This is a genomic window from Natrinema sp. DC36, assembly GCF_020405225.1.
GTDB lineage: Archaea > Halobacteriota > Halobacteria > Halobacteriales > Natrialbaceae > Natrinema.
On record NZ_CP084477.1, the window covers coordinates 1 to 52,163 of the forward strand.

The window sequence follows — 52,163 nt, forward strand, 5'->3', positions numbered from 1 at the left end:
TTTCTTGGCCATCTTGTCTGACGTAGTTTCTTATCTTAGTAACGCATCGGAGACACTCATGCTCACGTACACGGTCTATTCCGAAGCCGGCGGCGTCGGGAAATCGTCGCTGACGGCGTCGCTCGCAGCGGCGCACGCTCGAGGGGAGCTCAACGTGCTGGCCGTCCCGCTGGATCCACAGGACGGAGACCTCAGCCGACTGCTCGGCGTCGACGTCGATCGAGCCGAGAAAGACGCGGACAACCTCGTCCGGCACATGGTCAACGCGCCAAAAGGCCCGTTCGAGGACCTCATTCGAACTGCGGAAGGTGTCGATATCGTCCCAGAGCACAACATGCTCTCGGACCTCGCGAGCCATCTCGATCGCGAGCAGCAGAAAGCCGAGGACTTCGGCGATGCGTACAACGTCCACGCCCAGCTGCAGCGCGTCCTCCAGGAGGCCGGCGTCGGCGATCACTACGACGTCGTGATCTGCGACCCGCCGGCGATGGAGAGTCCCCACCTCTACAACGCGATCTACGCGACGCGCAACCTCGTCATCCCAGTCGAGCCCTCTGCAAAGGGTGACGCATCAGTCACCGGCCTCGAGGAGCTCGCATCGAACTTCGCCGACAAGATGAATATTGAGGTCGGTGTCCTCGCTGCGGTGCCGAACGGATTCAAGGGAACGAACGATCAGAAGGAGTTGATCGACGAGATCTCGTTCCCGACGCCCGAGATCATCGGTGACCGAACGTCACTCATGGAGGGCTGTTGGAAACAGCAGTGCTCGGCGTTCACCTACGAGCGCGAGCATCGGGACTACCCGCGGGATCACGAGCTCGAGACACTCGCCCAGTTCGATCGTCTCGCCCGGTACCTCGAGGAGCAGCGAGGGATCGAAGCGCCGAACCCACCTGAGCCTGGTACGCTCGATCACGAGGTGGACGCATGACGGGATTCAAGAGCGGGGCGAGCGGGGACGATCCGTTCAGTAGTGACGGTGACGATGACGAGGGGGACGCTGAGCCCGTCGAGAGCGAGTCGTCGACGTCGACCGATGCGGCATCACGGCCTGATCCGAGCGACGATCGCGACCGGCGTCGCGACGATCGTGACGAGACGTCGTCGACGGCCCCGTCGAGCAGCGGACTCCCCTGGATCTACGAGCGCAATAGCATCACCGATGGCCGGGCCCAGACGGTCCAACTCCACCTTCAGCAGTCGACGCTCGACCAGCAACGCGAGGGGAAGACGGACGTCGAGGCCGTCCTCGGCGAGTCGATCAAGAAGGCCGATCTTCGAGAGGCCGCGCTGCTGGTCGGCCTCGAGCACGTCGACGAGGTCGCCGACCAGCTCCGTGAGTGGGGCTACGACTTCGAATGATGACAGGCTCTATCCAGAGGCGGTCCCTGATCGCATGCGGCGTGAGTGCGCTGTTCGCAGGTTGTCTCTCTGGTAGATCGAACAACAGGGAATCGGACCAGAAGTTCGAGACCACAGAGGAGATCGTCGACGAGGAACAACTGCTCGAAATTTCAATCATCGGTCAGTGGGAATCGTTCGATGACTTGCGATATCTGACCGAGGATGACGAGCTACGGACGCTCGAGCCATCGCGGGAAAGATGGATCCAGCCGTACGTCCTCATCGATCACATTGGAGAACTAACTCTCGAACAGTTGGAGAAACCAGCAACTGACGACGCCGAACTGGTCTCTATCGAGTCCGGTGACCGGTTCGAGCCGACCGAGTGGCCCCATAATGGCGTTGAGTTCGCCGCGCTTCGAGAAGATCACCTTCAGCGACTACGCGGTCGGGGTGACTGGTACACCGGTGGTAAGACATCCATCGGACCGGTCTTCGATGCTCCTGAAGGTGATGTCGCGCTTGATGTCAGCGAGATCGTCGAGCAGGACGATGTTCCGCTCCTCAAGTAGACGGGGGCCCAAGTTGATAGAGCGACATACGATATATACACGGTGTAGAACACCCTTCTCGCGGGTGTAACACCGCATTCTCGAGCCGAAACCCTGGGTTCGAGGCGTCGAAACCGGGCTCCTCGAGGCACCCAGACACAGCGCAGCGCCTATTCGGCGGATCTGGGCCTACAGTTCGGGATCTGAATGATTGAGTTACTCTTCTTTGATCGCCGACGCGGCACTGTTATACCCCGCAGCTTCGAGAGCTATCGCCAGTTTCTCATCATCAGCTGCTTCGATACGGAATCTTAGGGGCATTTCGTTCCAATGTTCATTTATATGGTCTCGCGGGGACTTAACTTCCAAATTCGAGAGTCTATTATCCCATGGAATGCCGTTCTTGTGATGGACGTGCGCCCCATCTAAAGCGTCATAGCCGTATTTGACAACGGCAAGTAATCGGTGCACACAGACAGTATAGTCCCTGACGCCCCAATTCTCGTATCCATCTTTTCGGGTGTAGAACCAGGCCGGCCTACTATCCGAATCATGGTGATCTCTAACAGCTTGCTTTTGCGTCTTTCGAATGTCGTAGTGGGCGAGATGACGTTGAACTTTTGAACGGTATGTGTCCAGTTTGTCACAGACCTCTTTGATTGTCAAACCATCCTCGAGGTATAGGCTTCGAAGCTCTGTTTCAGACCATTCTACTTGGCCAGGGCGCAGAATCCCCCACTTCCTCAGATCTGATTTGACCTTAGCCTCGTCGGTTTCAAACCGGTCTGCAATCTTATACCTGCTTAGACCACGATCAACGTACAGTTTCTTGAGCTGTTCTTTCGACAAACCGGATTTATAGTCCTGTAGCGTGTGATTCTCCATGCTGGTAACTCAGCACGAGTGCGTCGGGGCCCTACACCCCGGCGCGCTTTGGTTCTGACGCGCATACTCGTGCTGTGGATAGTAACGGTTGAGACGAACTTCAAGCTACCGAGGCGGTACTGCCATCTGAGAATACCATAGTTATATCAAATCGTGTGACCATGTTCTGCGGCCACTTGTGATTACACTTTAGATAGAATGATCGCTGAATCATTTCAAGTTATTAGCATAGCTATTCAAATACTCCGATGGCGCGAGGAGCGCAAGCGTCGAAAAGAAGCAGAGAAACGGCATCCGCGGACCTGATCTTTATCACGGAAGTCGCGGCCAACGGCAGTGATGCCTCTGGACGATCGTCGCGAAGACCTCCTGATCGCCGTCGCACTGAACTCGGTCAGTGCCCACTACGTAGTTGCTGATCTTGAGGGCAAGTAGTTCTCTGGAAACGGTGGAGGGTCGCGGGTGTTAATCCACGCCCTTGGCAACCAACGTCTCTGCGTCCCGATTGGACGCAATCGTTAGTGGCTCGCTCCAACATATAAACCTCCGGACCCACTGCCATTCGCACCCCGTCCTAACTCGCTTGCCGGCCGAGGCCGTCGGCGCACTCGAGATCGGGGAATAGGACAAATCCTTCGACGTTAGACCCGGTCGCTCGTCGCGGCCAGCTGAGACTGGATCCGCCGGACGGTCTCGCTGACCTGCTGGCGGTTTCCGAGCCGTAGCTGCTGACCCTCCGGCGTAACGTCGTTCTCGTAGACCGCGAGCGCGTCGCCGGGAACAGCCTCGAGGTCGAGCGCCTCGAGCAACCCGTCGATAGCGTCGCCCGGCGGGATCGAGACGTCGGCCTCCCAGCGCGGCACCGAGAGCTCGTCGACGAGCACCTTTGCCGCTCGCGTGCAGGCCCGCGGCGTCGTCGCGTTCGGGATCGTCTCCTCGAGATGGGTTCGGGTGTCGCCGTCGTAGTCGGAGTGCTCCCACTCGCCGATCACGTTGTGCTCGTAGTCGACCAACAGCGCCTCGCCATCGGCGATCGCGCCGGCCTCACGGATGTCCAACTCGCCAGCGCCCGGCCGGAGCTCGTAGTCGAGTCCCGTTCGATATCGCTCGCCAGTCTCGGCGCTGCGGACGCGCTCGGAGCCAGCGATCACGCGCCCCTCCTCGAGGGCGACCGGCGAGCCGTAGCTGGCCGTGACCGCCTCGTCGCTGACGGTCGACCGGCCGCCCTCGACGGTCGCCTTGAGGTAGCGTCGGTTGTGCTTCGTCACGGAGTAGTCGACGACATCGGCGTCCCGATCGCTCGAGCGGGTGCCCGCTTGGGCCCACTCGAACGTCGTCTGGTCGCCGTCCTGGCGGGCCTCCCAGAGCGCGTCGACATTGTCGGCGATCTGCGTCGTCAGCACCTCCGAGAGGTCGCCCTTGAGGTTACGGCCGATCACCAGCGGCGTGTCGTTGAGCCACGCCGTCAGCGTGAGACTGTTGATCTGCGTCGGTTCGGTGCCGTATCGGGGGACTGCCCCCTCACCGTCGTCTCCATGCCGGGAGAAGCCGAGTCTGACCATAATCGAACCGCCGAGATCGGCGAACTCACCGGAGACGGTCGAACTGTTATCGGCGCGGAGCCAGTCGATGCCGTCGTTCGAGATCTCGATGAACTGCTCGCCGCCCGTGTCGTTGGCGTCAATCGCGAGCTCGCCACCGTAAACCGAGAGGACGGCCTGGTACTGATCGAGTCGCGTCTCGACGAGGTGTGGGTACGGCGCGGGGCCATCGATCCCGCCGCTGGCGTCAACGCTGTCGCCGAAGTCGTACTGGTAGCGGTCGTCGTGTACCGAGAGCAGGTCGACCCGCAGTTCGCCCTGGTCGCCGTATGTCGTCCCGGCCTCGAGGCGGAGTTCGTAGTTGCCGGCGGGGAGATCGCCGGCGTCCCACTCACTTGCCGAACTGGAGGCGAAGATCGTCGCCCCGTCCTCGAAACTCTCGTGGGAGTACCACTGTAGGGAGAGGCTCGAGGAGTTGCTCCAGAGACTGACGCTGCCCACCGTCTGATCGGCATCGGTGTCCGTGATCGTTGCCGTCAGTGGCGGGACGTCGGAGTCCGATTCGGCCCGCAATGCAAATCGGAGGTTCTCCTCGGCGATCGTCGACTCGAGCGAGAACGTCCACCGGACGTAGTCGCCTTGGTCCTGGAGGCCGATCCCTGTCCCACTGGCGAACGCCGAGTCATCGAAGACCGACGTTCCCGTGCCGCCGATCCCAGCCCACTGCTGGCCGCCAGTCCGCAGGAGGATGTTCGATCGCTGTGTGACAGGCGCGTCGGCGCTGTTGTCGATCCCCACGGGGATCTCAGAGAGGTCCGAGTGCTCGGTCACGTCTGTCCACTCCGACGCTGTCGCAGGGTCCTGGGCGACGGCCTCGCTCTCTTCGACGGGCGGCGCGTCGACGTTGACGACGTAGCCGGTCTCGTCCCCGACCAGATCCGCCGCGACCTCGTGGGCCGGCTCAGCGACGACGTCGCGGTCGACGGTCTGCTCGAGTTCCGTGCCGCCGGTGCCGACCAGTACCGTCCGGTCGGCCTGGATGTCGACGTCCTCGATCTCGTCGATCGGCTGGCGCTCGCCGTCCTTCCAGACTCGCATCGGGGCGTCCTCGAGGGCCTCGGAAAGCCATGTCTCGCTGCGCGGGACCGGGATCTGGGCCCGTGGAAGTGCCTTGAGCCGGGGCTCGAGTTGGGCATCGTCCAAGACCTGCGGCGTGAATGTCGTCCCTGACGGGTGATCGACCTCGACGTACCACCCTCGAGCGGGGACGGGGCTCCGCCCGATCTCGAGCGCCTCGGTGACGACCGGGTCGGAGACACTACTATCTGCATATTGCCACTGGGTGAGAGTCCTGACGCGATACTCGTACTCGCGGTCTGGGCCAACCGTGTCGTCGACGAAGTCGCTGTCGTCGGACGCAACAGTGCCGATCAGTTCGGCATCATCTGAAAAGTTCGTGCTGACACCGTAGTCCGTCCGCCGTCGGTAAACCTGATGGGAGCCGCGGAAGTCATTGTTGATTGTCCAGCCGGCAGTGAGCGAGACCTGGCCGACGTCCGTGAACTCGATGGCATCCGACGCGAGGAGTTTCGTCAGCTCCTCAGCGGCCATCCACTCTCCTGTCACGAATTGGGTCTGTGCCCGAACCCGAACCGAATACTGCTCACCCCCGAGGATGTTCTGGGTGACATGCTCGAGTGTACCATCAAACGGTACCGTCGTCTCGAGTTCGTATGGTGGATGATCGCCACTCGGATCGTCGTCGCGGAGTTCGAGGCGGTACTCTCCGTTGTTCAGATCAGCGTTCCACGCTGCCGTAATCTCCTCTGCAACGCTTGCGTCCAGCGAAAGCGAGTCGATGTCCGGAACGTCGGTTGTGAACGTGGTTGGCATTAGTTATCCAACACCCCCGTATTCGCCGTATAGCCAGCCACTACGGAGTGATATCGTTCTCCGTTGAGGAGACTGGAGACGGTCGCTGTTGTGCTATTCGCTGCGACTGTCGAGGGCGATGTGGTGTACTGGGTCACGGCGTCGAGGTAGTGCTCAGCGCTGTTCGAGTGTCGCATTACCCGGCTATCGCCGGCGGTGAAGGATGCCCGGTCAATGAACGCTTCTCCGCTGATCGGTTGATGGAGACCAGCCGAATCGACGATCATGATGCTGAACCACTGGTTCGCGATGTCGATGTAAGCACCAACGCGGATCCACTCACCGAGCGGGAACGAATACCCCGTTGAGTTCCACGAGCCATCGTAGTACATTAGCTCACCGTTCCGCTGTGAGACGTGTGGGCCACCCCAGCCGTTCCCCGGATCGTAGTATGAAACGATGTGCTGGTTAACGCTGGTATCCATACTCCCGGACAGGTAGACGTACTCGTTGACGGCCATCTGACCGGATGGGATTGTAATGGAGGGTGAGTTGAGCGGTGTCCCGCCTGAACCGTCAGCGTAAGCTGCCTCGGCTCCCTCGAATGCTTGGGTTGTCGAGCGCACCCACGCTCCACTTGTCCAGTTGCCGAAACCCCCCTCAAACGACTGTTGCGATCGCGAGAGGAAAGCGCGGTAGCCGTCCTCGTTGTTGGCGTTGTCGGTCCACGAGAGGTCGACTGAATCGGTGGTGACAGCGTCGACAGTGATACCTGTCGGGGCTGGGAGTGGCAACCGGCCCGAACTGACACTCGCTGAAGGGTCAGACGATCCGATCGAATTGTTTGCGATCACTCGGTAATCGTACCGCTCATCATCGAGTTTCGACTGTTCGTCGTCGGTGAACGTCGAAGTCGGGTAGCTGACCGTCCCTACCTCACTCCAGTTGCCGTCTCCGGATGGGGAGCGTTCGACGATCGCGGAGTCGGCGTTGCTCGTAAACTCCCACTCAACGGTGATCGTCCGAATGCCGTCAACGGTCACCGAGACGTTTGTCGGAGCAGTTGGTTGCGATGCCCCCCACGTTGCAGACTGTGAGCCTCCCCATGTTGCGGGCTGTGAACCGCCCCAGGTGAAACTGCTCATTGTCCGTCTGTTCCGATCAGAATGATTCTTCCATCGATCCCTGCTTGGCCTGCCTGCCCGTCTTTGCCGGGTTCAGTATCTGATTCCCCGCTCCCGGCTGTCCCCGCCCCACCGGTCCCGGGTTGTCCACCGGAAACAGACACTGAACCATTTATTACAAATTCGCGGGCCAGTATGATGATACAGCCGCCAGCCCCGCCACCACCGCCACCGCCGCCACCGTGTCCCGAATAACCGGATCCGTCTGGCGGAACACCATTCCCCCCATCTTGTCCGTCGGTTCCTTCGGCTAAGACGGAGCCGTCAATTTCAACGTAAGGGGCTTTGAGAAAGACAACTCCACCACCATCGCCTGCGTCTCCGCCATGCCCACTACGACCTTGGGAACCACTGGTACTTCCACTTGTTCCGCCGGGCGAACCGCTCGCTCCTCCCCCTCCTCCTGCACCGGCGATGAGAGCAAGATTCATCAGCGAGTCGAAGATGCTGCCTCGATTAAGTCCAAAATCCTCCCACTCTGGACTGTTGTCCGCATATTCTTGTCCTCCGAGATCAGCACCCGGAACTGACGCACCCCCGTCGTTTGTTATATAGTCACCTCCGGCACCACCGTCGCCCCCGGACTTAAACTGTGAATCGCCGACAAGATCGCCAAGGGATCCGTCCGTCCCAGGTTCGCCGTCGTCCCCATCCGAACTAGAAGATCTCGAGTGACCATCACCACCCGTCCCTCCGGATGCCCCATCACCTGAGACATCTATGGACCCGTCTATAACGATCTCGTCAGTTGCGTGGACCGCGATGACCCCTTCAGACGATTGTACCGTTGCACCTTGCTCAACGACGTATCTCTCGGCGAAAAAGCGCGTACTCTCGGTCGTATTCGAGCTTCTGATGATCTCCCCGTCGACTCCGAGGCCATAAATCGGAGGATCGAACGCTCCTATTCCTTGTCCTCGGATGTAATCAGCATTAATTCCGGACCCCTCTCCCTGTGAGAAGGGGATTCGCCGACTCGAGATGTCGCTGCTCGAGATATCGCTCACCCCCGCCCCGATCCAGACCTCTGCGAGCGGGATGAACGCCCCGCTAGGGATAGGGACCGTCGGGACTCCCGTCCGCGTCCCCTGCTCGTTCGACGGATCGGCCGCTGCTGGCTCACCGCCGAGCGTCTGAATCGTGCCAGCGTCGTCCAGATAGACCAGCGCCTTCCGCGGGTTGTCTGGGTCGGAACTGGGAAGGGAGACCCCCGAGGCATTGCTCACGGCCTCCGCTGGCCCACCGAGACGAGCCTGTGTTGAGAACGTCACGTCGACCGTGAGGTTACTACTGCCGGGATCGACACTCGCGCCATCGGGATCGAGCAGATGGTAGCCGTTGAGTGCCATCTGGTACTGAACGATGTCGAGCAACTGTGCGCCGTCTGCGATGCTGGGATTGAATGTCATTGGAGTATCGTACCGAAAACTGAGGTGTCGGTTCTACAGTGGTTCACCGGCGGACGTTGTTGCGAGCAACGAGCCCCTTCGACGCATTCGGATCGATCAGTGACTCCGACGCGATCGGGGAGAGCCAGTCCGCCAATTCCGTCGGGATCGGCCCTGCCTCGTCCTCGGGCTTCGAGAACTGCACCGCGTCGTAGCCGCGATTGAGGATCGCGTTCAACGCGAACAGCGAGCCGTCGACGTCGAACGTGAGCTGGGCGCGATCGCGGACCATCGCGACGTCCATGAGGTCGACGTCGAACAGGTCGATCGTGGCGGGTTGATCGGCCTCGAGGCCGACCGTCGTCCAGCCGTCGGTCGCGGAGTCCCACTCCTCGGCCTCGAGCGTACCGTTGGCCTCGTCGAGACGGAGCCGCAGGAGGGCGTTTGAAAGGACTACTTGGTTGGCGATATCGTGCTCCGTCGAGTGGATAGTCTGCCACTGGCGGATACCCTCATCTGTGAACTTCGCATCGTAGCCACGGGTGTCGTAGACCCGAACGCCGCACGGGACTTCGTTCGCGTAGTCGACCGCGTAGATCAGCGTCGGAGCATCACCCTCTACTGACGCGTTGTCGAGATCATAGATGTCGACGTCCGCCGCCGCGGTCGATCGTGTCTCGACCGGGGTTGCTGACGCTCGAGCGCCGGCATCGCCGAGCCACTGAACCTTTTCAGCAGTACTGGGGACGCCGACCAGCCGCTCGAGGGTGTTCCCAAACTGGTGTTCAAGTTCCCGCGGGTTTGACTCGAGGGCTCGGTAGTAGCTCCCCTTCTTACCGACGAACGTCAGCGAGAGTGTGTACGCCCAGACGCTCCGATCGTTCGCATGAAGCGGCTCGACGTCTGCGCTCGCGATCTCGTAGTAGCCAGCGTTCGAGTAGCTACCACTGCGCCGATACAGCGGCAGCGTCGGCAGGCTCGAGTCCGACAGTTCATCGAGCTCGTTCGCGAGCATCGTCGAGATCTCCTCGCCCCAGCGGTACTGTCCACTGAGCGAGAGGTCCGCCGCCTCCGAGGAGAGTGACTCGACGATCGCGCCGTCCTCCTGGAGGATGCCTGCCTCGGCGAGTTTCTGGCCGAGACTGTCACTCTCGGCCGTCTGAGCGGCCTCCGGGATCGGGCTGTTGTAGATGTATTTCATTTAAAAGTCCTGTACGAAGTCGGCGATGTCGTTTAGCCCACTGTCGAACGACCCCTGCAGATCGACGTTGGGGAACATCGATGTCCAGGTCAGCGTAATTGATCCCTCGATCGCTGCCGGCTTGTCCGGGTCGTACGTGATGCTGCTCTCGTTGATCGCAACGGGCATCGGCTGTCCGAACGCGCCGGCCTCGCCGGTCCCCGAGTACGTTCCGTCATTCCACTCGCCGATGTGGAGTCGGGTACCGCCGGAGCTGTCGCTCTTACTCTGGGTGACGAACCACTCGAAGACCTGTTTCATCGCGATCAGGTCCGATCCGGTTGCGTCGGTCTTGTTGATGTCGTCAGGGTCATCGGGATTGGTCGACCCATCGCCCCATTCGTCGCCCGGACTGGCAGCGAACGAGAGCGTCTCCTGGTAGTGGCCGGAGCCACCGTCGACGTGGTACCCTTTGCGATTCTCGAGGTCCGCATCGGCGACGTCGTCCGGGAGGAGATCCGTGCCGATGTCGAAGGCCTCCCTGAACCGCTGTCCGCGGTTGCTGAGGAGGTAGTTCTTCGTCACGTCACCGGTATCTGAGAGATCCTCTCGAAGCTCGAAGACGCCGGTAGTGTCGCCACCGTTGATGTCGATCTCGAGATACGCTGTGCTTCTCAGTGTCATGGTGTTATAGGGGAATCATTTTTGACTATTCGACGGAATATCAGGATATGAAACAGGCCGCCGAGACGCCGCAGCAGGTCGGCCCCAACGCTGGTGAAAAGCCGATGGGCGGTCTCTCGGTCGCGATGAATCCAGCGCTTCAGACGCTAATGCTAATGTCTATCGTCTCGCTGGCAACTTGGACAGGTGTACAAGCAAACGACGTCGACCCCTTCATGCTGCAAGCACCGCTTACAGAGGAGTGGTGGCAACTCCCGTTGAGCGTTTATGCCCACAGTTCTCCAGACCACCTCACAGGGAACGCAACCGTCATCCTCATCGCAGGCGGAATTATCTCGCTTTCTACGAGTTGGTTCCGCTTTCACCTCTTTTTCCTGTCTTCCGGGATACTCGCCGGAGTGAGCCACGTCGCCGTGACAGATGCGATGGGGACTGCAGCCCCAGTTCTCGGGGCAAGTGGGGCAGCGTTCGCTCTCGTCGGGTATCTCCTAACGAGCAACACCGTTTCGTCCGCCGTTCTTGAGGGCGCGTCGATCCGAGTTGTGCTATCAGTCGCGGCTGGCGTCGCGCTTTTTCTGACGATCCAGTCGGCGGGAATGGAGATCGCGAACCTCGCGCATTTCACCGGCGCGGCGATCGGCCTGCTCTCTGGCCATTTCAATCTGCTCCGACCGCAGCAGTGGGGGCTGCTCGACCGTGTTTCACGTAGTTGACAGAGTCGCCTTTACCACCGTCTTCACCGCCCCCCTGATACCTGACTCTCGAGATCATCGATCTGGGCTTCGATATCATCTCGGACCTCCTCGATGCGTTCCTCGACCGCGTCGACAACCCGGTCGGCCATCTTGTCAAGGTCGCGGACGTTGACGTCGACCGGACCCACACTGGCGTCGATATCCGCCGGCCGGGGGTCAACCGATGTTTCGACCGTCGTTGTTGTGGTTGTAGTTTGGCTGGTGCTCCCTCCGTTATTGCCAGAGCTACCCGAAGAACCGCCAGATGACGAGGTGTCAGACTGCGAATCCCCACCAAAAAAGCGGTCCTGAAGGCCTTCGAGTTGCTCTTCTGTCCATCGATCCGCATCTGCAAATGGCTTCCCGATTACCGGAATGTCCTCTGTCCGTTCCCGAGTCTGTTCCCGGTATTTACGGGTAGCTTCAAACACCGAATCAGGTTCTGATTCTTCATCACCTGTCTTGATATACGGCTCCTCACCTACCTGCGGCTGCTTCACTTCTTCAGTTGCCGTGGTCACATCGACCGAGATCTCGATCGGGGGCACCTCTTCGACCTCGAGGGGATCGACTTCTTCGACCTCGAGCGGCGATGGGTCGTCAACCGCGAACGGGTCAGGGTTCTCGACCCCCAGCGGGCTCGGGTCTTCAACACCGAGCGGTGATGGATCCTCCACTGCATAGGGCTCCTCTGGGTGGTCGACATCGTACGGATCCTCCGGATGGTCCAGCTCGTACGGATCCTCTGGATGGTCGACATCGTACGGCTCTTCAGGCCCGTCGACCTCGATCGGCGTCCAGTCTGGTTTCTCAACCTCGACACTCGAGCCGCCGATCGCCGATCCGACAGCGGATCCCACTGCAGCACCGATACCCGTGGCAACACCGCTACCGATACCGCCGGCAGCGCCGCCGGCTCCGCCGAGGAGCCCGCCGATCGCGCCGCCGCCGAGCAGCTCACTGAGCATTCCGCCGCCGTCGCCGCCACCGACCTTGTCTTCGATGTCCTCGAGGTAGACTACTGCCTCCTCGAGGTAATCGGTCCGCTCGCGGGCCCAGCGGTACTCGCGACGCGCACGCCGGCGTTCGCGACCGCCACCAGACCCGTCTGTTGCGACCTGTGCAGACATCGCGCCGCCATCTGCGACGCCAACCTCGGTCGTCCCGAGCTCGGACTCCAGTTGCTGCTTGACGTTGTTGACCGACCGACTGTCTAACTCGACCTCGAGCGTGGAGGTCGTGCCGAAGCCGTCATCTGATGCGGGCATAATCGGTTACAGGAGTGGTCGTGACGCCGCGTAGGCGTCGAGCAGTTTCAGGTAGTCGAGCGGTACCTCGAGGACGTCGTCGTAGCTCATGCCGTGGGCGAGTCCGACGACGATGTAGTAGTCGAGCTCGGCTCGTCCGTCGAGGTCTCCGAGGCTTCGGTCGTGGTCTCCGTCGAAGACGTCGAGGATCCGTTTCCCTCAGCCACGCTGAGAGAGTTGGTCTTCGCCTCAAGCCAGTCGGTGAACGCCGGATGGCAGCCGGAAAGTGCCGAGAACGTCTCTTTGAGGTCGTCGTCGGAGCCGCCGTACGGCGCATCGGCCGTACTGGCAGCAGTGAACCAGAGGGTGCGCTCGTCTTCGCCGGCGACCTCGGGGATCTCACGATACAGCATCGCTCTCTCGCCCGCGGTCATCGCACCGAGTTCGATCTCGGCGTCACCGCCCCACTCCTCTTCGTCACGCTGCCACTCGAGGCCGTTTCGGAAGTATCGGAGCCGGTCGCGGCGGCTTTCGGTCGCCTTGTACTTGTCAGTCTCTTCCTCCAACTCCTCGAGGCTCTCCTCGAGATCGTCGATCCGGTCTTTCAGTTTCTCGATCGCAGTGCCGAGTTCGTAGGTTTCGGTTGTGAGCATGAGTTAGGCAGTGGCCGTTGTCGCGGAGACGTCCGCAACGTGGTAGTCGATCGGCTCGCCGAGATCGGCGTCCGGTGCGACGAGGTCCGACCAGCTGTAACTGGTCGGCTGGCAGCCTTCGAGCGTGTACTCGATTGTGTCGCCCTGGCCGTTCTCGAGCGCGAACGTCGCCGGGACCTTGCCGACCAGCCCCTCTCGAGAGTCGTCAACCGCCAGCGCGAGTTGGTCTCGCTCGGTGAACGTCGCGTCCGTCGAGAACGACGGCTCGATCGCGTCGACGACGGCGTCATAGGGATGGCGACCCTGCCCGCGCCGGAACCGTGCCAGGCCCGAGAGCGAGAGCGTCGTCGACTGCATGAGCGGCTGGTTGAGACCGCCGACCTCGAACGTCGCTCCATGCCAGGTGTAGACATCTTCGTCAGAGGGCTGCTCAATCGTGCCTGGTTCCGTGATGTCGCTGGGCTCGTCACCGTAGAGGATCGTGAGCTCGACGGAGATGTCGCTGCCCTGTTCGTAGCTGATCGACGCATCTTGGACGATCGCGCCGGTCGGCGTCCGCGACTCGGTCGTCCCGTCGGGCATCTCGATCGCGTAGTACCACGTCGACGACGGAGCACGCATCGGTGAGTTCGGAAGTGCCGTCCCACCGTCAGCGAAAACGAGGTCGTGGAAGTTGTCGTCGGTCAGGCTGAACGACACCGACATGGCACCCTCCCAGTTGCCCGGACGGGAGCCCGACGGTGTGGGATCGTCTGGCTGGCGCGACCGCTCGAGTGCCTGCTCGACCGTGAGATCGCCGACCGTGACGTCTATCCCGGGCTGGTACCACGTTGGTTCAGTGGCCGGCCCATCGCCGTAGCTGTCTTCGACGGTGTACGCGACCGTTGCCGATCCCGCCCCCGTCATGCTGTACCTCTGTTCGTGTACGTGTCGTATGTCATTGTCCTATGGTTTCGTAGCCGACGAGATCGACCGTCCAGGTCCAGAAGTACTCGTCCTGCCACTCTTGGCTGCGGTCGGCCGGATCGCCAACGGTCACCGTGTGGTAGGCCACGCGGCCGATGTCCTCCGCCTCGGGGTCGACCGACGGGTAGGAGAGCTCCTGCTGGATCGCGTGCTGTGCGTAGAGGGCGATCTGCTTAGCGTGGATGCTCGAGTCGATGTGTCCATGCTCTCCCCCTTGCGAGGTCAACCCCTTCAGACGACAGTCAACGGTCGTCGTGACGCGCCGGCGGTTGTCCGGGCCGGCGACCTCGGGGATACGAGAGCCCAGCGACGCCCCGAGCGCCGACGCCCGGGTGAATTCAACTGACTTTTCCCGCCGGCCTGTCTCGAGGACCTCCGGCTCGTCGCGGTTGACCCGGTAAAGGCGCTCAGTTCCATCGTCGTCGGCCGGCCAGTCGTCGGGCCAGTTGCTGCGGATCGTCTCGAGCACCCACGCGACCTCGTCCTGAACAGCCATCTACAGCTCACCCTCCAGCTGGTCGAGCGTGTCTCGGATCGCCCGCGACTCAGGGATGCCGCCTGTCTCCGAGCCCCAGTTGACCTCGTCGGTCGTGATCCAGCTGTCCTTCGCCTCCCAGTAGAAGTGCAGCAGCGGATTGCCCTCGATCGTGTGCGGATCGACGCCCCATTCGAAGAGGGCCGTGAGGCCAGGCCACTCGATCCGAACCGAGACGCTGTCACCGTCCCGCTCGACGATCGGGCCCTCGACGTCCTCCCAGATGTGGTCGATATCGTAGTCGTGTCTCGAGGCGTAGGCCTGCCAGTTTTCCCGGGCGATGTCGATCAGTCGCGGGCCGATATCGTCACGGGCCTTCTTCTCGACGTCGTCCAGCACGGCCTCGCGGAGGTCGTCTTCGAAGCTCGAATCGAGCTCCATCAGCGCCCCCACCTCGTTTCGTGAAGGCCGAACTCCTCGAGATCCGAACCACCACGTGGGTCTTCATCAGGCGTCTCCGCGACCTGCGCCGACCGGTCGCTGCCCTCGGATGTCGCCAAGAGCGCCAGGAACGCCGCGAAGACGAACGTCGCCGAGAGGGCGAAGAGCAGCGTGCAGAAAGCCATCACGGCACCTCCGCATCAGGCTCGAGGTGTTCGTCGACTATTCTGGTTGCGTAGCTCATCGGTTGTTTGTTGTTACAGAATTTAGCTGGGTCTGGACCTCGGCCCCAGCGAGCGTCATCGACAATTGGTTAGTCGCTCAGTTCAGGCCGCAGCGGGATGCCTTCCCACTTCGCATGGCACCCTCGGCAGAGGGTGACGAGATTGTCCACCGAGTCGGCTTCATGAGGGTCGTCGAACTCCATTCGTGGGAAGATATGGTGAACCGATAGTCCGGCGCCATGCTCGGAGCGGTGTTCTTCTTCGGACACTCCGCAACCCTGGCACTGGTATCCGTCTGCGGCGAGCGCTCTCTGACGGATCTCGGGCCAGTTCTTGTTTTGGGTGTAGCCACCCTTCCAGTTGTGGTGGTCGGGACCGCGCATCTGATCACCCTTCCAATCGGTGTAGCAATCTCGATTACAGAACACGTTCTCCCCGTTTACATCGGCGGGTGCTCGCGTCACCTCACCGCCACAATTAGAGCACGTGTAGGTCTGTTTCCCACCCTTCCATTGTGAGTGGTTTTCCCCAGAGAATTGTTTACGCCACTCTGGCTCACAGCCTTTGTCCGTACAGAAGTGGTGGTCGCATTTCCGATAATTCCCAGGAGGAACCCGGATTTCGTCACCACACCAAGAACACTCGGTCTTGACACCGGCAATGCTCTCTCCGTGAGCCTTCTTGTGGTGAGTTTTCATCCCTCGCTCGCTCTGAAAGTCCTCACGCCCGCAGGTAGGGCATTCAATATCGGATGTTTCGACCAGGCTCTCTCCATGCGTTCTGGAGTGGTGGATCTTCATCGCTCGACCAGTCTCGAAGTTGTCACCGCAGGTCGGGCACTCGGTACTGTTTTCCGTGCTGTTATCTGATTTAGACATGCTTCGTGCACCACACGAAGCGCGGTCGGACGTCCTACCGTCCGGCCTTTTCAGGCTACGCGCTTCGTTATCAGATAGTGGTGCGGTTGACATGTAAATCCCTCGGTCAGTCAGGGTAGCTTGGAATCCGGCTCCAGTAGCTTTTCGGCCCTCTCACGCATTTCTTCAGCCTTTGATTCCACATTATAGAGTTTTGCATTATCGGGTATTTGGACTGAGATTTCCTCCGTGAATTCAGCCCCCGAAAGCAATGCAACTGCACGCCTGACATTGCTCGGAATGTTTTCAGCACCGTAATCCCAGTCCAAATATATCGCATTCGACAGACTGGCGATCTCGTCATCCATCGCGTGGACGTTGAGATACAGCTCGCTGATCCCGTCGTTGTTCACACGGCCCCAGTAGTCCTCGCCACGGTGGGTCAGCCCGGCGCCGCCATCGTAGGCGTCTTCTGCGACCCAGTCGTCGTAGCCGCCCTCGGCGTTGATGACGTGCAACTCGTTGATGGCGTCGACGTCCTTCCGGTCGAGGCGGATCCGCGTGTACGCTGGGACGGTCTCGTCGACGGGCGGCTCGAGCGCTTCAGGCTCGCCGATCGCGATGCGGATCTCCCGCTTCGGATCGCGTCGGTCCTTCCGCCAGTGCTCGTACCGCGGCCCCGACTCGAGCAGCGCGTCGCTGTTCTTCCGGAAACGATGCCGGTCGCGCTCGCTTGCGCCGTGGACCATCCCTCCATGACTGGAGATATCGTGTTCGTCATCCCGCGTTCGCGGCGCCGTGGGGATGTCGATCTCCGTCGCCTCGCTGAGGATGTCGGCCCCATCGGGGGCGTACCAGTGGCGCTTGTAGGCTCGCTCGAGCCACCGACTCTGCGACGCGATCGCGTCGACGGCGAGCTGCTTGTCCTGACCGAGGTCGCCCGGCAGTGCTGACTTCTGCAGGGCTCGCCGGAGATCCTCGAGGGTGCAGTATCCTGTTGCCATAACTCATACCTCCTTGTACGTGCCGTCGATTTCGAAGATGATCAAGTTGATCGCGAGCGTTCCCGACCAGTCTGTCGCCGTGATCTCGATGAGTTTGTCGTCACCCTCGTCGACAGTCCACGCAACCGCGTCGATAACCTGCGAGGCGATGGCGGACCCTTGACTTCCGCCAGGGACGTGGTCCTCGATGAACGTCGTCCCGTGACTGGGGGCAGTCCCGGTCGACCCTGGGTTAAACTCCGAGACCGTGCCGGAGAACGCGCGCTCAGTACCGCTTTTGAGGTTGTTCGCCGTAACGGCTGTGGCGTCGTTGGCGTCGCCGCCGAACGATATGTCGATGTCCATATCCCCTGACGACCGCGGGAGAAAGACGACGTCGTAGTCGTAGCCGCTGCCATCAGGGTTGTCTGTGTGGACGTAGATCGAATCGTCAGTGCCGACATTCGAGAACCGGCTGGAGACCGTCCACGCTCGTCCCTTGTTGATGAGGAAGGACTGGACGTCGATGACCGGCTGTTGCCGAAGGCCTTTGACGAGGTGTTTGAAGACCTCGAGTGAGACAACCATAGCGGGCTATCCGCCGCCCGCCGAGAGTGTGATTGTTGCCTCGTCGCCCACGCCACCGCTCCCGCTGGAGCAGCGGATCCGGACGGTTGCCATCCCGGTCCTCATCGTGTCGTCGTAGTCCGCCGAGCCAGTGTGCTCCGAGCCGACGTTCTCGATCCACTCGCCGCCCCGTCGGCGGACATCCCACTGATACTCCGCAGCGGCGTCACCGCGGATGTGCATCGACACGATCGTCGCACCGAGCATCCGAACCGAAGCCGATCCGCCGGCGGTCTCGATGTCGATCGTCTCCTCAGCAACCTGTGGTGATTCCGCCACGGGTTACTCCTCCAGTTCGTCGGCGTGCGTCTTGCACGGGCCGTCGTCGACGTCGCGGCCCCAGCCAGCGCCCCGGCTGCAGGGGTTGTCCATCTCGTCGGAATCGAAGTAGCCACACTTCTCGTCAGCGACCGCCTCGGGGTCGCGATGCGGGCCCTCGAGCACGCCGCTGTCCTCGTCGTCGGCGTCCGACCTATCGGACTCGTCGCCGGTGGAATCCGCTGACGTGTCGTTCTCGTCGTCTACGTCGATGTCGAGTTGGGCTTCGATCGCGTCCATCGAGTCCAGCTCCCCGTCGTCATCATCCGACTCGTCGTCAGGGGCGTCTGCATCGTCGGCGGTCTCGTCCTCGTCAACTGTGAGGTCTTCCGGTTCAGGGAGAGGCTCGACGCCGTCGCCAACGCGTTCGAAGTCACCGCGCTGCTCGCAGAGGTGTGCCGCCAGCTCGTCGCTGACGTCGGCCTGATCGCCAACCTCGAATCGCTTGTCGAGCGGACGGATGTACACCCGCCCGCCGGCGATCTTCTCAACGGTCGGCATGGTCAGGCGCTCCCGGTGGCGACGACGACCCAGCCCGAAGCCGTGCCGTCGATGTTTCGGACGGTCGCTGTTGCGCCCGCTGCGGTCATGTTCGATGGCCCGGTACCGACGAAGTCGGCGTCGGTGAACGACACCGTCGGCGTCGACGCTCCGCCGTTGTGAACGACGGTGACCTCGCGCCCCTCCTCTGCGGCGCTCGAGAGGTCGACCGTGTTCGTCCCGTCAGCGGTGACGACGTGGGTGTCCGCATCTTCGCTGACAACCGTATCCGCCCCGTTGGCTGGTGCGTCGGTCGCGACGTTGCCGCGGGCGCCGTCGTTGAGGTACTTGCCGTCCTCGAAACGGGATCGGACCCGTTCGTTAGTAGTGGTCATCTATGGCCCCCTCTACGCCACCGGGTCCTGGATGTTCGTCGACAGAGCCCCCGCCTGGAGCTCCTTGATCTGGTAGTCGAACTGCCCCTCGAGCCAGTTGCGCGAGTGCAGAACGTTCTCGTTGACCTTGTCGGAGTTGGTCGTCTGGTCGACCTCCATCTCGCGGAAGAGGCCGAACGCCAGGTTCTCCGGGTTCGTCAGCATCGCGTAGCTGTTCGGCCAGCCGTTGACGCCGATGATGTCGTACTCGAACGGCGTGACGTCACCGTCGCCCATGAGGACGGCCGCGCCGCCGACGTCCTCGCGCTGGGTCAGGTCGTAGTGGTACTGCTGGACCTGGTCCGGACTGCAGAGGAAGGCGATCTTCTCCGGATCGCGGTAGCGCTGGGGCACGGTCTGGACCATGTCGTTGAACATCTTCGTGTCGATCGGGGCCGATCCCATGTCGACCTCGGGCATGGTGTCGACCTCGCCCGCTGCGGTATCCTCGAGGCCGATGCGGTCCGAGGCGGTGTCCTCGCCCTCGGCGATCGCGATCCATCCGTTCCACGTTTCGTCGAGGGAGGCGTCGCCCCCGATGGACGCGAGGTTGCCGGTGTCTGCGTTCGCGCGGATACCGATCAGGCCGACGTCGTTCGCCCAGCGCTGGATGAACTCGTCGATGATGTACTGCCCGAACTGGTCGTTCGCGTAGTGGGTGTTCTTGAGTGCGTCACGCTTGGGCTCGACGAGGATGTAGTACTGCTTGTCCGTCGTGTTGAACTTCACCTCGCCGGATTCCGCGCCGGAGTTCTGGGTGCGGTTGCCCTCCTCGTCACGCGTGCCACCCGAGAGCATCGGGACGCCCAGCTTCGGGACGTCTGCCTCGAGGCGGTCCAGCGGCATCGTGTCGGCCATGTCGAGGATACGGACCTCTTCCTGCGTCCGGGTGAGGAACTCCTCGACCGTTTCGGGGGCGAGCTGGAAGCCGTTGAGTTCGGCCAGGCCGATGTCTTTCTGCGATCCGTGCAGTGCGTCGCGGTTCTGCTGTCGCGCCGGCGTCATGTTAGTGCTCATTTGTATACCTCGTTAGGAGAGGGCCTTCCCCAGGTCCCCCAGTCCGCCGTCATCGTTCTCTTCGCCCTCGTCGGCCGCGGCCTCGAGCTGCTGGCTCTCGCCGCCGGCACCGGTCTGCTGGACGATCGTGTCGAGACGGTTCTCGACCTCGTCGACGCGGCCAGCCTTCTCGTTGAGTCGCTCGATCGCGTCGGCGACGCCGATGTCCGATTCTTCGTCGACACCGAGGGCAGCCTTCGCCGCGTCCTCGCGGACCTCGTAGGTCTCGCCGTCGATCTCGATCTCCGCGGTCTTCGCCTCCGGCCCGGTCAGACTCTCGGTGAGGTTCTCGACCGCCTGCGTCAGGTCGTTGATCTGTTCTGCGTTCTGCTTGGCGAGGGACTTATCGCCGCCCTCGCCGTCGTTGGTGGATTCGTCAGTCATGTCTGTCTCTGTGGATTTGGTGTCGGTGTCAGCAGCGGCCTCCGTGCCACTCTCGTCCGACGTGTCGCCGCCGGCATCGTTACTTTCCGTACTGTTCGTGTCGCTCCACTCGAGGCCGTGGGCGTCAGTGATGATCTCTACGGTGGCCTCCTCGGCAGCAACGAACTCGCCGGACTCCGAGTGCTGGTAGCCTTCGGTGCCGTCCTCGACTGCCAGCTCCCAGTTGCCGTCGCCCTCGCCGTCACTGCCATCCTCGTCTTCGTCCTCGTCCTCGTCATTCGACCACTCGCGAGCGGTGTGCTCCGAGAGATCGAAGTCCCACCCGCCCCGGTCAGTGAACCGTTGGATACCGTGATCGATGCCGGCGTCCTCGAGGACGTCCGCGGCCGCGTCGATCGTCGCGAACAGGCTGTCGCGGTTCTCCGTCGAGAGGGTCCGGCCCTCCTTGCCGACATCTGTATCGACGTCCTTGCCGAACGTCGGGTCCGAAGTACGGCCGGGTTCGTCACGGGTGAAGAACGCTTTCGCACGAGTGATCCACCCCTTCTCGCCGGGCTCGGTCGATCCCTCGACCTGGGCCGCCTCGTTGAGGACATCCCACATCTCCTGGGCGTCCGATTCGGAGTGGCCGCGCTCAAGCGCCTCCTCAACGAACCCGTTAGGGTCGCCGAGGTAGTCCCCGAGACGCTTCTCTGCATCGGCCTTCGTCTCGAGGATCTGTGCATCGGGGACCGCCGGGATGTCGACGGCCGACACCTCGCGGATGAGTCCATCGATGAGCTCCCAGACGAGGGCATCCTCGCCGAGATCGTCAGGCACCGCGACGTCGTCGACGACGTCGTCGTCCTGCTCGTACGGGCCATCCCAGCCAACCTGGATCGCGCCGATCGAGTAGCCCTCGAGGATACCGTCGGCGATGAGTTCCCAGAGCGAGTTCTCGTTGATGGCCCACTCCTGAACCCACGCGCCGGCGTCGACGGTCGACCCGCCGATCTCTTCGGCCTCGTCGAGGACCTCGTTGCGCTCGAGTTCCATCCAGCCGTCGGGGAAGACGGCGTGCATGATGCCGCCGCCCGCCTCGCCGGCGTCGACGAACGCCTCGAACTGATCGGCGAAGCCGCGGATGGTCTCCTCGCGGGCGAAGTCGTTCTGGAGGTCCACCTTGTCGGGGACCATCACGATGCCAGCGGCGACCTGCTCGTCGTCGTCCTTCGTGACGAACTCGACGTCCTTGCGGAACTGGTCGCCACCTGCCTTCGTTACCGGTGGCATGTGTCAGTCCTCCTCGTCGTCCCACTGGATCATCGCGACGTGCTCGTCGCTTACCAGCGCCGTGTTGCCTTCGCCGACGAACGGGACCTGACCGATGCCAGTCGGGTCGTACTCCTCAGCCGCCTCGAGGCGGATGTAGCCCTCTGGGATACCCTGCTTCGGAAACTCGATGCTTCCAGAATCAGGGATCTCGACACTCTCACACTCGAGTTCGAGAAGTTCGTCGCCGAAACGGAGCGTTACGTGCGTAGCCATGCGTCACCCCTCGTCTTCGTCATCGGCGGCGTCCGCGTCGGCGTCCTTCGTCTTCCCGAGCTTCCTGGCTCGGTCAGTCGAAAGGACGCCACGCTTTGCGCCGCGCTCTGCGTTCTTTTGAGAATCAGTCATAGTCTGTGCCGGGACGCCCCCGGCGAAGGCCTCTGGCGCGGAGTCGAACCGCGCGCCGTCCAGGCAGAGGCGAGCCGCCTGCAGCCGCAGCGTCAGATCGACGGGACGTCGTCCGGCATCTCGTCGCCGTCCGGCATCGGGCCTTCTGGCAGACGATCGTGGAAGTTCGTGATCTCGATGTACGGATACTCGAGGCGGATGTTGTCGTAGTGGTAGCTGCCGTGACTCCCCGCGTTCACGAGCGACGACCACTCCGAGGCAGGGACGTCCACGTAGGCGTACAGCGAGTTCGATCCCTCCTCACGTTTGAAGGATAGGTACAGCTCGTTCTCGGAGTAATCAAACAGACCCTCGTCCAAATTCGAGCTGTTGAACTGAGTCTGCTCGAGCGGATCCTTGTTGACGAGGGCGGCCTGTACCTCGGCCCACTCTTTCTCCCCGATCTTGTTTTCCGGCGGTGGCTCGGCTGCGTTCGAGGGGAGGGAGGCTTCTTCCTCGCCACCCTCACCGCCCCCACCAGTGAACTGCGACTCGAACTGCGCGAGCGGCATATCGCCGTACTCGTCGTCCCGGGTTGGGAGGCCGAGCTCCTCGAGGACCTGGTTGACCGTCGCGACGCCGGCCAGTCGCATCGACCGGACCCGCTGCTCGGTCATCTGGGCCTCCTCCTTCGGTTGATCTGCCCCCCGGAGCTCGAACTCGATCGTCCAGTCCCGGATCCCGAACGCCTTCTGGTGGAGGATCTGGTAGAGCCGTTCGGCGAACTTGTACTGTTCTGGCTGGATCACCTCGAGGGCGAAGTCCCTGTCCTGTTGGTCGGAGTTCGACCGGTTCGAGGTACCCGTGTTCCCGATCTTGATCGGCGGGATCTCCAGCACCTTCGCGATCTCGTGTTCGTTCTTCTTCCGGAACTTCCGGAAGTCCATCTCCTCGGAGATCCCCTGCCCCAGCGGCTTGATCTCGATCTCGACATCGTTGCCATTCTCGGTTTTGAGGGCGTTGTCGTCGATGAACTTCTCGACCTCGAGGATCACCGCCCGATGGGACTCCTCCCGGAGCCCGTTGAGCATCTGCCGGAGGTCCTTCCTGGACTCCTCGGAGAGCTCCCCGCCGGTCACCTTGATGACCATCCGAGGGATGGTGTCGTTGTCGAAGAAGTCCCGGTTGTAGTCCTTCGCGGCCTCGTCCGCAGTGATCGTCCGGATGGCGCTCACCCAGTCCGGGACCCCGTAGTCATCGCCACCAGGGGACGGGTTAGTGACGAAGATCAGTTCGTTCGCCGGCCCGTTCTCGAGCTTCTGTGCAGACTCGGTGACGACGTCGCCGGTCTCCCGGTCGACGAAGATCGGCTCCTCGCTATCCTCGACGTTCTGATAGCGAACCTTTGGCGAGCCACCATCTCCCTCGGTGATCTGGATATCCAGCCCTCGATAGCGGTCGCCGGCCTCACCGAAGTAGCGACGTCGACCGTCCCGGACCTGGACGTAGCCCCGACTGGCGAACTCGCCGACCTCGCCGTCGACGTAGCGCCCCTCCTCTGGGTGGCGGGGTTGATCGAACCGGCTCTGGGGTTTCCGGACGCGGACGGTCTTCGCGGGGACGTGTGCGAGGCCGACCGGTTTGCCCTCGAGGTCGGTCAGGATCTCGAGGCAACACCAGCCGATCAGGTGGTAGTCCTGGCGTGCGAGCTCGAGGACCTCCGACGGCGTCGTCGGTTCGGCCTTCTGCCGAGCCTTCGTCTGCCAGCGTGAGTCGAGTCCTCGCCAGAAGTCGCGGATCACTTCCTTCTCGAGATCGTCCGCCTCGTCTTCGTCGACGTCGGTGTGGGTGGCGATGCTGAACCCGTAGCCGACCTCGTAGCGAGCCTTCTTGCGGATCCCAGTCGAGAGCGTCTCGTTGAGCTCGTGGAAACTCGCCAGCCGGTACGGGTTGTACGGCGGCTTGATCCCGGCGCCGTGGGTCCGGATTCGCCGGTCGGAGAGTTGGGTACTGTTCTCCGCCTTCGAGAGCGGTGCCCCACCGCCGACGCCCGAGACTTTAACCGAAACCTCGCCCTCGTCTGCGCTACTCATGCTGCGCAGTCACCTCGGTAGGGTCGCGACGGCGAGGGCCGTCATCGGTCATCTCGACGAAAGACGTCCCGAAGACGAGTTCGTCGACGATACACCGGAGTCGGTCCTCCGTCGGAAGGTCGTCAGGATACGTGTTTGAAGTCATAGGTATGAAACACCGGTCGACTCAGAACTCGAGTGTTGGGTCGACGCCGTCTGCCGGGTGATCGCCCCCGCTGCGTGGCAGGCCAGGCCGATCGACCAGAACGACTCACCGTGGCCCTCGCCCGTCTCGACGGCGTCGAGATCGTTCGTGACGATCTTCAGCTGGCGGTTCTGCCGACCATCGGGAAGCAGTTTGATGCGACCGGTCGACGCGTGGACGTCGAACGAGCTCGCTACCTCCTGGTTGGTCGGCCGGTTGAGGCTGATCGGCACCATCTCCGGTGGGAGCATCCCCATCTCGTCGAGGCCTTCGTACTCGCCTCGAGTGTTGTCGTAGGGCAGCGAGCGGATGTTGAAGTAGTCGACCGCCCGCTGGCAGTACTCGACCTGCCGCCGGTAGTCCCAGCCGTCCATCCACTTCGAGTGGACCTGGAAGAGGTGGCCCGCTGGCGACCGGACGATCTGGTCGTCGCCCACCCGGATCTCTCGATCGGTGATCGCGAACACTGCCAGGTGCGCCGGGTGGCGCTTCTTCCCGATGTCCAGCCCGGCGACGCAGCCGTTGATCGACCATTCATCGGACTGGGCGACCCAGCGATCGTCCAGGCCACGCTCGCCGTAGTCCTCGAGGCCGGCCGACGTCATCGCGGCGATGTCCTCATCTCGGAAGTAGCCGATCTCGCTCGAGCGCGGCGACACCTGGTACTCCTGATTGAACGACTTGTCGCCGAGCTTGTGCTTCAGCCCGATCAGGTCGTCGAACGTCTTCCACTCCGGCCAGAGTACGTTCTCGCGATCGTAGTCTTGGATCGCCGGCTCCTCGAGGCGATCGAAGTCCGCGAGCAGCGCATCGTCGAACGTGAAGTCCTCCTCCGTCTGGGGAGTCGTACTGACGTGAAGCTCGGCGACCTCGCCCGACGGGATCGACATGATCGCGTCCTTGAAGATGCGGTTGATCTTCAGCACGCGGCCGGGGTCGAGCCCGGCGTCCTGCTTGTTGTCGTCCTGGAACGGGTCGTCGACGATGACGATGTCCGAGTGCTTCCCGCGGACCATCTGCTGGACGCTCGCCGGCGAGATCGAGACGACGTGGTCGCCGCCCCAGGTGTATGCGCCACGGCTTTCGGCCTGTGGTTTCTTGTCGATTACCGGCTCGAACCACGGGTTCCGGTCGATCAGGGGTTTGATCCCGTCCGTGTTCTCGGCGCCGATGTGATACCGCGCCATCGGCTGGTTGAACGAGAAGTAGAGGATCTCGAGGTCCGCCGGACCGGTCGCCCACTCGCAGTCTGGGTCCGCGTCGAAGCGGTTGCGCCAGACCCACCAGGTGACGTAGGCGTAGTTGCCCGTGCTCTTAAAGTGGTCTCGAGGGCCGACCACCACAGTCCGATCGTTCTCTTGGAAGGTGCGACAGCGTCGTGCCGGCCACTCACCCCGGACGAACTCCTCGAACGACTCCGAGAAGATGAGGTCGACGTACGCCGGGAACGATTCGTACGTGGCGCGATAGATGCCGGCGCGCTGTTCCGGATCGATCGCAGCCATCGACTGGTCGGACGTCTCTGCAGAGCTCACGACTCGCCACCTCCCTCGAGGTTCGACTCGGCTGCGGTGGCGATCGCGTCGGCGACGTGGTCAGGGACTGTGAGTTCGGCCTCGACCTCGCCGCTGTGGTTCATGTTGATTTCGTCCGGGTTCTCGACGATGTTGAACTTCGAGAGCGTCTCGAGGCCGGCCTTGTACAGCGCGGCGTCGCTCGAGTGTTCACCGAGCATCATCAGCCGCGTCGCGAAGTGCGTCAGGATCGTGTCCGCATCCTCGTCATCGTCGAGCGCCGTCACGACCTCGTCGTAGACGTCTCGCTGGCGAGGCGAGAGCTTGCTCTTGAAGTACTCCGACGTCTGCCCCGCTTTGAAGTTCGGATTGGATTCACCCCACTGCTCTCCCGTGACTGGGTGCTTTTGGCACGGACCGACTGATCGGTCCTCACCCCAGCCGGCTGCGAGGAGGCAGTAGTCGTACTCGTCGCGTTCGCGGCCGTGACTCGTCGGTGTCGTTCGATCCGACTTTGTCGCCCCGCAGATCCGGTGCTCCTTTTCGGGATGGACCGGGTGGCCATCCTCATCTCGAGGTGGCTCGTCGGAAATTTCGTAGTTCTCGTCGTCTGTCATTGGTGGTCTCGAAAAACGGTGACTGTCACCGGTGGTTTAGCGCGGCGGGCCCGTCCGGCTAGGGCCTCGAGGCCCGCGCCGTTTGAGGCCGTTCGGTGTCTTCGGCGTGTCGACGTCGTCGCGACGATCGTGCTCGCTCCCGAGGTGGCACTTCCGACAGCGCTTCCGGAGGTTCGCCGGGTGGCCGTTCCTATCGTTCTCGTCGCGATGGTGGACGTCGACGCGGTCGGCGGTGTCAAACGAGCGGCCACAGCCAGGACAGCGTCGGCCACCACGTTCTCGATGCGTTCGTTCCCGGTGTCGGTCTCGAGAAGTCATGGCCGTTCGGTCAGGAGCGTTCGCGTGCACTCCGGGCAGAGCGTGATCAGGTCGCCGCGCTCGTACTCGTGTTGCCGGAGGAGGTCGCCGTACTGGGACTGGCCGTACCAGTGTTCGTTGAACTCCGCGGTAAGCGCTGGGCGACCGCTATAGATCGTCTCGGGGTTACAGAACCCGTCACAGTTGTACTGGTAGGTCATGGGATCCCCCTGAGTGGCGGGAGGTCCTCGAGGTCCTCGAGATCACGCTCGACCCGGATCGGTACCGGCGCGGCGCCGAAGAGCCAGGCCGACTCGGTCCCGCAGTACTCGCAGCGGTAGCCGTAGACGTCTACCTGGCGGTCACAACAGATCGTTCCCTGGCTGAAGAGTTCTGCGGGGCAGCCGGGACAGCAGAGCCCGGTCGACTGCTCGTGTGGGATCAGGGTCTCCCCGCAGCGATCGCAGCCGTTCGCCTGGGCATCCTCGAGGAAGCGATCGGGGACGAGGGTATCACGTTTGCAGCCGAAACAGCGGAAACGGTGGTATGTCTCGGTGCTGCAGAACGCGACGAGTCGGTTCAGAAGTGTTCGTTCGAATTGCATGGAAAAGTCACGGTCACCGCCAGTACTTGAGTTCCAACGCGTTCCGCATCCGGAGCCAGCTGCCCTCGAGGCCGTCCCAGTAGATGAGACAGCCGCCCTCCTCGATCACTTTGATGTCTTCTCCGCGCTCGAGAGCGTCGTCGGGCATGGCTCAGTCACTCTCGCCACCGTCAGCTTCGGAGGGATCGACGTCGTCGCCGTCCTGGACGGACTCGGCGTATGCCGGACTGATGCCGGCCTTCCGATAGATGATTGCAAGAGCGAGTTTCGCGAGGTCTGCTCCGGGGAGCAGCGCTAACGCGATCGCTGCGCCCGTGATGGTTGCGAGTTCAGCGAGCGTGAGTGTCAGTTGAGGCATTCGAGATCACTCCTTGGGATAGTGTCGGTAGCCCTCGAGGCGACCGACTGCCTCGAGCTGGCCAGCCACGTAGACGATCAGCGCGCAGCGACGGCACCACTGGATCTCACCGTCTTCGTGGTCGTCGCATTTCGGACAGTAGGCCATCAGTCTGTCACTCCGTACGGGGTATGGCGGCGTTCGAGGATACGGTTGCAGGGACCGCACACCGGGTTCCCGTTGGAATCCCGGAACGGATCCCACGGTTGTTCCCCCTTGCAGTCCTCTGCGATCCGTCTCGAACACTCGAACATGGTCAGGCAGGGACCTCGCAGGTCGGTGTGTTGCGACCGAGGCCGTACCAGATGGCGATCCCCAGGGCGGCGAAGAGTCCGTTTCCGATCAACCCCAGGAAGACGACTGTTGCTGACTGACCGGCGAGTACCAGGGCGGACGACGCCATCATCAGCGCGACGCCGATCAGGAACAGGCTCGAGACCAGTGCTGGATGGACGTGATCACGCCGCCAGAACTGGAAGTAGATTGCGGCAGACATCCAGATGACGCCGGCGAACGCCCCCAGCGTGTCGACGAGTTGAGTGTCAATCATCCCCATCTCCCTCATTAGGCCCCTCGCTGTGGTGCTGGTCGTCGGTTCCGGGGTTGGGACGGTCGGCCCAGGATAGCTTGAGTGGGATCTGGTCCCACGAGATCGGAAACGACGAGAGCTGATCCCTTGCGATATCGACGCCGAGCAGCGCCGAGATCATGCTGATCAAGAGAGCTTTGTCCTCGAGGGTGAACGTTACTCCCGGGTGGATCGTGTCGACCACAATCAGGGCAAGCAGCGTGAGGACTGTTGCGAAGCCTGCCAGTGGTCGGATGCGTCTTTTGAGCGTCATTCATGGCTCTGGTGGGGACTCGAGGGTGATGCCCAGCTTTGCGGCGATGTGTTCGCGTCCCGTCTGAATGTCCAGCGTCTCACCGCGGTAGTGGCGTTCGGCGAGATCTGGACGCCAGGAGTTGAACTCGTTGTGTCCGGTGACGATCGTGCCGCCGCCCGGCGCCGGGAACAGCGTCGCGTGATCCTGGCGCTCGCGGAGCCATTCCGGTGCCCCGGGGAACAGCCTTGGGCCTCGGTGGAGTGCGTAGGAGCCAACCTCCGTGTTGCCGTTCCAGTCTGTCTTGAGGCCAGCGAGTGGTTCAACGACGAATCCAGCGGCCTCGAGATTTTCGATAACTGCCTCTGGTTCCGCCTCGAGTGTCGCGATGTGCTCCTTTTCGGAGACCTCGTACGTCGCGTAGAAGTCCTCTCCAAGGGAGCGTTTTGCTATCGTGTGGGCCAACGGGATGAACACGCGCCGGAGCGGCTGCCACGGGACCTCTCGGAACTGCGGCCCGTAGTAGTACCGTGCGATGCCGATCGCCACGATCGCGGCGCCGGCGATCTCGTAGATGTGGTTTGTGAGTGGGTCGAGCATGGGTCTGGTCTGAAAATCTGCAGGTCTACTGCGTACTGAAATATGGACGCCGCCCCGGGAAGGGGCGACTCGAAATGGAACGGGCTGGCTGAGGATCTCGTTTCGCGGCCGCAGGTCGCTCGAGAGGTGTCCTCGCTTTCGCGTGGAGTCTCAAGCGAGCCGACGGATCCCGAGTTGTCCCCGGGGCACCGCCGGCCTACCCTCACCGCGGGCTCGTCGCGCTCCTGGCGCACCACGTGTCGCGTGGACGTCATCCAATCGCGGGAGACAGGTTTTGGTAACCGACTTACCGAGAGATGCTGAGTTCGATCTACGGAACGTTTGAAGCGTTCTCCTGTGCCGTTCGCAATCACAGTCTGTAGCCAGCCCTTGAGCGACGACGAGAGACTATCTGACTGCCTCTACATGAGTAGGACAGCCTCACTGAACCTCAGTCGCGGGGCTCGAGCGCCACTCGAGACCAGCTGCAACACGCAGCTGCCGGCAGTTCGTAACGCTGCCGGACGACGACGTCATCGGATGGCCCTCGAGGGAGTCGAACCCTGACCACGCGATCGTGGCCCACCAGAGCGTCGGGTTGGTACTGAAAGGGTAGGGGTGGGAAGAGACGCAGGACTCTAGATGGTGTCTGTGGCGAGCGAGTCGATAAGATCCCTCGAGCATACCTCTCGAAGAGGGTGCACGCCCAGAATGGGAGAGGCAGCGGCCGTCATCGGGGATCGGTCGCGATGAACTCGCGGATGTCCGCGATCTGGGTCGTCGACCAGCGGCCTGAGCGCTGGGCCGCATCGGTGTTGATCGAGATCGGGTAGCCCGTGATCACTTCACGGTCGTCGATATCGATGACCAAGCGATAGGTGACGCCACCGAACGTCTCCCGAAACCAGGCGATCCCAGGATCTGCTTCGTAGACGTCCCCTGCCTCGATGCAGCCCCGAACGATCTCGTCGTCCAGGTGCCGTGGTGGGCGGTCGTCTTCGTACCGGTCGTGGAAGCGCTCGGGGAAATGTATCGACGGCCGGTACGCCGACGGCTCCCGAGGCGGTGCGGACTGGGCATCGGTAGACATGGTCGAAGTTAGACTATCTGGAGCTCGTCAATCCGCTCGCCGGGCTCGTCTGCAAACGTCTCGTTGTATCGTTCTCGAACCAACTCCCGGATCTCGGCGTCGACGTCGCCGTGATCTGCGCTCGAGGCGCAGTAGGCGATCGGGTCGACTCCCATCTTCCACTTGACTACGGAGAGGCAGTGCGGGCACCGGGGCTGGAAGTGATCGAGCATCCAGACAACCCAGTACCCCTCCCGGCAGAGATACTCCGCCAAGATGAGCCACGCATGGGCGTCGTAGATCCCGTCGTAATTGGCTTTAATCCGCTTGATTGCGAGGGCTGCAGATCGGTCGATAGCTGTATTCGGGTCGTCTCTGGCCTTCCGATGGATTCGTTTGAAGTAGCCCAGCAGTCCTTGACCGGAGCTCTCGAGTTCGCCGTTCGTGAGTGCCGAATCGCGGTTTGCGATCCAGGCCGAGTCCGAATGGCGAACAGGTGAGCGGACACCCGACCGACCGCCGGATTGGTACGGTGGGTACTCCTTGTCGTCAGTTAGCGGCGCACCTGTGGCCGGGTCGAATCGAATTTGTCCGAGCATAGGGTGAGAAACGCGGGGCTGTTGAACCACCCGATCACTCGCCGAATCAGGGCCGGCGTCACGAGCGGTGAGGCTATTCGTCTGTTACCTACCACATATCGTTTATTAGTAAATAAAGAGAAGGATAGCGATGAATACCATCACTTGACAAGATAGTATACTTTCTTTCGAGCATCAGGGAGTCGGCCTTGCTGGCCCTCGATCACGCCCGCATCCTCGAGGTGGGCGACTGCGTCTCGGACCGTCGACGGTGACAGCAGCGTTTCGTCCGCGATCTCGCTCTGGGTGAGGTCGCCCTCGTACTCGAGGACTTTGTACACGAGTTTCGCACTCGGCGGGAGGTCCTCCACGAGGGTGGCCGTCTCAGTCATCGTCGACACCCCTCTGTCGATCTGTATCCGTCCCAAGTGACCGCTCGCCTTCGTTTTCCGAGAGTGCTAGACCTAAGTGGTTTGGTGTTTCTATTAAATAGTGTATGGTGGGGGATGGCAGGGAAGAAGATAGATTGCTTGCTATGTGCGATGATTGTGGAGCAGTATATGCCTCCACAAGAGACAGCAACGAGCAAATCGCACCAATCGGTTCTCGAGAGGGTTGTCGATGTGGCAGCAGCTCATTTTCTCCGATTGAAGGAAAAGACGTTGACGAGTCGGGCAAAGACGGCTGAACAGTATCGGTCATCCGTTGTTCACCCAATCTCGCGATCCGCACTCCGGGCAGACCATTTTATCCGGGTCCACATCTTCAAGCGCGAAGACGCTTCCACACTCGTTACACTCTCCGCGTTCAGTATCGCCCCCCGACATCACGAATCGCCTCCGTCATCGCGAAGCTCCTGTCGGCGGGCGTTGATCGCACCCACGAGGCCATCGTCCGGATCGTCCGACGCCTCGAGATACGTCCGTAGCTCGTCTAACAGCATCTCGGTGGAGTACTCCGGGTCGACCAGATAGAGGCGATCGGCAGCCCGGACCTGCGCAACGACGCCAGCGCGATGCGCAACTGTGATCGCTCGGTTAGCCTCCCCGAGAGATCTGCCGGCGTGAATTTGTGCCCCGACAATCGACGACCGAGGGACGACTGGGAGTGGACGCTTCTCGAGACGGCTGTTGAACTCGCGGACAACGGGTTCGGTGAGTTCCGTTTGGTCGCTCGAGGGCTCTCGAACGGTCTTACTCATCATGCCCAGCCCCCGAAAGCTGTGACCGATCATTCGTTTCCCCCCAACAACGGGCGCACTCAGCAGCGAACACACGGCTCTGCCGCCATTCGTGACCTTTCACGAGACAGATTAGGTTGCTGAACGGCCCCAGTGGGCGCTCTGTGACACTCGGGCCCTTATCCTCATTCGCCATCGGTATCACCTCGATCGAGCACCTGGACGAGCTCCCATTGTTGCGTCGGGAGGTCAGTCACGAGGTCGTCGTTCTCGATCGTCACCGTCGGCCGAACTGGATCTGGGATCAACTCGTGATCGATGTACTTGACCTTCGTACCGATGTGTCGACCGACAATCGTGCCGATCTTCCCCTCCGCATCGATTCCGCGATCGTCGACGTTGCGAACCTCGATCCGGAGGCCCTCGACGTCGGACCACGGGTGTTCGTGGACGTCGTCCAGGTTCTCGAGGTCGGTCATGCTCCCACCTCACTCGAGTCATCAGGCGTCGGAAGTGGCTGCTGGGCGAGCGTCGTCGGCCCCATCGTCACGGTCGTCGGTTCGACCAGTTCTGCGTCGACGTCGTCAAGGGCCGCAGCCGCCGTGATCCACGGGCCGACGTCGTCCATTACAAGTAGTTGTAATGGATCCGGTGGCCAGAACAGTACACCTCCGGCCGGATCGTCCGGATCGCCGTATCGATCCGGTGGGAGGAGGTCCTCGAGGACGGCGTCGGCTGCCTCGACGATCAGGATCTCGTCGGTCGCGACGATCTCGGGGTAGACTTCGGACTGTCGCTCTTCCGGCGTCCGGAACGACAGTGCGAGTCGGTAGCCGTCGTCAGTGATCTCGAGCAGGCCAAGGCCCTGGAGCCGATTGCGGTGGTTCCGAACCGTCCGGGCACGGACACCGGCTCGATCGGCGAGTTCCTTCTGGGTGATCGGTTCGTCGACGTCGAGCAGCGCGGCGATGATCTTGCCAGCATCCCCGCAGTCCGGGAGAATAGCATCGGGGCTGAGTTGCTGCAGGACGAATCGGACGTCGTCCGCTCGGAGGTCTCGAGTTTCGTCTTCTCGAGGGAGGGAGAGCAGCGCCTCGGCGAGATCGTACGGCGTCGCGACCAGACTGTGGAACATCGAGATCGCCGCCGGCGTCGACCGAAGCCGTTTCCGGTAGAGGAGACGGGGCGCGACCTCCTGGTAGGCGTCGCGGTCGGGTTCCGTGACCGGTATCTTGACCTGGAACTGTGCCGGGTTGTCGAGTAGTTCTCGAGGGTGTTCGAGGTAGTATTCGAGATCGTCGCGAAGCCGGTGAGCATCTGGACCACGAATCACGAACGAGCCGATGAGCTCGCCGACCGGATCCGATGCATCGGCGATCGGCCCACCGAGTGGTGGAGTGCTGTTCGGGACGTCGAACAGCTGGCGGTAGGCGGCGTACCGGCCGTACTGCGACGAGATCGACGCCGAGATAGCGAGCGATCGTGCCAGGTCGTCGAGTTTGTCGTCCTCGAGGTCGGGAGTGACCCGCACTTCGCGGATGATCTCGATGCCAGCAGCATCGAGAAGGTGCACGATCGAGCCTTCGAGACCCTTTGCAGAGGTGAGGATCGCCGAGCAAAGGTCGTCGCGATCCTCGAAGTCCCCCGATTTGAGCCGGTCGATCATCCCGAGGATCGCCTCACCCCACTCAACGAGGTCGGACCGGAGCTCCTCGGGATCGTCCAGGGAATCGCTGGTCACGGGACCGATCTGACGAGCCGCGTTGAGAACGTGAGTCGGTTCGTCGATCTCGGCGATCCGCTCTGCTGGGAGCGCTTTATCGAGGAACAGCTTCTCGTCGGCTAACGCCAGTGCGGTCGTCACCGTATACTCCATCGGAGTCGAGGCCTTCGGGGCGACGATCGCCTCGTCGCGTTCCTCGAGGTAGCTCACTGGCCGTTCGCGGTAGTCTGCAGTGGCGTCAGCGTCCGGTAGGCTGCCCGTGACGAACGTCACGGTCCCTGACTCGGCGGCTGCAGCGGCGGCAGCGTGTTCCTCGTGGCCCAGGTAGGTGGTGATGTACGGCCGGCCCGTCCTCCCACCCCCTCGTGTACGCGGTGTTCTACGCCACTGTTGGGATGAGTTTCCGGTCCCACTAACACTGCCTTCCAGCGTTTGTTGCTGCCCGTCTTCGGACGCGAGAGTGTCCAACACTTCGCATCCCGGTTCGAGCAGTTCGACTTGCTGTGAACCACGGGATCCGAACACCTCGATCAACTGCAGCTGCTCGAGGGAGTCGTCGACGGCCTGGCTGGTCAGGATCTGCGCCCGGCGGGTACGTCCGATATCGTCATGGAGCGCCTCGAGATCGGCACGGTCCATGATCCCGCCGGGTTCCCGAGCGAGTTGCCCGAGCATTTCGACGTGGCGGCCGTCGGGATCGAGTACGTCCACTGCATGGCTGACGACGTCGTCGACCCAGCTGGTATCCCGGTGACGATTCCGGATCTCACTAACGCCCGGCAGGTCGCCGCGGTACTTGTCCGCCAGCAGCGAGAGTTCACGACCGGTGCCGACGATTCGAACATCCAGACCTGCAGCGAGGATGGCCAGCAGGTCACAGATCGGTTCGGCGTCGCGACGATCGCGCTCGAGGAAGATCTCGGCGAACGAGACACTGACCGCAACCGTTGTCTCGAACGTCGCGGCCAGTGCAGCCGTAGCGAGGAGATGCTCAGTCTTCGTCAGCGGCGTCTCGGGGAGCCGGGTCAGTGTGTCGGCAAACTCCTCTGCGGCCTCGTGATCATCTCGTGCGATCGCAACGATATCTGACCGAATCCAGAACGGAATCGAACGCTCTTCGAGGACATCGTAGACGTCCACGACATCCATCTCCCCAAAGGCTGCTTCGAGACCATCGGCATACGCTTTCTTGACGCGGTCGATCTCGAACACTCGAGACCAGACATCGCTGACTGGCTCGTCGCCGATCTCGACCGTCTCACTAATCTGGGCCTGGTTCGTCGGCGTCACTTCACCGCGCGGGAGCGCGTCGACGTCGATCTCTCCGACCCACTCCTCGAGGTCGTCCGTGATGAGTTCCCGACCGATGTCGCCCTGGGTATCATCCGAAACCTCGCCGGAGAAGGCGTCGGCGTAGAATGGGCGATCATCGACGAGGTCACCGAACCGGTCGGCGTCGATCGGATGGTCGTCGACAAACGCTTCGAACTTCTCAGACCCGATCGGCTTCAGATCCATCAGATCTGCGTCGACCGGGAACTGCTGCATCTGGCGCTCGACTTCCTCGAGCTGCTTACCGTACTGGCCGCGATCCTCAGTGAATCGCTGGTAAACGTCGAGTGCGCCGGCTTCGTTGGCGATGTACTGCGCCCGCGCTTCGGCAGCTGCCTCTTTCGTCTCCTGCCGGGTGACGACTTTCGGGGACGTCACTTCGTTCGGGCAGTTCGGGCAGGAGATCGAGTCTTGTACCCGGCGGTCGTGTTCATCGACGATCCACGGGTTCTCGCACTGCCCGCAGAGGACGACCTCGAACATCATGCCGACTCACCCCCGTGGTGGAGCCGCCGGTGGTCTGCTGGCGTCAGAACCTCGAGGTTTTCCGGCCGATTATCCCACTGAACCCCGTTCCGGTGGTGGATTTCTTTCGAGACGACCTCTTCGAAGCCATACTCGGCGACTGCGAGCAAGCGGTGGACATATACTTTATCCTGGTCGAACTTACCGTTGGAAGCAATCCAACACGGGTACCTCTCGGCGTCCCGAATTGGGTGCTTGAAATTAGCTGTGCGTGACCGTTTCCCCCGAAGGGACTCACTGACAGACCGCCGCTCGATGCCGAAGTGCCCGAGCCACTCCCTGATGAGTGGTGGCGTACAGCCGAGATCGTCGGCGATCTCGTACGAGGAAAGACCTTCCTCGATGTAGAGTTGTCGAAGCGTCTCCTCGTCATGCCACGGCTCGTTATGCCCATTCGCTTTATGGACTCCGAGACCACGGTTTGAGCCGAACTCGCGCCCACAGATTGGACACGTGAACGACTCGCTCATCGTCCCACCTGCCGACGGCCGAAACGGATGCGTAGACCTGTCTCTCCTATATTCACGGCGTTCTTGTCCGGACGCGGATCACAGCGCCGCTGCTCTTCGTCCGGTAAGCTTATGTGGAGAAACGTGCAAGAGCAAGATATCTCACCTTCCTGCTCTAACGTTCTCCAGCGGCGCGTATGTTTGTCGTTTGCTCTTGCTTGCTGTCTCTCCTGTTGTCGTTTCCCATACTTAAAATGCATAGTCACGTCTGACGGAGTCACTGCTGGTCACCTCCCTGTTCCACGCCGCAGAACGGGCAGTAGCTGCCCGCAGCGGTGAACGCCTTCTCGCAGTTGTCGCAGTCCTGGCTGTAGCTCACTGTGGCCACCCGTAGGCGATGATCGCGAGCAGCGCGATCGAGACCGCGAGTGTGAGCAGGCCGCGCCTCGTTGGGGTCACCGCAGACCACCTCGAGCAGCACGTGCCCGTCGCGACGCTTCGACATCGTTGGCACAGCTGCGGTGGGCGGGCTCGCCGTCGAGCTCCACCGCATCCACCTTCGGCAGCGGCTGCTGGCAGTCGTCACACAGCGGGTTGGAGTCACCCTCCCAGCGGCCGTGGGCGTCCTCGCCGATTTCGCGGATCATCGGTCGATCTCCTCCCGGTCGAAGACCCCCTCGCAGATCTTGCACTGGATGCCGTCGGTGCCCTCCAGGTTTCGGATCGCGTCGCTGGGGCAGTCACACGGCAACAGCGTGTCCGATACCTCGGCGTTCTCCCGGTGTTCCTCGATAATCTCGTAGGCTGCCGGATTCGTTGCCCAGGTCGTCAGCAAACTGCCGTTGACCTTCGACTGGCCGAGAGAGATGATCGCGTTGTGCGAACTCAACCCTCGAACCTCGTCGGAGATCGCGTCTGGAACATCGTGGCGCGTCCACTCCGCAGCTGGATCCGGTAAGTCGTAGAGCTCTCTCGCCCGAGACTTGACCCACTGCACGTTTCCCGACTGCAGCGTCTTCGATCGGTCGGGTGTCCGGTCCATACCGTCCATCATCCGTGCACCTCTCCGAGCGCTCGAGCAGTCATCTCACCGTCGACGGCGATGTAGTTGCGTGCGGTCGCGAGATCCTCCCAGCCAAACATCGACTGGAGCGGGCCTGCATCGAGTCCACGACCGGCGTGGTATGACGCGGCCGTTCCACGGAGACCGTGGAGGCTCGTGTCGTCCTTTTCGAGACCGTCGGCCAATTCCAGAGCAGTATCGAGCCGTCGCTGGAGTGTCGAAAACGAATTTGGGTAACCGCCGTGCGTGTCGATCAGCCAGTCGATCGCGACCGAGATGCGCTGGTTCCAGCCGTAGGGCACATCACGGACTGCGGCGTCGGTTTTTGGATTCCAGTAGGACTCGAGGACATCCTCGAACACTTTGCTGTCATCGTGTTTGAGTTGCTGAGTCACAGCCTGTTTGCAGTAGCCGCAGGGACCGCCGTCGCGGCCCTTGGTGCAGGGATCGTGAGGTGGGATCGACAGCATCTCCCGGCGGTGGTTGACCCACGACTCGCCGATGTGCGTGATCTCTCCGGGCCGAAGTCCAAGACGACCGCCGATGAGCAGGATTGCTCGTGTTTCCATGCTCTCTTCAGGGTCGTCGATCCGCATCGCACCGATGAGGAGGCGTTCGAACTCGCGTTCGGTCAGCGCCTTCTCGCGAGTCAGTTGCCTCATTCTGAATCAGCCTCCGCGGCTGCTTTCAGAGCGTTGTAGTGCGAGTGGTCCTGTGCACCTGTCCGATCAACCTTCTCACCACAGACATTACAGACTGGTTTGTCCTCTGGGAAAACGGACCTGTCCTTCTCGAAGACACTGTTTGCGAGCCCTAATATCGGGCAATCCCTGTCGATGTGGATCGCTCGCTCAGGGCCACCGCCGGCTTGCCGACCGACGACGTAGACGGTTGAACGGTCGGTCACTCCGACCACCCTCCGTCGAGATCCTCGACTCGGCAGCGGGTGCAAAGATGTTTGCCGCCCAACTCTCGAACTCGCATTTTGGTCGGGCCACAGTTGTCGCACACGCGGTCAGCGCCACTTTCTGCACCACAGAACGGACATTCGCTCCCTCGCGCTTCGGCCACTGTGTCTGCTGCCGACTCGGGACAACGATGGACCCATCGGGCAGGGTCGATCTTCAACTTCTGATCGCAGCCCGGGCACGTAGCGATTCCTAGCGTGCCTCGAGCGATTGCTACCCTGAATCCGCAGTTTCCGGGACACTCAACGGCCACCAATTCTGCTGCGCGCTCAGTTCCGCTCGAGGAGTGTCCGTCACTCATCGCTCGAGCTACCTCCGTTACTGTCGATGACGTGGCGGACCTCGCCGGCGTCGAAGTTGACGATCGTGTTCGTGACCTGGAGGCCGTGCCGCTCGACGAGGTCGTGGACGTCCTCGGTCTCGATCTCGTTGACGCCGTCGTGGTCACGGCAGCTGACGACGATCGCGGCGCCGTCGCGACCAACCGAGACATCGTCGAGGCTCATCGCCTCGAGGACGAACTGGTCGCTCACGCCGACTCACCTCCGTTTCCAAAGCCAGCCTCTGCAAGGACGTCCGCCGGCGTACGCCCGTACTTGCTCGTATCGCCGTCGTTGCGTTCAAGGCCGAGCCACTTCTGGACGCAGTTTCCGCATAGCCGGTCCTCGACGAGCTCGTCGTCGAAGTGCTCGTGTTCGAACGCACGTGGAGTAGTATCGTTTCGCTCGTCGGCCCAACACAGCGTCACCGGCTCGTCGTACGAACTGGCGTCGCCAGCGAGGTGGATCTGTTGGGACCGGCGGCTCGTCAGACGGACCAGGTGATCGATCTCTGCCCGAACTTCCTCAAGGTCGATATCGTAGCCGCCATCGGTTGCGACCTCGCGATCGCCGTTGTCGCTCCCCTCGAGGAAGCAGTCCATACAGGGAAGCGCGTCGACGTCGGCGTCTGGGCCCGGACATCCGTGCGTCCCGTTGCGACAGTCATCGGTCTGGCCGCCTACACCACCCTCGCTGCGGACGGCGTCGACGGATCCGTAGTGCCAACCGGCGCGGCTCATGCCGATTCACCTCCGTCTTCGTCCTCGGCTAGCCGATCAATCGCGACATCCTCGCACTCGGCACAGAGGTCGTACTCGTGGTCAATGTCCTGCAGTTCGACGTGCTCGAGGCGCTTGAGGTCGGATCCGCATAGCGGTTCGTCGTCTTCCTCGAGGCAGTAGGTCCCGTTGAACTCGAGGACCTCGATCTCACTATCGTAGAACGCGCGCTGGTAGACGTGAAACTCCGAACTCCAGACGAGGCAACCAGGAACGCCGGCGACGCGCTCGAAGTTGCTACAGAAGCCGCCCTGGACCTCGTTGTGCCGGCCGCACAGCGACATCCCGCAGCAGCCACACCGGCCGTGGACAGTCTCCGTACAACCGTCTTCGGTACAGAGGTCTTCTAGGCTGGGCTCTGGTTCAGGCTGATCGTCGTAAAGGACGTGGTGATCACCGGAGTGGAAACCACCATCGGTCACTATCTCGTAGCCAGCTTCCTCGAGTTTCTCTTCGGCCACGTCGAGATCGTCTAGCGTCAGCTTCCCGTTGTCACCGCGGATGACCTCCTTAACCGCCTGCTGGACCAACTCGTCGACCTCGGTCGGCGTCTCGGCGCCGTACCGATCGGTGAGGTACCGCGGATCGAGATCGCCCGCTTTAACCCGGGCCTCGACGAGCGCTTCGTGCCACGCAACGGAGAGCCAGCGCTCGGAATCGACTTCGGTCCGCCGGAGGCGGTCGGGCCGCGGCTCGTAGACATGGCCTCGGTCGTGGAGCCACCCGATCGCGTCGTGGACGTCTGCCCGGACCAACTCGGTCCGGCTGACGATCCAGTCGACGACGTCACCTGTGGGGATGCCGTCCTTCGCCTCCTGGTCGTCGTGTTCGCCAAGGGCCATCCCGACGAGATCGTGGGTCGAGAGCCCCTCGAGGTCGGCGCTGCCGCCGTCGGTTGCGATGTCGTCGTCTGGCTGCAGGTGCGGCGGCAGGTTCTCGAGATCGTCACTATCGACACCAGTCATCACGACCCGGTTCTCGTTCTCGAAGCCGCAGTGACGGCAATCGAACTCAACGATGAGGTGGTAGTCATCGTCTGCGACGTCCACCGTCTGATCGTAGTCGGCGTTCGGGTTCTCGCAGTCACAGGACCGACACGTCAGCAGGCCTTCGGCGGCTTGCAGTCCAGCGTCGGGAGCGTCGGGTTCGATTTTGTCGAACGTCTCCCGCTGCGGGCAGCTGTCTCGCTCGTGGAGCCGGAGGCGGGTGAGGGTCCGGAACGTCTCGCCGCAGGCGTCGCAGACGTGTCCAGAGCCGTCGGTCGCGACCAGCACGCCCGGTCGGTCGACACCATCCGTCCACTCAACGCTGTAATCGTTGTGTTGGATGTTGTGCACGAGCCAGAGGGCGGACATCGTCCCGGCCGTTCCGGGTCGCATACCCGCGCGACGGCTTGCTTCCCGTGGGTCAGTAAACGGCCCACCAATCACTCGGGCAGGGTCCTGGTGTGCATCGGCGAGAATGTACCAGGTGTGGGCGAGGTCATCACCACCGGCATGTCCTCCGTCAGTTGCGACCGTTGGAGTGGTCGGCGGGATGATCGTCTGCGTACGGACGTGATCGCACCGGCGCCCCGATTGATACCGTTGGGCGATGACCTTCGCAGCGTTACTGTCGGCGTAGTTTGTTGTCTCCCAGCATGTTGGGTTGGTACACCGAAACGTCTCGTTCAGCTTACGCTCGCCAATGGCGCCACAGACGTGGCACTCTTGTGAGGTGTACTCTTCAGGGACCGTTTCGACTTCGATCCTGTACTCACCCGCAACTGTCCGCAGCCGGTAGTTGGCGGTTGAAAGCAGCCACGACGTCCCGCGGTGGGCATCTGGATCGGTTAGCCATGCCCACAGATCTGGGTCATAGTGAGAGTCCTCGAGGACGATCACGGGATCGTCGTAGGCACTGGCGTACTCGCAGACCTCGTGTGCGGCGGCGTCGATGAGATCGACGATCGCGTCGTGGCGCTGTTGAACGTAGCCGGCGATCGCCTCACGGGAGTAGTCGTCCCCGGCGAGTAACGCGACCGTCTGGTTACGAAGATCGTCTAGCTGCTGGCAGATCTCTTCACCCCGAACCATCAAGGCACCCTTCCAGTCGGGCATCCCTGCCGGGCATGCGACGTACAGATACCGCTCACCGAGATCGATACCAATCGGCATCTGGGACATCACATCCCACCTCCTGCAGTACTGCGGCCGCCATCGTGATCCCGGAATCTGACACTCATCAAACGGCGGTATGCAGCGAGCAGTTCATGGCTTTCAGCGGGATCAGTGCATGCGGCGATCGCGCCCTCGAGCCCGCGTTCTGCTCGGGTGATCTCGGTCTGGAACTGTTGTGTCGTCGGGATACTCCCGGATCCGTCGGTTGCAATCGTCTCTTTGCGTGTGGGGTTCGTCTCGGACTCGCTCGAACCATCTAGGTCGCCGGCTTCGGCGGCACTCCTAGACCCGATATCATCAGGTGATGATATCTCGAGTAGTTGGTGCGCCGTGCTCTTCCGCTGATCCTCTGGCCCAATGATGTCGAAGTCGTTGAGCCGTGTCCGGATGGTTTCACGACTGACCGACCCATCGAACACATCCTGAGCAATCTCGGAACAAGTGAGATCTTCCTCATGATAGAGGCGTTCGAGCGCCTCTGGGTCGTCCCACTCTCCTTCTTTTCGAGTGCCTATCGAACCGTCCTCGTAATCGTTCGGGCTTCGGCGCTCGATCTCGTGATGGTCCATCCACCGTGAAACCGTGGAGTTGGCACAGCCGAGTTCGTCTGCGACGTCGCTGATCGTCAGCCTCTCGTCGTGGTAGAGTTCCCGAAGCGTCGCTTCGTTACGCCATGGTGGCTGGTAGGTGTCGACGAAGTCCCGGATCGCTTCGCGGATTCCATCGCTCCGACTCTCAAACTGATTCTGATAGTCAATTGTAACATCCAGTTCTTCGAGTAGCGAATCCGGGACGCGGATGCCCAAGTTTGACGTTGGTTCTCCGCCGTCAGGACGGAGGCTCTGCGCACCGCTCGCATCTCCATCACCGTGGAACGGCTTTCCGCAGCGGTGGCACTTGTACGACAGATCGCTCTCTGCATCACAGACACGACAGTAGCGACCACTCATCGCTGATCACGCTCCTCGTGGATCGCGGCAACTCCAGGCGAGGGCCCGCGGACACTGACCGACCCCGATGCGGGCTCGTCGCCGAACAGTTCGGCGCAGCACCGGAGCGCAGCGCCGAGCGAATCGTGCTCCACTCCACAGAGGTCACAGCGCTCGGCGCTCATGCTGAATCACCTTCCACCATCTCGAGGCGGCGCATGTCCTCGCGGTACTGGTTGAAACACTCGCCGGAGTGCAGCGGGTGACCGTTCGAAGTCACAGGGTAATCGCCAGCGTGGACTTCTTCCTGACAGTTCCAGCACATCGGTGCGTGGCGTGACTCGAACGCCTCGTCGAGACGGGCCGGGTCGCGCATCCGGATCGGCATCCCGACACAGCCGTGCGGGCAGGCCAGCCCGATTGCGTGAGCTGGAACATCCGCCCGGAACTCGACACGAAGATCGGCCTCACACTCTGGGCACTGGTAGATCGAGACCACGTCGCCGAGATCGTCGTAGTCGCCAGCGTCGTCGGGGTCGATCATGCCTCCGCCCCGCTATCCTCGAGCGTCTTCTGCTCGGCCTCTTGCTTCTCTTCGACTTCGGCTTCATCGTCGAACGTCGCGATCGGGACGATCTCCTCGTGGATGAATCGGCCGAGCAGCTCGGGCTTCATCTCGGCGGGTTCCCAGATGGCCAGATATCCGCTCGAGTAGATGACCAGGCGGACGAACTGGTCGCGCCAGTGGGTCGTCAGGGCGACACCGACGTCGGCGTTGACCGCCTTGGACTTGAGCGCCCCGTGGCCCCACTCGATCGAGACATCGTCGATGTTGGACTCGTGGGTAGCCATCTCGACGGTCCACGTCCGATCAGCGTCACGCTGGTTTCGAACGAACTCCCACGGTTTGAGCCGCACCGGCGCGATCTCCGGCCCGGCGAACCGCGAGAAGTCGTTGAACGGCCAGTCGGGCTCGTGGTCGAGGTCGCTCGTGTGCGTCCGCTCGGCGAGGATCCAGCCCTCGCCATCGACGTCGGCGACCCACTCGCTCGCGACCTTCCGGGTGACCTTGCGCGTCTCGGTCTCGATCTCGTGGCCGTCGAGCAGGACGCGTTCTTCCTCCTGGGGGACTTCGCCGGCGACCAGTCCGGACTGGATGACGAGGTCGTCCAGGTATGTCTGGGTCTCCTCAACCTCGAGGGCGCGACCGGTCTGGTCGTGGTGGTTCTCGAGGGGGTCGGCGGCGGATTCGGCGAGCAGCGCGAACTGGCCGGCGATCATGCCGCCCCACCCCCTGTGTTCTCGGAACCGTCACCGCGATCTCCCATCGCCTGCTCGTACGCGTCACTGATGTGGCCGCTGTACTCGGTCGGGATCAGCAGTCGAGCGGCATGCTCGAACGACCGGGGCCGTCCCTCGCCGGGATCGTCGTCGACGGCGAGCGCCCGCCCCATCATCGTCTCGATCAGGCTGTGGGCGATCGCCTCGGTGTCGGCGTCGGACTTGCCGTCGACTGGGGCCAGGTGGCCCTCGTAGCCGAAGTGCTCGAGCGAATCCGCGACCGCCGGAACATCTGCAGCTTCCGGATCGTCCCACAGACCGAGGCTGACGGTTGCGTCCTCGCCGACGAAGACACTCTCGCCGCTCCCGGTCTGCCGCTCGATCAGCTCCTCACCAGTGTCGTTGTCCTCGAGCTTGAGGCGGACAACGCGGCCGCCGGCGAGGATCAGACGCAGCCCGTCGGAGACCGGGATGACCGACTTCGTCCCCGTCACTGGCCGTCACCTCCGTTGAACCCGACCGCGACCGTGTACCCACTTGCGATCCACTCGTCCTCGCCATCGCCCGTCACGAGGTAGCGGTGAGCGCCGAGCATCGGGCCACCGTTCAGCGGCTCGAGTGTGTCCGCGCGAGCCTCGGCGTCATCGAACTCCTGGGCGACCTCGAGACGGCGGACGAGTGCAGCGGTCTCGTCGACGTCGTCGTCCTTGAGGCGGGAGTCGTTGGCGTCGGTGCTCACGCCGTCTCACCTCCGATCGTCATGGCTGCGTCGTTTTCGTCGAATTCAAGCTCCGTTTCCGAATCGCCCTCAGTGTCAAACCGTTGGTCGAGATCCTCGAGCAGGTCGACGAACGCGTCGAAGTGCGGGCCGGGTTCGACGTGGTGGCCTCGAGGCCCCAGATCGATCACGTCGCGTCTGTCGAGTTTCGGCAGGTGATCCTGGTAGAGCGCGATATACGTTGACTTGCGCTTGGATTCGGTGACTGACGCGATCGCGTCCGCAAGCGCGCCGACTTCCATCGGACCGAGCGTATCGACGTAGTCGATTACGAGCCGACGACGCTCGTTGCTCACTAGGTGCAGCGTCGTGTCCATCGGGAGTTCGATGGGTTCAGGTCCAGGATCACGACCGAGCAACGAGGACAGTAGCTCGAGCGGTTGCATCTACTTCTCACCCCCGTTGAGATGCGCCTCGAGCCACTCGAACTCGTGCCTAAGAGCGGTATGGCCTTTCTCCGTCAGTGCGTAATTGTTCGTCCGCTTGTCGAGTTCGGACTTGTCGACGAATTCCTGATCGACCAGCTTGTCAAGATTCGGATACAATCGGCCGTGATTTATCTCTTCTCCGTAGTATTCTGAAAGCTCTTCTTTGACCGCCAGACCGTACCGATCGTCAGCTGCGAGGATCGCGAGGATCCGAACCTGGAACTTCGTCAGGTCGGCCGCAGTCTCTTGAATTTCCGTTTCAGTTTCACTCGATTCGATACCGCTATCCGTTCCGGGGTTGTTCTCCCCGGTAACTCCATGCGTCATTGTTGATTGTGGCGTGTGGGGTGGCCCCCTGCGCGTCCGGCCTCGGGTACCAAGCGATTCCGGTCGCGCAGGACAGGGCTAATTCTCGTTCTGTTCGTCTGTGTCGGGCCGTCGTAGCACGATCTCGTCGCCGCCGATGTCGGCCTCGAGTTCGATCTCGTCCTCTTCACCGAACTCGGTGAATTCGAAGATAATCGGCGGGATGGTGATGACGCTCGTTCCGCCACCACCACTCCGGATCGGGCGTTCTCGACAGATCTTGTCTGCTGCTTCATTTGTCCCTCTACTCATCAACATTCACTTTATTTTGGTTCATAATAGTCTCTTTGGTAGCACTGAGTCTAAATCTTATTTCTCTCTGACCTTGCCACGGTGCCTAACACTTATCATTCTGCGTTGTGATATACGAACTGAGGAAGATACATGAGTAAGAGTCAGCAAGTACCCCCCATGGGACGGAAAGTGGAGATTGATCGAGAGAACCAGACCATTCACGCGACTCGGGATCTTCGAGCATCTGGTGGAAGTACTGTGGTATCGATTCCAGATGAGATCCTACAGTCCGTGGGGTTCGAAGAGGGCGACGAACTCGAGATCGTGGCCGATATGTTCGGCGATGAGATCCGCTTGCGAAAATCGCCGCACGATGGACCCTCTCCCACGGGCGAGTAGCGCCTTTTTGCACAGACAGTCTGTTTTGAAGCGTAATCATCGTCCTCCTACCGTCGGCTTCCCGAACTGGCCCTTTGAATCGGCGTCTGGGCCGACGAATTCGATCTCGTCTCGAGCGACCCGATCGCCGGTCTCGTTGTTAACCAGCTCATCGTACGTGCAGCCACACGATCGACATTCGAATTTGCCGTCGGTGACTCGCCAGTTAGCGTGACGCTTCGGGCTCGGACAAACCCAGCGCCACTTCTGTTGAGGATCACTGGTATCAACTCTGAACATATACAGGTGGTCGATATATACCGTATTTAAGGCTCGTGGATGCCGGAGTGAAAGTGAAAGTGACTGTCCAACCTTCCTGACTTTGTATCCCGTCAATCGAATCCATTGGGCATCGCCAGTAGGTGCAAACTACAGTCATAAAAGTGATATTGCCGAGTGTTGACAGAGTTATACGTACGTACGCTGTGAAGTACGTACAGCATTCTAATGGTGCATATGTACGTTCAATGAGCCAATCAGCAATATTATGGCTAACTCGGCCAACGGGTCGGACGAGCCCGAAATGCATCGGCAGGTAAGTTGGATGGTGGCAGCCGATGCGCTTATCCTCGAGTTTCTCTACTCAGCTCGCGATCGGCGTGGGCGCCCATCGATTCAGACGCCACGAACGATCAACCTCAACACGGGTTACTCTCGACAACACGCCAGTGGCCGCTGTAAGGTCCTCGTCGAGTACGGTCTGGTCGAGCAGACCGGCGAAGGGGAGTATCGGCTAACCGAGTTCGGCGAGCGAGTCATGAACGACGACGTCCCGCTCGAGGAGCTGGACGAGCTCGAGCCGAAAGTCGACGATGAAGAATGACTATGTCCCCATCTCGATCGGCATCGACCCGTCGTGCTCGAAGGAGACCGACACGGTCTCGTCGTAGTATGCTTCATTGTTTGCACGTAGTGTGCCCTGGGTAGCATCCTCTGGGAGCGAGAAAACGACCCAGCTTTGGTACGTAGAACCGGATTGAAGCGAGACGCCACTAAGCCCATTACTACTCCCGAACAGGCCCTGGTAGTCGTAGACGACACCGTCAGACTCGAACTGGAAGAGTCGTGGCGTCAGTTCGGTCTCACCATCTCCACGATTCTCGATCTCCATTCGGACGACAAGGAACTTCTGCCCATCGTCGCTCGAGTAGTGCGACATCGAGTCCGGATCTGGATTCACTGCAGACTGAGCGCGCGTATTGTACGTCACACCAAGCTGGTGTGTGGGCTGATCGGCATCGGTATTGAGGCCCTGGTGTTCGACCGAGACGTTCGAAACCTCTCCACCGGGTGCACTAGTCGTCCCAGCAGTGGCCATCGCGAGCGCGACAATCCCGATTAGGATTAGGATTGTCGGGATCCCCGCTGCTGCCCCTGTCGAAAATTCGATTCCCGTCTTGCTTTGCAACACCCGCCGTGTCTTCGGGACTGCGATGACGCCGGCAACGATCAGCACGACCCCACCGATCACGCTTGTGACCAGCGCGAGCACTCCGAACAGCAAGATCGGAATGCCGAGCAAGTACCCCAGTATCGATTTGAATGTTAGTTTCACGAGCAGGTATTTGCACTGCAACTGGTAAATGTTCTGGATAGTCCAAGACAGTTACAATCTTAACCAACACGATCCGCGATTATTCTCGAGCGTTGGTTAAGACTGAACACACAGCTGTATCCGGTGTCCGCTGAAACACACCGCGAGAAAACAAACGTCCGACTACGTCACGACGGCGATCAGGAACGCGCCCTGTTGCTGCACTGCTTCGATCCCGCAGTCCGATTCGGCTAGCGACCGCAGCACGCCTGGCGGGACACGGTCGACCTCCGGACCCAGCACGATCTCGAGGACGCGTCGACCGTCGTAGTCGCGCCGATCGACGAGGCGGGCATCGTGAACCGTCGGGTGCCTGGGCAAGGCTTCGGCGGCCGCCTCGAGGTTTGCAGTCTGGATGCTCACGCCGACCACCTCGAGCGCTGGGCCTCGAGCTCCGAGCTCGCGTTGGCGTCGACCGGCGGTTCGATCCGACCGAGCGCCTGGAGGACACGGCTTGCGTGCTTGCACCGGGCGATCTGCCCACTGCCGGGTTCGCCGCGATAGCGCCAGTCGTCGCACGTGCATCGCCCTTCGCGAAGATCGACCAGGTACTCTGAGTACTTCGGACCACTGCCAGAGCCGACGCCCCAGAGGTCCTCGGCGATCTGCCAGATTCCCATAGGCTGCTCGGCCGCGCGACGATCGCGGGTGAGCGTTGCCTCGTCGATCCCGGCTGCAGGATCGTGGGCGGACTCGGCGGCCGCCATCACGCGGTCACCTCTTCCCAGACGCCGGCGCGCTTCGCGGCCTCGGAATGGCCCTGCAGCCAGTCGCGGGCCTCGCATTTCGCGTCCGCGATCTCGTCGTCGCTCCAAGCATCGTCCCAGTCGTCGACGACCTCGAGCAGATCTACGAGTGCGGCGGCGATGACTTCGTCGACGACGTCATCGATGTGGTCGTTGATCTCCTCCGCAGCGCCGAAGATGTCCAGTCGGCGGTCATCAAGATCCTCGTCGGCCGAGAGTTCGTAGACCTCCTCCGTAACCGAGACGTACCGTTCAAGGCCGGCCCCGTGATCATGGTGGCCCTGGACTGCCTCGTAGACGTTGTTGTGGCAGATCGTTGCGTCGAACGCGTCCGCACGCTTGTGAGCGAGTTCGTTGAGTCGCTTCCGGGCCTGCATTACTCCTCACCTCCGTCGTCGCCGGCACCGTCGCGATCGTGGACGCGGTTCTCGACCTCGAGCCGACTCTTCGGGAACGCGCATCGTTTCTTCTCCTCGAGATTGAGATCAGTCCGTTGCGGGTAGACGACTTCGACGACGTCGTCATTCGATGGGTACTCCGTATTGACGTCCGCGACGGTCAGGCCGTCCTCGAGCTCGTAGGCGTCGGCCTGGAGCGTGTCGAGGTTGACCACGAGCATCGTCGCGTCTGGATTCTGTTCGTCCTGGACGTGATCGCCGACGCCGATCGGCTGGGGACTGTCTCGTTTCTCACCCCCGTCAGCACGCAGGCCGTCGTCCGGTGCGACGATGATCTCCGAGCCGTCAGTGCCGTCGACGTGCTCTGCACCACATGTGGCTTTGGCCTCGGCCAGCTTCCGCATCTCCTTCGCGCCCTCGCGCTCGAGCGCCTCTGCGCGCTGCGCGACGTGATCGTAGTCGCGGACCATCATTGGTCCACACCCCCATCGGTCGCAACTGCCTGCCCGCCGATCGGCCCGATGTAGCGTCGTCGCCGTGCCCCGCAGTCGGGGCAGGCACAGTCACCGTCGTGGTCGTACTCCGTTCCGCAGGCGGTACACTCGACGCGCTTCGTCTCGACGCCGTCCTCTTGATCGTCTTCGTCGTCTTCGAAGTGATCCGAGGGGACGCCGTGGCGGTTCTCGAGGGAGCAGTCGTGGCAGATCCGGCGGTTCGGGCCCGTAAGTTGCCCGCACTGTTTACATTTGCGCGTCATTGGTCGGCCTCCTGTGCTTCCGAAACCGTTTCGAGGGTTCGCGTTTGATCGTTCATTGCTGGTTTCCAGCACGGGGTCGGTGTCTTCAGCACCGGCCTCAGATTCTCCGAGGCGTTCCGTGCTTACTCAACAGTACAGGCTCCATTACTATAAATGTTTGCTTCGTCAAGTACACGCGTATTAGCTATACCAAACATTTAATCCGTCAAGGAGCATAGTCAAGTCGAGGGCAGAGAAATGAACCTGAAAATGGCCCACGAACCCAACGACGCCGACGGGTTAATCCTCAACACACTTACCGAAGGGCGAAATTCGCCGCAGAATCTCGCCGATAAGCTGGATTACTCTCGGCAATATGTACAGAACCGGCTCCAACTACTCAACGCGGCCGAGTTTGTCGAGAATATCGGCGGTGGCCTCTACGAACTCACAGATAAGGGGCGTGACGAGATTGGTGCGCCCGAACGCGACCAACTCGAGACGGTTGCCGACGCTCTGGATGAGATCGAAGCAGCGTTCGAACGCGGCGATCCAGACGCGGCACGCGCAGCGCTCGAGCGAGCGCAAGAAGCGATCTCAGACAGTGATATCGATGATTGAGGTGGAGTCCGGCGGCGATATTCACGTACAGTCTGTTGAGGAAAAGCCATGGCGCGACAAGGACCTCCTCTGGTTACTCTACATCGAGCACGACCTGATGCAGAGGGAGGTTGCTGCACTCTTCGGATGCCACCGCCGGACTGTAATTGAGTGGTGCCGGAGATTCGACATTAAGAAGCCACGTCAAGCCGACACCGAGACACGATTTTGGAGTAAGGTCAATGACGGTGACCATGACGAGTGTTGGGAGTGGACTGCGGCACTCTCTTCAACTGGTTATGGCTCGATCTATTTCGAGGGTAGGTATCAGAACGCGCAACGGGTTGCATACACACTCGAGAACGGCGACCCGGGAGACCAGATGATCCTTCACCACTGCGATAATCGAAAGTGCGTCAATCCTGAGCACCTCTACGCTGGCGACGCATCCGACAATATGCAGGATATGTGGGATCGGGAGAGACACCCTGAACCAGACGCAGTTGGCGAAAAGAATCCGTCGGCGAAGTTGACCGACGATGAAGTTAGGGAGATCAAACAAAAGCTGGCCGACGGGATCCACCCACGGCAGCTTGCTGGAGAGTATGGTGTTCACAAGACGAACATCGGCGAAATCGGACGAGAGAACATCTGGACACACGTCGAACCATGATTGACGACAAACTATTCAGCCGAGAGAATCTCAGCCGCGATGAATGGGTACAGACGCCCCAGCCAGAACACATCATTCCGGATTCGGTGGAAAGGGACCAAACCCGGCAGGAGTTTCGGCGGAAACTGTCGGACACGCCATCTACAGTGGTTCTTAGCCATACGGACGCAGATGGTTATTCCAGCGCCGCCCTGGTCGTGGACTACTGCGGCCCTGATACGGTCGTCCTCCCCGTGAGCTATCACGGGGCCTACGGTCTCCGCGACGCCCTGGACGACCTCGCCGGCGACGTCACTTCGAACACGACGGTCTACATCGTGGACCTGGCAGCGAACGACCGCCACATTGAGGCACACCTGCTCCCGCTCGAGCAGGCCGGCGTTGACGTCATCTGGTACGATCACCACCAGTGGAGCGACGACGCCCGCGACGCGGTCGAGCGCGCCGGCGTCACACTGGTCGTCGACGAAGACGAGTGCGCGGCCTCGCTGCTGGCCCGCGACCTCGGACAGCACTACGATGGCGGCGGTATCCCTGCGGACTTCGATCCGTATCTGCAGGAGCTCGCGGAGGTCACGAAGGATATCGACCTCTGGATCCGAGACGATCCGCGCTCGGAGCGGCTCAACGTCTTCGCGACGATCGCCGACGTCGACGAGTACATCGACACGGTCCTGAAACACGGCGTCGACTGGCCCGACAGCGTTGACGACCGAATCGACGAGCGCCTCGAGCGCGATCGGGAGCTTGAGCAGGCCGCGATCGAGAATCGATCCTCGTACGGGGTCGGTGGCTACTCGGTCGGGATCACGTACATCCGAGGCGGTCGCTCGAGTCAGATCGGGAACGACCTCGTCGAAGAGATGGGTCACGACATCGCAGTGATCTGCAAGACCCACGGCGGCTTGGGAATCTACAGCCACTCCGACCGCGAGACGTTCGCACGGTGCCACGAGATCGCCGACCAGCTGGGCGGCGGTGGACATCCGACAGCGGCCGGCTGCGAGATCCCAGCCGAGACGTTCCGGGAACTCGCGGACTACTGGGTGACTCGTGGGCAGTCGGTTCGGGAGGAGGTGCTCGAGGCGGTCATGGCGGTCGTCCACGAGGACGGTGATCCAGAGTGACGACGATGATTATCCGGGCGAATGACGGCTGGGGGACACATTTCGAGGGCGTTCGCGGCATCACGCTCTGCGGGAAGGCGTTCGATCTCTCGCGGGACGACGTCCATCGCGAAGAGTACGATCTCCCGGACCGAGCAGGTCCTGACTGTGACCACCCGCACGTCATGCTCTGCTCGGACTGTCACAGCATCCGGAACCGAAACCGCGTAGAAGGTGTTGCGCTATGACCGAGAGCGATCAGTCCTTGAGCGTTATAGGTGGAATTAAGCAGAACCGGTGTCGCGCCTCACTCGCTGCTCAATTTTGCCGTTGCAGTGACACCCAATTCAGCAGCGGCGCTGATGCTCTTTTGAATGACAATCGAATATTGCATAGCAGAGAGCAGGGCGATAACAGCAACCTGAGCCAATACCCAGGTCAGGGGATCAAAAGCTT

73 protein-coding genes (1 of these 73 running past the window's edge) are annotated in these 52,163 nt (G+C 61.6%); 9 read left to right on the forward strand and 64 right to left on the reverse strand.

All coding sequences use genetic code 11. The features are described from left to right. Window positions 1–58: 58 nt before the first annotated feature. Genes LDH74_RS25720 through LDH74_RS25730 form a run of 3 tightly spaced genes read left to right on the forward strand, consistent with a single transcriptional unit; the run spans window position 59 to window position 1,919 of the window. Window positions 59–934, forward strand: coding sequence for a ParA family protein (locus LDH74_RS25720; RefSeq protein WP_226043465.1), 876 nt, complete (start codon window positions 59–61; stop codon window positions 932–934). Next, a complete protein-coding gene (locus LDH74_RS25725) occupies window positions 931–1,365 on the forward strand; it encodes a hypothetical protein (protein ID WP_226043466.1) in 435 nt (144 codons plus the stop codon). Before LDH74_RS25720 ends, LDH74_RS25725 begins: the two co-directional genes overlap by 4 nt. Before the next feature lie 41 nt (window positions 1,366–1,406). Next, entirely contained in the window at window positions 1,407–1,919 is a 513-nt protein-coding gene (locus LDH74_RS25730; RefSeq protein ID WP_226043467.1) for a hypothetical protein, read from the forward strand. Between the two features lie 195 nt (window positions 1,920–2,114). On the opposite strand, the gene LDH74_RS25735 is transcribed toward LDH74_RS25730, so the two are convergent. The 6 genes from LDH74_RS25735 to LDH74_RS25760 all read right to left on the reverse strand — a co-directional run bounded on the left by LDH74_RS25735 (window position 2,115) and on the right by LDH74_RS25760 (window position 10,632). After that, window positions 2,115–2,783, reverse strand: a complete 669-nt coding sequence (locus tag LDH74_RS25735; protein WP_226043468.1) for an HNH endonuclease — start codon at window positions 2,781–2,783, stop codon at window positions 2,115–2,117. A 641-nt stretch (window positions 2,784–3,424) separates the two neighbouring features. Continuing rightward, a complete protein-coding gene (locus LDH74_RS25740; RefSeq protein WP_226043469.1) occupies window positions 3,425–6,217 on the reverse strand; it encodes a fibronectin type III domain-containing protein in 2,793 nt (930 codons plus the stop codon). After that, on the reverse strand, window positions 6,217–7,341 hold the full coding sequence (locus LDH74_RS25745; RefSeq protein ID WP_226043470.1) for a fibronectin type III domain-containing protein: 1,125 nt from the start codon (window positions 7,339–7,341) through the stop codon (window positions 6,217–6,219). The genes LDH74_RS25740 and LDH74_RS25745 overlap by 1 nt, the downstream gene beginning before the upstream one ends. Further along, window positions 7,338–8,789 carry a hypothetical protein gene (locus tag LDH74_RS25750; RefSeq protein WP_226043471.1) on the reverse strand — a complete coding sequence of 484 codons (1,452 nt, stop codon included), beginning with the start codon at window positions 8,787–8,789 and terminating at the stop codon, window positions 7,338–7,340. Before LDH74_RS25750 ends, LDH74_RS25745 begins: the two co-directional genes overlap by 4 nt. Before the next feature lie 43 nt (window positions 8,790–8,832). Beyond that, a complete protein-coding gene (locus tag LDH74_RS25755; protein ID WP_226043472.1) occupies window positions 8,833–9,969 on the reverse strand; it encodes a hypothetical protein in 1,137 nt (378 codons plus the stop codon). Beyond that, window positions 9,970–10,632 carry a hypothetical protein gene (locus tag LDH74_RS25760; protein ID WP_226043473.1) on the reverse strand — a complete coding sequence of 221 codons (663 nt, stop codon included), beginning with the start codon at window positions 10,630–10,632 and terminating at the stop codon, window positions 9,970–9,972. Window positions 10,633–10,679: 47 nt separating this feature from the next. Between LDH74_RS25760 and LDH74_RS25765 the strand changes: the two genes are divergently transcribed. Next, window positions 10,680–11,345, forward strand: coding sequence for a rhomboid family intramembrane serine protease (locus LDH74_RS25765; RefSeq protein WP_226043474.1), 666 nt, complete (start codon window positions 10,680–10,682; stop codon window positions 11,343–11,345). Between the two features lie 23 nt (window positions 11,346–11,368). Here the strand turns inward: LDH74_RS25765 and LDH74_RS25770 are convergent, their stop codons facing one another. The 51 genes from LDH74_RS25770 to LDH74_RS26010 all read right to left on the reverse strand — a co-directional run bounded on the left by LDH74_RS25770 (window position 11,369) and on the right by LDH74_RS26010 (window position 45,434). Next, on the reverse strand, window positions 11,369–12,634 hold the full coding sequence (locus tag LDH74_RS25770) for a hypothetical protein (protein WP_226043475.1): 1,266 nt from the start codon (window positions 12,632–12,634) through the stop codon (window positions 11,369–11,371). 86 nt (window positions 12,635–12,720) lie between these two features. Continuing rightward, complete coding sequence (locus tag LDH74_RS25775; protein ID WP_226043476.1) at window positions 12,721–13,266, reverse strand: hypothetical protein; 546 nt, start codon at window positions 13,264–13,266, stop codon at window positions 12,721–12,723. Between the two features lie 3 nt (window positions 13,267–13,269). Next, a complete protein-coding gene (locus LDH74_RS25780) occupies window positions 13,270–14,172 on the reverse strand; it encodes a phage tail tube protein (RefSeq protein WP_226043477.1) in 903 nt (300 codons plus the stop codon). Between the two features lie 31 nt (window positions 14,173–14,203). Further along, window positions 14,204–14,728, reverse strand: coding sequence for a hypothetical protein (locus tag LDH74_RS25785; protein WP_226043478.1), 525 nt, complete (start codon window positions 14,726–14,728; stop codon window positions 14,204–14,206). Further along, complete coding sequence (locus LDH74_RS25790) at window positions 14,729–15,148, reverse strand: hypothetical protein (RefSeq protein ID WP_226043479.1); 420 nt, start codon at window positions 15,146–15,148, stop codon at window positions 14,729–14,731. Then, complete coding sequence (locus LDH74_RS25795; RefSeq protein ID WP_226043480.1) at window positions 15,148–15,333, reverse strand: hypothetical protein; 186 nt, start codon at window positions 15,331–15,333, stop codon at window positions 15,148–15,150. The genes LDH74_RS25790 and LDH74_RS25795 overlap by 1 nt, the downstream gene beginning before the upstream one ends. A 128-nt stretch (window positions 15,334–15,461) precedes the next feature. Then, the gene (locus LDH74_RS25800; RefSeq protein WP_226043481.1) at window positions 15,462–16,250 is read right to left on the reverse strand and encodes an HNH endonuclease; all 789 of its coding nucleotides are present in this window, start codon (window positions 16,248–16,250) and stop codon (window positions 15,462–15,464) included. A gap of 110 nt (window positions 16,251–16,360) precedes the next feature. Beyond that, window positions 16,361–17,233 carry a hypothetical protein gene (locus tag LDH74_RS25805; protein WP_226043482.1) on the reverse strand — a complete coding sequence of 291 codons (873 nt, stop codon included), beginning with the start codon at window positions 17,231–17,233 and terminating at the stop codon, window positions 16,361–16,363. 3 nt (window positions 17,234–17,236) lie between these two features. Then, the gene (locus tag LDH74_RS25810) at window positions 17,237–17,800 is read right to left on the reverse strand and encodes a hypothetical protein (protein ID WP_226043483.1); all 564 of its coding nucleotides are present in this window, start codon (window positions 17,798–17,800) and stop codon (window positions 17,237–17,239) included. A 6-nt stretch (window positions 17,801–17,806) separates the two neighbouring features. After that, a complete protein-coding gene (locus LDH74_RS25815) occupies window positions 17,807–18,118 on the reverse strand; it encodes a hypothetical protein (RefSeq protein WP_226043484.1) in 312 nt (103 codons plus the stop codon). A gap of 3 nt (window positions 18,119–18,121) precedes the next feature. Next, complete coding sequence (locus LDH74_RS25820) at window positions 18,122–18,658, reverse strand: hypothetical protein (RefSeq protein WP_226043485.1); 537 nt, start codon at window positions 18,656–18,658, stop codon at window positions 18,122–18,124. 2 nt (window positions 18,659–18,660) lie between these two features. Further along, window positions 18,661–19,032 (reverse strand): hypothetical protein, encoded by a 372-nt coding sequence (locus LDH74_RS25825; protein WP_226043486.1) that lies wholly within the window; start codon window positions 19,030–19,032, stop codon window positions 18,661–18,663. Window positions 19,033–19,044: 12 nt separating this feature from the next. Next, complete coding sequence (locus tag LDH74_RS25830) at window positions 19,045–20,088, reverse strand: hypothetical protein (protein WP_226043487.1); 1,044 nt, start codon at window positions 20,086–20,088, stop codon at window positions 19,045–19,047. Window positions 20,089–20,100: 12 nt separating this feature from the next. Then, window positions 20,101–21,783 (reverse strand): XkdF-like putative serine protease domain-containing protein, encoded by a 1,683-nt coding sequence (locus LDH74_RS25835; protein ID WP_226043488.1) that lies wholly within the window; start codon window positions 21,781–21,783, stop codon window positions 20,101–20,103. A 3-nt stretch (window positions 21,784–21,786) separates the two neighbouring features. Beyond that, window positions 21,787–22,038, reverse strand: a complete 252-nt coding sequence (locus tag LDH74_RS25840) for a hypothetical protein (protein ID WP_226043489.1) — start codon at window positions 22,036–22,038, stop codon at window positions 21,787–21,789. Window positions 22,039–22,041: 3 nt separating this feature from the next. Further along, window positions 22,042–22,170: a hypothetical protein gene (locus LDH74_RS26605; RefSeq protein ID WP_255681161.1), complete on the reverse strand. Its 129-nt coding sequence runs from the start codon at window positions 22,168–22,170 to the stop codon at window positions 22,042–22,044. Window positions 22,171–22,262: 92 nt separating this feature from the next. Further along, window positions 22,263–24,242 carry a phage portal protein gene (locus LDH74_RS25845; protein ID WP_226043490.1) on the reverse strand — a complete coding sequence of 660 codons (1,980 nt, stop codon included), beginning with the start codon at window positions 24,240–24,242 and terminating at the stop codon, window positions 22,263–22,265. Continuing rightward, window positions 24,235–24,387 carry a hypothetical protein gene (locus LDH74_RS25850; RefSeq protein ID WP_226043491.1) on the reverse strand — a complete coding sequence of 51 codons (153 nt, stop codon included), beginning with the start codon at window positions 24,385–24,387 and terminating at the stop codon, window positions 24,235–24,237. Before LDH74_RS25850 ends, LDH74_RS25845 begins: the two co-directional genes overlap by 8 nt. Beyond that, window positions 24,384–25,961, reverse strand: coding sequence for a hypothetical protein (locus tag LDH74_RS25855; RefSeq protein ID WP_226043492.1), 1,578 nt, complete (start codon window positions 25,959–25,961; stop codon window positions 24,384–24,386). The genes LDH74_RS25850 and LDH74_RS25855 overlap by 4 nt, the downstream gene beginning before the upstream one ends. Further along, window positions 25,958–26,557, reverse strand: coding sequence for a hypothetical protein (locus LDH74_RS25860; protein WP_226043493.1), 600 nt, complete (start codon window positions 26,555–26,557; stop codon window positions 25,958–25,960). The genes LDH74_RS25855 and LDH74_RS25860 overlap by 4 nt, the downstream gene beginning before the upstream one ends. A gap of 36 nt (window positions 26,558–26,593) precedes the next feature. After that, window positions 26,594–26,875, reverse strand: coding sequence for an HNH endonuclease (locus LDH74_RS25865; protein ID WP_226043494.1), 282 nt, complete (start codon window positions 26,873–26,875; stop codon window positions 26,594–26,596). Then, window positions 26,872–27,075, reverse strand: coding sequence for a hypothetical protein (locus tag LDH74_RS25870; protein ID WP_226043495.1), 204 nt, complete (start codon window positions 27,073–27,075; stop codon window positions 26,872–26,874). The genes LDH74_RS25865 and LDH74_RS25870 overlap by 4 nt, the downstream gene beginning before the upstream one ends. After that, on the reverse strand, window positions 27,072–27,458 hold the full coding sequence (locus tag LDH74_RS25875; protein ID WP_226043496.1) for a hypothetical protein: 387 nt from the start codon (window positions 27,456–27,458) through the stop codon (window positions 27,072–27,074). The genes LDH74_RS25870 and LDH74_RS25875 overlap by 4 nt, the downstream gene beginning before the upstream one ends. A gap of 13 nt (window positions 27,459–27,471) precedes the next feature. After that, the gene (locus LDH74_RS26610) at window positions 27,472–27,606 is read right to left on the reverse strand and encodes a hypothetical protein (RefSeq protein ID WP_255681162.1); all 135 of its coding nucleotides are present in this window, start codon (window positions 27,604–27,606) and stop codon (window positions 27,472–27,474) included. 3 nt (window positions 27,607–27,609) lie between these two features. After that, window positions 27,610–27,816 carry a hypothetical protein gene (locus LDH74_RS25880; RefSeq protein ID WP_226043497.1) on the reverse strand — a complete coding sequence of 69 codons (207 nt, stop codon included), beginning with the start codon at window positions 27,814–27,816 and terminating at the stop codon, window positions 27,610–27,612. A gap of 6 nt (window positions 27,817–27,822) precedes the next feature. Continuing rightward, window positions 27,823–27,963 (reverse strand): hypothetical protein, encoded by a 141-nt coding sequence (locus LDH74_RS25885; RefSeq protein WP_226043498.1) that lies wholly within the window; start codon window positions 27,961–27,963, stop codon window positions 27,823–27,825. Window positions 27,964–28,111: 148 nt separating this feature from the next. Then, window positions 28,112–28,405, reverse strand: coding sequence for a hypothetical protein (locus tag LDH74_RS25890; RefSeq protein WP_226043499.1), 294 nt, complete (start codon window positions 28,403–28,405; stop codon window positions 28,112–28,114). Continuing rightward, window positions 28,398–28,697, reverse strand: coding sequence for a hypothetical protein (locus tag LDH74_RS25895; protein WP_226043500.1), 300 nt, complete (start codon window positions 28,695–28,697; stop codon window positions 28,398–28,400). The genes LDH74_RS25890 and LDH74_RS25895 overlap by 8 nt, the downstream gene beginning before the upstream one ends. Continuing rightward, a complete protein-coding gene (locus LDH74_RS25900) occupies window positions 28,698–29,276 on the reverse strand; it encodes a hypothetical protein (RefSeq protein ID WP_226043501.1) in 579 nt (192 codons plus the stop codon). Window positions 29,277–29,985: 709 nt separating this feature from the next. Continuing rightward, a complete protein-coding gene (locus tag LDH74_RS25905) occupies window positions 29,986–30,345 on the reverse strand; it encodes a hypothetical protein (RefSeq protein WP_226043422.1) in 360 nt (119 codons plus the stop codon). A gap of 8 nt (window positions 30,346–30,353) precedes the next feature. Then, window positions 30,354–30,923: a hypothetical protein gene (locus LDH74_RS25910; protein WP_226043423.1), complete on the reverse strand. Its 570-nt coding sequence runs from the start codon at window positions 30,921–30,923 to the stop codon at window positions 30,354–30,356. A 140-nt stretch (window positions 30,924–31,063) separates the two neighbouring features. Then, the gene (locus tag LDH74_RS25915; protein WP_226043424.1) at window positions 31,064–31,294 is read right to left on the reverse strand and encodes a winged helix-turn-helix domain-containing protein; all 231 of its coding nucleotides are present in this window, start codon (window positions 31,292–31,294) and stop codon (window positions 31,064–31,066) included. Between the two features lie 434 nt (window positions 31,295–31,728). Continuing rightward, window positions 31,729–32,106 carry a hypothetical protein gene (locus LDH74_RS25920; protein WP_226043425.1) on the reverse strand — a complete coding sequence of 126 codons (378 nt, stop codon included), beginning with the start codon at window positions 32,104–32,106 and terminating at the stop codon, window positions 31,729–31,731. Window positions 32,107–32,267: 161 nt separating this feature from the next. Further along, complete coding sequence (locus LDH74_RS25925) at window positions 32,268–32,561, reverse strand: hypothetical protein (RefSeq protein ID WP_226043426.1); 294 nt, start codon at window positions 32,559–32,561, stop codon at window positions 32,268–32,270. After that, on the reverse strand, window positions 32,558–35,623 hold the full coding sequence (locus LDH74_RS25930; protein ID WP_226043427.1) for a helix-turn-helix domain-containing protein: 3,066 nt from the start codon (window positions 35,621–35,623) through the stop codon (window positions 32,558–32,560). Before LDH74_RS25930 ends, LDH74_RS25925 begins: the two co-directional genes overlap by 4 nt. After that, a complete protein-coding gene (locus tag LDH74_RS25935) occupies window positions 35,620–36,132 on the reverse strand; it encodes an HNH endonuclease signature motif containing protein (RefSeq protein ID WP_226043428.1) in 513 nt (170 codons plus the stop codon). The genes LDH74_RS25930 and LDH74_RS25935 overlap by 4 nt, the downstream gene beginning before the upstream one ends. Before the next feature lie 434 nt (window positions 36,133–36,566). After that, the gene (locus LDH74_RS25940) at window positions 36,567–36,758 is read right to left on the reverse strand and encodes a hypothetical protein (RefSeq protein ID WP_226043429.1); all 192 of its coding nucleotides are present in this window, start codon (window positions 36,756–36,758) and stop codon (window positions 36,567–36,569) included. Continuing rightward, on the reverse strand, window positions 36,755–37,153 hold the full coding sequence (locus tag LDH74_RS25945) for a hypothetical protein (protein ID WP_226043430.1): 399 nt from the start codon (window positions 37,151–37,153) through the stop codon (window positions 36,755–36,757). Before LDH74_RS25945 ends, LDH74_RS25940 begins: the two co-directional genes overlap by 4 nt. An 8-nt stretch (window positions 37,154–37,161) precedes the next feature. Then, on the reverse strand, window positions 37,162–37,836 hold the full coding sequence (locus tag LDH74_RS25950) for a tyrosine-type recombinase/integrase (protein WP_226043431.1): 675 nt from the start codon (window positions 37,834–37,836) through the stop codon (window positions 37,162–37,164). Further along, a complete protein-coding gene (locus LDH74_RS25955; RefSeq protein WP_226043432.1) occupies window positions 37,833–38,081 on the reverse strand; it encodes a hypothetical protein in 249 nt (82 codons plus the stop codon). The genes LDH74_RS25950 and LDH74_RS25955 overlap by 4 nt, the downstream gene beginning before the upstream one ends. A 354-nt stretch (window positions 38,082–38,435) precedes the next feature. Continuing rightward, window positions 38,436–38,675 carry a hypothetical protein gene (locus LDH74_RS25960; RefSeq protein ID WP_226043433.1) on the reverse strand — a complete coding sequence of 80 codons (240 nt, stop codon included), beginning with the start codon at window positions 38,673–38,675 and terminating at the stop codon, window positions 38,436–38,438. Continuing rightward, window positions 38,672–39,202 (reverse strand): hypothetical protein, encoded by a 531-nt coding sequence (locus LDH74_RS25965; RefSeq protein ID WP_226043434.1) that lies wholly within the window; start codon window positions 39,200–39,202, stop codon window positions 38,672–38,674. The genes LDH74_RS25960 and LDH74_RS25965 overlap by 4 nt, the downstream gene beginning before the upstream one ends. Further along, window positions 39,199–41,406: a zinc ribbon domain-containing protein gene (locus LDH74_RS26735; RefSeq protein WP_345778584.1), complete on the reverse strand. Its 2,208-nt coding sequence runs from the start codon at window positions 41,404–41,406 to the stop codon at window positions 39,199–39,201. The genes LDH74_RS25965 and LDH74_RS26735 overlap by 4 nt, the downstream gene beginning before the upstream one ends. Continuing rightward, window positions 41,406–42,350 (reverse strand): hypothetical protein, encoded by a 945-nt coding sequence (locus LDH74_RS25975; protein WP_226043435.1) that lies wholly within the window; start codon window positions 42,348–42,350, stop codon window positions 41,406–41,408. The genes LDH74_RS26735 and LDH74_RS25975 overlap by 1 nt, the downstream gene beginning before the upstream one ends. A 160-nt stretch (window positions 42,351–42,510) precedes the next feature. Continuing rightward, the gene (locus tag LDH74_RS25980; RefSeq protein WP_226043436.1) at window positions 42,511–42,873 is read right to left on the reverse strand and encodes a hypothetical protein; all 363 of its coding nucleotides are present in this window, start codon (window positions 42,871–42,873) and stop codon (window positions 42,511–42,513) included. Further along, window positions 42,870–43,610: a hypothetical protein gene (locus LDH74_RS25985; protein WP_226043437.1), complete on the reverse strand. Its 741-nt coding sequence runs from the start codon at window positions 43,608–43,610 to the stop codon at window positions 42,870–42,872. Before LDH74_RS25985 ends, LDH74_RS25980 begins: the two co-directional genes overlap by 4 nt. Continuing rightward, window positions 43,607–44,104: a hypothetical protein gene (locus tag LDH74_RS25990; RefSeq protein ID WP_226043438.1), complete on the reverse strand. Its 498-nt coding sequence runs from the start codon at window positions 44,102–44,104 to the stop codon at window positions 43,607–43,609. Before LDH74_RS25990 ends, LDH74_RS25985 begins: the two co-directional genes overlap by 4 nt. After that, window positions 44,101–44,349 carry a hypothetical protein gene (locus tag LDH74_RS25995; RefSeq protein ID WP_226043439.1) on the reverse strand — a complete coding sequence of 83 codons (249 nt, stop codon included), beginning with the start codon at window positions 44,347–44,349 and terminating at the stop codon, window positions 44,101–44,103. Before LDH74_RS25995 ends, LDH74_RS25990 begins: the two co-directional genes overlap by 4 nt. Beyond that, the gene (locus LDH74_RS26000; RefSeq protein WP_226043440.1) at window positions 44,346–44,774 is read right to left on the reverse strand and encodes a hypothetical protein; all 429 of its coding nucleotides are present in this window, start codon (window positions 44,772–44,774) and stop codon (window positions 44,346–44,348) included. The genes LDH74_RS25995 and LDH74_RS26000 overlap by 4 nt, the downstream gene beginning before the upstream one ends. Beyond that, the gene (locus tag LDH74_RS26005; RefSeq protein WP_226043441.1) at window positions 44,775–45,143 is read right to left on the reverse strand and encodes a PadR family transcriptional regulator; all 369 of its coding nucleotides are present in this window, start codon (window positions 45,141–45,143) and stop codon (window positions 44,775–44,777) included. 78 nt (window positions 45,144–45,221) lie between these two features. Continuing rightward, window positions 45,222–45,434, reverse strand: a complete 213-nt coding sequence (locus LDH74_RS26010) for a hypothetical protein (RefSeq protein WP_226043442.1) — start codon at window positions 45,432–45,434, stop codon at window positions 45,222–45,224. Between the two features lie 907 nt (window positions 45,435–46,341). On the opposite strand from LDH74_RS26010, the gene LDH74_RS26015 reads away from it, so the two are divergent. Next, complete coding sequence (locus LDH74_RS26015; protein ID WP_226043443.1) at window positions 46,342–46,677, forward strand: hypothetical protein; 336 nt, start codon at window positions 46,342–46,344, stop codon at window positions 46,675–46,677. Here the strand turns inward: LDH74_RS26015 and LDH74_RS26020 are convergent, their stop codons facing one another. The 6 genes from LDH74_RS26020 to LDH74_RS26045 all read right to left on the reverse strand — a co-directional run bounded on the left by LDH74_RS26020 (window position 46,678) and on the right by LDH74_RS26045 (window position 49,349). Then, on the reverse strand, window positions 46,678–47,409 hold the full coding sequence (locus LDH74_RS26020; RefSeq protein ID WP_226043444.1) for a DUF4352 domain-containing protein: 732 nt from the start codon (window positions 47,407–47,409) through the stop codon (window positions 46,678–46,680). A 162-nt stretch (window positions 47,410–47,571) separates the two neighbouring features. Beyond that, entirely contained in the window at window positions 47,572–47,811 is a 240-nt protein-coding gene (locus LDH74_RS26025; protein WP_226043445.1) for a hypothetical protein, read from the reverse strand. Beyond that, entirely contained in the window at window positions 47,808–48,155 is a 348-nt protein-coding gene (locus tag LDH74_RS26030; RefSeq protein ID WP_226043446.1) for an SWIM zinc finger family protein, read from the reverse strand. Before LDH74_RS26030 ends, LDH74_RS26025 begins: the two co-directional genes overlap by 4 nt. Then, a complete protein-coding gene (locus tag LDH74_RS26035; protein WP_226043447.1) occupies window positions 48,155–48,571 on the reverse strand; it encodes a hypothetical protein in 417 nt (138 codons plus the stop codon). Before LDH74_RS26035 ends, LDH74_RS26030 begins: the two co-directional genes overlap by 1 nt. Further along, window positions 48,571–49,065: a hypothetical protein gene (locus LDH74_RS26040; protein ID WP_226043448.1), complete on the reverse strand. Its 495-nt coding sequence runs from the start codon at window positions 49,063–49,065 to the stop codon at window positions 48,571–48,573. Before LDH74_RS26040 ends, LDH74_RS26035 begins: the two co-directional genes overlap by 1 nt. Beyond that, on the reverse strand, window positions 49,062–49,349 hold the full coding sequence (locus LDH74_RS26045; RefSeq protein ID WP_226043449.1) for a hypothetical protein: 288 nt from the start codon (window positions 49,347–49,349) through the stop codon (window positions 49,062–49,064). Before LDH74_RS26045 ends, LDH74_RS26040 begins: the two co-directional genes overlap by 4 nt. A 237-nt stretch (window positions 49,350–49,586) precedes the next feature. Between LDH74_RS26045 and LDH74_RS26050 the strand changes: the two genes are divergently transcribed. The 4 genes from LDH74_RS26050 (at window position 49,587) to LDH74_RS26065 (ending at window position 51,955) form a co-directional block, all read left to right on the forward strand. Next, window positions 49,587–49,949 (forward strand): hypothetical protein, encoded by a 363-nt coding sequence (locus LDH74_RS26050; RefSeq protein ID WP_226043450.1) that lies wholly within the window; start codon window positions 49,587–49,589, stop codon window positions 49,947–49,949. Continuing rightward, entirely contained in the window at window positions 49,942–50,601 is a 660-nt protein-coding gene (locus tag LDH74_RS26055) for an HNH endonuclease (protein WP_226043451.1), read from the forward strand. Before LDH74_RS26050 ends, LDH74_RS26055 begins: the two co-directional genes overlap by 8 nt. 197 nt (window positions 50,602–50,798) lie before the next feature. Continuing rightward, window positions 50,799–51,728, forward strand: coding sequence for a hypothetical protein (locus tag LDH74_RS26060; RefSeq protein ID WP_226043452.1), 930 nt, complete (start codon window positions 50,799–50,801; stop codon window positions 51,726–51,728). Between the two features lie 5 nt (window positions 51,729–51,733). After that, a complete protein-coding gene (locus LDH74_RS26065; RefSeq protein ID WP_226043502.1) occupies window positions 51,734–51,955 on the forward strand; it encodes a hypothetical protein in 222 nt (73 codons plus the stop codon). A gap of 59 nt (window positions 51,956–52,014) precedes the next feature. Here LDH74_RS26065 and LDH74_RS26070 read toward each other — a convergent pair whose 3' ends face one another. After that, window positions 52,015–52,163: the 3' end of a hypothetical protein gene (locus tag LDH74_RS26070; RefSeq protein ID WP_226043453.1), read on the reverse strand. The gene runs 154 nt beyond the window's last position; 149 of the gene's 303 nt are visible here — the last part of the coding sequence; its start codon lies beyond the right edge, outside the window; the stop codon is at window positions 52,015–52,017.

Coding starts and splice junctions, on each gene's coding strand:
- LDH74_RS25785 (WP_226043478.1), bottom strand. CDS start 14,728: ATGGCTGTTCAGGACGAGGTCGCGTGGGTGCTCGAGACGATCCGCAGC.
- LDH74_RS26605 (WP_255681161.1), bottom strand. CDS start 22,170: ATGACTGATTCTCAAAAGAACGCAGAGCGCGGCGCAAAGCGTGGCGTC.
- LDH74_RS25935 (WP_226043428.1), bottom strand. CDS start 36,132: ATGAGCGAGTCGTTCACGTGTCCAATCTGTGGGCGCGAGTTCGGCTCA.
- LDH74_RS25750 (WP_226043471.1), bottom strand. CDS start 8,789: ATGACATTCAATCCCAGCATCGCAGACGGCGCACAGTTGCTCGACATC.
- LDH74_RS25845 (WP_226043490.1), bottom strand. CDS start 24,242: ATGAGTAGCGCAGACGAGGGCGAGGTTTCGGTTAAAGTCTCGGGCGTC.
- LDH74_RS25790 (WP_226043479.1), bottom strand. CDS start 15,148: ATGGAGCTCGATTCGAGCTTCGAAGACGACCTCCGCGAGGCCGTGCTG.
- LDH74_RS25930 (WP_226043427.1), bottom strand. CDS start 35,623: ATGATGTTCGAGGTCGTCCTCTGCGGGCAGTGCGAGAACCCGTGGATC.
- LDH74_RS26045 (WP_226043449.1), bottom strand. CDS start 49,349: ATGACGCGCAAATGTAAACAGTGCGGGCAACTTACGGGCCCGAACCGC.
- LDH74_RS25880 (WP_226043497.1), bottom strand. CDS start 27,816: ATGCCTCAACTGACACTCACGCTCGCTGAACTCGCAACCATCACGGGC.
- LDH74_RS25965 (WP_226043434.1), bottom strand. CDS start 39,202: ATGAGCCGCGCCGGTTGGCACTACGGATCCGTCGACGCCGTCCGCAGC.
- LDH74_RS25865 (WP_226043494.1), bottom strand. CDS start 26,875: ATGACTTCTCGAGACCGACACCGGGAACGAACGCATCGAGAACGTGGT.
- LDH74_RS25825 (WP_226043486.1), bottom strand. CDS start 19,032: ATGACCACTACTAACGAACGGGTCCGATCCCGTTTCGAGGACGGCAAG.
- LDH74_RS25820 (WP_226043485.1), bottom strand. CDS start 18,658: ATGCCGACCGTTGAGAAGATCGCCGGCGGGCGGGTGTACATCCGTCCG.
- LDH74_RS25780 (WP_226043477.1), bottom strand. CDS start 14,172: ATGACGGGGGCGGGATCGGCAACGGTCGCGTACACCGTCGAAGACAGC.
- LDH74_RS25980 (WP_226043436.1), bottom strand. CDS start 42,873: ATGATCGACCCCGACGACGCTGGCGACTACGACGATCTCGGCGACGTG.
- LDH74_RS25850 (WP_226043491.1), bottom strand. CDS start 24,387: ATGACTTCAAACACGTATCCTGACGACCTTCCGACGGAGGACCGACTC.
- LDH74_RS26065 (WP_226043502.1), top strand. CDS start 51,734: ATGATTATCCGGGCGAATGACGGCTGGGGGACACATTTCGAGGGCGTT.
- LDH74_RS26010 (WP_226043442.1), bottom strand. CDS start 45,434: ATGAGTAGAGGGACAAATGAAGCAGCAGACAAGATCTGTCGAGAACGC.
- LDH74_RS25725 (WP_226043466.1), top strand. CDS start 931: ATGACGGGATTCAAGAGCGGGGCGAGCGGGGACGATCCGTTCAGTAGT.
- LDH74_RS25875 (WP_226043496.1), bottom strand. CDS start 27,458: ATGCAATTCGAACGAACACTTCTGAACCGACTCGTCGCGTTCTGCAGC.
- LDH74_RS25895 (WP_226043500.1), bottom strand. CDS start 28,697: ATGACGCTCAAAAGACGCATCCGACCACTGGCAGGCTTCGCAACAGTC.
- LDH74_RS25870 (WP_226043495.1), bottom strand. CDS start 27,075: ATGACCTACCAGTACAACTGTGACGGGTTCTGTAACCCCGAGACGATC.
- LDH74_RS25795 (WP_226043480.1), bottom strand. CDS start 15,333: ATGGCTTTCTGCACGCTGCTCTTCGCCCTCTCGGCGACGTTCGTCTTC.
- LDH74_RS25830 (WP_226043487.1), bottom strand. CDS start 20,088: ATGAGCACTAACATGACGCCGGCGCGACAGCAGAACCGCGACGCACTG.
- LDH74_RS25985 (WP_226043437.1), bottom strand. CDS start 43,610: ATGATCGCCGGCCAGTTCGCGCTGCTCGCCGAATCCGCCGCCGACCCC.
- LDH74_RS25890 (WP_226043499.1), bottom strand. CDS start 28,405: ATGATTGACACTCAACTCGTCGACACGCTGGGGGCGTTCGCCGGCGTC.
- LDH74_RS26610 (WP_255681162.1), bottom strand. CDS start 27,606: ATGCCCGACGACGCTCTCGAGCGCGGAGAAGACATCAAAGTGATCGAG.
- LDH74_RS26005 (WP_226043441.1), bottom strand. CDS start 45,143: ATGACGCATGGAGTTACCGGGGAGAACAACCCCGGAACGGATAGCGGT.
- LDH74_RS25925 (WP_226043426.1), bottom strand. CDS start 32,561: ATGACCGACCTCGAGAACCTGGACGACGTCCACGAACACCCGTGGTCC.
- LDH74_RS26735 (WP_345778584.1), bottom strand. CDS start 41,406: ATGTCCCAGATGCCGATTGGTATCGATCTCGGTGAGCGGTATCTGTAC.
- LDH74_RS25950 (WP_226043431.1), bottom strand. CDS start 37,836: ATGAGGCAACTGACTCGCGAGAAGGCGCTGACCGAACGCGAGTTCGAA.
- LDH74_RS25835 (WP_226043488.1), bottom strand. CDS start 21,783: ATGCCACCGGTAACGAAGGCAGGTGGCGACCAGTTCCGCAAGGACGTC.
- LDH74_RS25860 (WP_226043493.1), bottom strand. CDS start 26,557: ATGACAGACGACGAGAACTACGAAATTTCCGACGAGCCACCTCGAGAT.
- LDH74_RS25755 (WP_226043472.1), bottom strand. CDS start 9,969: ATGAAATACATCTACAACAGCCCGATCCCGGAGGCCGCTCAGACGGCC.
- LDH74_RS25765 (WP_226043474.1), top strand. CDS start 10,680: ATGAAACAGGCCGCCGAGACGCCGCAGCAGGTCGGCCCCAACGCTGGT.
- LDH74_RS25740 (WP_226043469.1), bottom strand. CDS start 6,217: ATGCCAACCACGTTCACAACCGACGTTCCGGACATCGACTCGCTTTCG.
- LDH74_RS26055 (WP_226043451.1), top strand. CDS start 49,942: ATGATTGAGGTGGAGTCCGGCGGCGATATTCACGTACAGTCTGTTGAG.
- LDH74_RS26050 (WP_226043450.1), top strand. CDS start 49,587: ATGAACCTGAAAATGGCCCACGAACCCAACGACGCCGACGGGTTAATC.
- LDH74_RS25900 (WP_226043501.1), bottom strand. CDS start 29,276: ATGCTCGACCCACTCACAAACCACATCTACGAGATCGCCGGCGCCGCG.
- LDH74_RS25945 (WP_226043430.1), bottom strand. CDS start 37,153: ATGGACCGGACACCCGACCGATCGAAGACGCTGCAGTCGGGAAACGTG.
- LDH74_RS26015 (WP_226043443.1), top strand. CDS start 46,342: ATGGCTAACTCGGCCAACGGGTCGGACGAGCCCGAAATGCATCGGCAG.
- LDH74_RS25720 (WP_226043465.1), top strand. CDS start 59: ATGCTCACGTACACGGTCTATTCCGAAGCCGGCGGCGTCGGGAAATCG.
- LDH74_RS25940 (WP_226043429.1), bottom strand. CDS start 36,758: ATGATCCGCGAAATCGGCGAGGACGCCCACGGCCGCTGGGAGGGTGAC.
- LDH74_RS25770 (WP_226043475.1), bottom strand. CDS start 12,634: ATGCCCGCATCAGATGACGGCTTCGGCACGACCTCCACGCTCGAGGTC.
- LDH74_RS26030 (WP_226043446.1), bottom strand. CDS start 48,155: ATGGCGGCCGCCGAGTCCGCCCACGATCCTGCAGCCGGGATCGACGAG.
- LDH74_RS25840 (WP_226043489.1), bottom strand. CDS start 22,038: ATGGCTACGCACGTAACGCTCCGTTTCGGCGACGAACTTCTCGAACTC.
- LDH74_RS25810 (WP_226043483.1), bottom strand. CDS start 17,800: ATGGTTGTCTCACTCGAGGTCTTCAAACACCTCGTCAAAGGCCTTCGG.
- LDH74_RS26040 (WP_226043448.1), bottom strand. CDS start 49,065: ATGATGGTCCGCGACTACGATCACGTCGCGCAGCGCGCAGAGGCGCTC.
- LDH74_RS25805 (WP_226043482.1), bottom strand. CDS start 17,233: ATGGCAACAGGATACTGCACCCTCGAGGATCTCCGGCGAGCCCTGCAG.
- LDH74_RS25885 (WP_226043498.1), bottom strand. CDS start 27,963: ATGGCCTACTGTCCGAAATGCGACGACCACGAAGACGGTGAGATCCAG.
- LDH74_RS25920 (WP_226043425.1), bottom strand. CDS start 32,106: ATGATGAGTAAGACCGTTCGAGAGCCCTCGAGCGACCAAACGGAACTC.
- LDH74_RS25975 (WP_226043435.1), bottom strand. CDS start 42,350: ATGAGTGGTCGCTACTGTCGTGTCTGTGATGCAGAGAGCGATCTGTCG.
- LDH74_RS25800 (WP_226043481.1), bottom strand. CDS start 16,250: ATGTCTAAATCAGATAACAGCACGGAAAACAGTACCGAGTGCCCGACC.
- LDH74_RS25775 (WP_226043476.1), bottom strand. CDS start 13,266: ATGCTCACAACCGAAACCTACGAACTCGGCACTGCGATCGAGAAACTG.
- LDH74_RS26000 (WP_226043440.1), bottom strand. CDS start 44,774: ATGCAACCGCTCGAGCTACTGTCCTCGTTGCTCGGTCGTGATCCTGGA.
- LDH74_RS25910 (WP_226043423.1), bottom strand. CDS start 30,923: ATGCTCGGACAAATTCGATTCGACCCGGCCACAGGTGCGCCGCTAACT.
- LDH74_RS25745 (WP_226043470.1), bottom strand. CDS start 7,341: ATGAGCAGTTTCACCTGGGGCGGTTCACAGCCCGCAACATGGGGAGGC.
- LDH74_RS25905 (WP_226043422.1), bottom strand. CDS start 30,345: ATGTCTACCGATGCCCAGTCCGCACCGCCTCGGGAGCCGTCGGCGTAC.
- LDH74_RS26035 (WP_226043447.1), bottom strand. CDS start 48,571: ATGCAGGCCCGGAAGCGACTCAACGAACTCGCTCACAAGCGTGCGGAC.
- LDH74_RS25760 (WP_226043473.1), bottom strand. CDS start 10,632: ATGACACTGAGAAGCACAGCGTATCTCGAGATCGACATCAACGGTGGC.
- LDH74_RS25915 (WP_226043424.1), bottom strand. CDS start 31,294: ATGACTGAGACGGCCACCCTCGTGGAGGACCTCCCGCCGAGTGCGAAA.
- LDH74_RS25735 (WP_226043468.1), bottom strand. CDS start 2,783: ATGGAGAATCACACGCTACAGGACTATAAATCCGGTTTGTCGAAAGAA.